This is a genomic window from Streptomyces flavovariabilis, from assembly GCF_000725785.1.
GTDB classification, from domain to species: Bacteria; Actinomycetota; Actinomycetes; order Streptomycetales; family Streptomycetaceae; genus Streptomyces; species Streptomyces hawaiiensis.
The window spans coordinates 632588-688496 of sequence record NZ_JNXD01000001.1 but is presented as its reverse complement, the minus strand read 5'-3'; the positions used below and the strand labels follow the sequence as shown (position 1 = coordinate 688496).

General features: G+C 72.0%; 51 protein-coding genes and 2 pseudogenes (2 of these 53 cut by a window edge). 37 read left to right on the top strand and 16 right to left on the bottom strand.

The genetic code is table 11. From position 1 onward, the window contains the following. A protein-coding gene (locus tag IO24_RS0103055; RefSeq protein WP_031131473.1) for an aldehyde dehydrogenase crosses the window boundary here: on the bottom strand, positions 1-658 show its beginning. Its footprint begins 794 nt before the window's first position; the window shows 658 of its 1452 coding nt (coding positions 1-658); its start codon is at positions 656-658; the stop codon falls past the left edge of the window. Positions 659-818: 160 nt separating this feature from the next. Here IO24_RS0103055 and IO24_RS0103050 point away from each other — a divergent pair, with 160 nt between their 5' ends. Beyond that, a complete protein-coding gene (locus IO24_RS0103050; protein ID WP_031131471.1) occupies positions 819-1844 on the top strand; it encodes a Strvi_7410 family MBL fold metallo-hydrolase in 1026 nt (341 codons plus the stop codon). A gap of 146 nt (positions 1845-1990) precedes the next feature. Then, positions 1991-2896, top strand: coding sequence for a helix-turn-helix domain-containing protein (locus tag IO24_RS0103045; protein ID WP_045295802.1), 906 nt, complete (start codon positions 1991-1993; stop codon positions 2894-2896). Between the two features lie 3 nt (positions 2897-2899). On the opposite strand, the gene IO24_RS0103040 is transcribed toward IO24_RS0103045, so the two are convergent. Both IO24_RS0103040 and IO24_RS0103035 read right to left on the bottom strand, forming a co-directional pair. Beyond that, complete coding sequence (locus tag IO24_RS0103040) at positions 2900-3715, bottom strand: SAM-dependent methyltransferase (protein WP_031131468.1); 816 nt, start codon at positions 3713-3715, stop codon at positions 2900-2902. 35 nt (positions 3716-3750) lie between these two features. After that, entirely contained in the window at positions 3751-4428 is a 678-nt protein-coding gene (locus tag IO24_RS0103035) for a phosphotransferase (protein WP_031131466.1), read from the bottom strand. Positions 4429-4513: 85 nt separating this feature from the next. On the opposite strand from IO24_RS0103035, the pseudogene IO24_RS47305 reads away from it, so the two are divergent. Then, positions 4514-5133: pseudogene (locus IO24_RS47305) on the top strand (transposase); the annotation flags it as partial. On the opposite strand, the gene IO24_RS0103030 reads toward IO24_RS47305, so the two are convergent. Continuing rightward, positions 5096-6355, bottom strand: a complete 1260-nt coding sequence (locus IO24_RS0103030) for an MFS transporter (RefSeq protein ID WP_037667106.1) — start codon at positions 6353-6355, stop codon at positions 5096-5098. The pseudogene IO24_RS47305 and the gene IO24_RS0103030 overlap by 38 nt on opposite strands. Then, positions 6352-7728, bottom strand: a complete 1377-nt coding sequence (locus IO24_RS0103025) for an FAD-binding oxidoreductase (RefSeq protein ID WP_031131462.1) — start codon at positions 7726-7728, stop codon at positions 6352-6354. Before IO24_RS0103025 ends, IO24_RS0103030 begins: the two co-directional genes overlap by 4 nt. Positions 7729-7896: 168 nt before the next feature. Between IO24_RS0103025 and IO24_RS0103020 the strand changes: the two genes are divergently transcribed. The 9 genes from IO24_RS0103020 (at position 7897) to fabG (ending at position 17184) form a co-directional block, all read left to right on the top strand. Continuing rightward, positions 7897-8916 carry a beta-ketoacyl-ACP synthase III gene (locus tag IO24_RS0103020; protein WP_031131461.1) on the top strand — a complete coding sequence of 340 codons (1020 nt, stop codon included), beginning with the start codon at positions 7897-7899 and terminating at the stop codon, positions 8914-8916. 72 nt (positions 8917-8988) lie between these two features. Continuing rightward, positions 8989-9231 carry an acyl carrier protein gene (locus tag IO24_RS0103015; protein WP_037667104.1) on the top strand — a complete coding sequence of 81 codons (243 nt, stop codon included), beginning with the start codon at positions 8989-8991 and terminating at the stop codon, positions 9229-9231. Then, the gene (locus IO24_RS0103010) at positions 9228-10451 is read left to right on the top strand and encodes a beta-ketoacyl-[acyl-carrier-protein] synthase family protein (protein WP_031131458.1); all 1224 of its coding nucleotides are present in this window, start codon (positions 9228-9230) and stop codon (positions 10449-10451) included. Before IO24_RS0103015 ends, IO24_RS0103010 begins: the two co-directional genes overlap by 4 nt. Before the next feature lie 57 nt (positions 10452-10508). Continuing rightward, positions 10509-12350: an acyl-CoA dehydrogenase family protein gene (locus IO24_RS0103005; RefSeq protein WP_045295804.1), complete on the top strand. Its 1842-nt coding sequence runs from the start codon at positions 10509-10511 to the stop codon at positions 12348-12350. A 7-nt stretch (positions 12351-12357) separates the two neighbouring features. Continuing rightward, entirely contained in the window at positions 12358-12780 is a 423-nt protein-coding gene (locus IO24_RS0103000) for an acyl-CoA thioesterase (RefSeq protein WP_031131453.1), read from the top strand. 1 nt (position 12781) lies between these two features. Then, positions 12782-13660: a fumarylacetoacetate hydrolase family protein gene (locus IO24_RS0102995; RefSeq protein ID WP_031131450.1), complete on the top strand. Its 879-nt coding sequence runs from the start codon at positions 12782-12784 to the stop codon at positions 13658-13660. 53 nt (positions 13661-13713) lie between these two features. Beyond that, positions 13714-15303 carry an acyl-CoA carboxylase subunit beta gene (locus tag IO24_RS0102990; RefSeq protein WP_031131447.1) on the top strand — a complete coding sequence of 530 codons (1590 nt, stop codon included), beginning with the start codon at positions 13714-13716 and terminating at the stop codon, positions 15301-15303. Between the two features lie 26 nt (positions 15304-15329). After that, a complete protein-coding gene (locus IO24_RS0102985) occupies positions 15330-16412 on the top strand; it encodes a branched-chain amino acid aminotransferase (RefSeq protein WP_031131444.1) in 1083 nt (360 codons plus the stop codon). A gap of 52 nt (positions 16413-16464) precedes the next feature. Next, on the top strand, positions 16465-17184 hold the full coding sequence (fabG, locus tag IO24_RS0102980) for a 3-oxoacyl-[acyl-carrier-protein] reductase (RefSeq protein WP_031131441.1): 720 nt from the start codon (positions 16465-16467) through the stop codon (positions 17182-17184). Between the two features lie 37 nt (positions 17185-17221). Here fabG and IO24_RS0102975 read toward each other — a convergent pair whose 3' ends face one another. Then, positions 17222-17791, bottom strand: coding sequence for a helix-turn-helix domain-containing protein (locus IO24_RS0102975; RefSeq protein WP_031131439.1), 570 nt, complete (start codon positions 17789-17791; stop codon positions 17222-17224). Positions 17792-17858: 67 nt separating this feature from the next. Here IO24_RS0102975 and IO24_RS0102970 point away from each other — a divergent pair, with 67 nt between their 5' ends. The 13 genes from IO24_RS0102970 (at position 17859) to IO24_RS0102905 (ending at position 33821) form a co-directional block, all read left to right on the top strand. Further along, positions 17859-18560 (top strand): AzlC family ABC transporter permease, encoded by a 702-nt coding sequence (locus tag IO24_RS0102970; RefSeq protein ID WP_031131437.1) that lies wholly within the window; start codon positions 17859-17861, stop codon positions 18558-18560. Between the two features lie 14 nt (positions 18561-18574). After that, positions 18575-18889, top strand: a complete 315-nt coding sequence (locus IO24_RS0102965) for an AzlD domain-containing protein (protein ID WP_031131435.1) — start codon at positions 18575-18577, stop codon at positions 18887-18889. 255 nt (positions 18890-19144) lie between these two features. Further along, positions 19145-23200, top strand: coding sequence for a non-ribosomal peptide synthetase (locus IO24_RS40340; protein WP_078898765.1), 4056 nt, complete (start codon positions 19145-19147; stop codon positions 23198-23200). A 222-nt stretch (positions 23201-23422) separates the two neighbouring features. After that, positions 23423-25237 carry a 2-isopropylmalate synthase gene (locus IO24_RS0102950; RefSeq protein WP_031131430.1) on the top strand — a complete coding sequence of 605 codons (1815 nt, stop codon included), beginning with the start codon at positions 23423-23425 and terminating at the stop codon, positions 25235-25237. A gap of 46 nt (positions 25238-25283) precedes the next feature. Then, positions 25284-26921, top strand: a complete 1638-nt coding sequence (locus IO24_RS0102945; RefSeq protein ID WP_031131429.1) for an amino acid adenylation domain-containing protein — start codon at positions 25284-25286, stop codon at positions 26919-26921. Continuing rightward, complete coding sequence (locus IO24_RS0102940; protein WP_031131427.1) at positions 26914-27150, top strand: acyl carrier protein; 237 nt, start codon at positions 26914-26916, stop codon at positions 27148-27150. The genes IO24_RS0102945 and IO24_RS0102940 overlap by 8 nt, the downstream gene beginning before the upstream one ends. Positions 27151-27173: 23 nt before the next feature. Then, positions 27174-27566: a helix-turn-helix domain-containing protein gene (locus IO24_RS40335; RefSeq protein WP_051905841.1), complete on the top strand. Its 393-nt coding sequence runs from the start codon at positions 27174-27176 to the stop codon at positions 27564-27566. A gap of 166 nt (positions 27567-27732) precedes the next feature. Beyond that, positions 27733-27999: a hypothetical protein gene (locus tag IO24_RS44230; protein ID WP_157851231.1), complete on the top strand. Its 267-nt coding sequence runs from the start codon at positions 27733-27735 to the stop codon at positions 27997-27999. Positions 28000-28405: 406 nt separating this feature from the next. Continuing rightward, positions 28406-29614 carry an SCO2321 family membrane protein gene (locus tag IO24_RS0102925; RefSeq protein ID WP_031131421.1) on the top strand — a complete coding sequence of 403 codons (1209 nt, stop codon included), beginning with the start codon at positions 28406-28408 and terminating at the stop codon, positions 29612-29614. Beyond that, complete coding sequence (locus IO24_RS0102920) at positions 29611-30240, top strand: SCO2322 family protein (protein WP_031131419.1); 630 nt, start codon at positions 29611-29613, stop codon at positions 30238-30240. The genes IO24_RS0102925 and IO24_RS0102920 overlap by 4 nt, the downstream gene beginning before the upstream one ends. Then, entirely contained in the window at positions 30233-31324 is a 1092-nt protein-coding gene (locus IO24_RS0102915; protein ID WP_031131417.1) for an energy-coupling factor transporter transmembrane component T, read from the top strand. Before IO24_RS0102920 ends, IO24_RS0102915 begins: the two co-directional genes overlap by 8 nt. Beyond that, positions 31321-32976 carry an ABC transporter ATP-binding protein gene (locus IO24_RS0102910; protein ID WP_031131415.1) on the top strand — a complete coding sequence of 552 codons (1656 nt, stop codon included), beginning with the start codon at positions 31321-31323 and terminating at the stop codon, positions 32974-32976. The genes IO24_RS0102915 and IO24_RS0102910 overlap by 4 nt, the downstream gene beginning before the upstream one ends. Next, positions 32973-33821, top strand: coding sequence for an ECF transporter S component (locus IO24_RS0102905; protein WP_031131413.1), 849 nt, complete (start codon positions 32973-32975; stop codon positions 33819-33821). Before IO24_RS0102910 ends, IO24_RS0102905 begins: the two co-directional genes overlap by 4 nt. A gap of 215 nt (positions 33822-34036) precedes the next feature. Here the strand turns inward: IO24_RS0102905 and IO24_RS0102900 are convergent, their stop codons facing one another. Then, complete coding sequence (locus IO24_RS0102900; protein ID WP_031131412.1) at positions 34037-35272, bottom strand: cytochrome P450; 1236 nt, start codon at positions 35270-35272, stop codon at positions 34037-34039. Positions 35273-35490: 218 nt separating this feature from the next. On the opposite strand from IO24_RS0102900, the gene IO24_RS0102895 reads away from it, so the two are divergent. Beyond that, a complete protein-coding gene (locus tag IO24_RS0102895; RefSeq protein WP_031131411.1) occupies positions 35491-36660 on the top strand; it encodes a steroid 3-ketoacyl-CoA thiolase in 1170 nt (389 codons plus the stop codon). On the opposite strand, the gene IO24_RS0102890 is transcribed toward IO24_RS0102895, so the two are convergent. Next, entirely contained in the window at positions 36644-36922 is a 279-nt protein-coding gene (locus IO24_RS0102890) for a DUF397 domain-containing protein (RefSeq protein ID WP_031131408.1), read from the bottom strand. The two genes, IO24_RS0102895 and IO24_RS0102890, sit on opposite strands and share 17 nt — an antisense overlap. Next, positions 36882-37730 carry a helix-turn-helix domain-containing protein gene (locus tag IO24_RS0102885; protein ID WP_031131406.1) on the bottom strand — a complete coding sequence of 283 codons (849 nt, stop codon included), beginning with the start codon at positions 37728-37730 and terminating at the stop codon, positions 36882-36884. Before IO24_RS0102885 ends, IO24_RS0102890 begins: the two co-directional genes overlap by 41 nt. A 93-nt stretch (positions 37731-37823) precedes the next feature. On the opposite strand from IO24_RS0102885, the gene IO24_RS0102880 reads away from it, so the two are divergent. Both IO24_RS0102880 and IO24_RS44225 read left to right on the top strand, forming a co-directional pair. Beyond that, positions 37824-38279 (top strand): ATP-binding protein, encoded by a 456-nt coding sequence (locus tag IO24_RS0102880; protein WP_031131404.1) that lies wholly within the window; start codon positions 37824-37826, stop codon positions 38277-38279. A 354-nt stretch (positions 38280-38633) separates the two neighbouring features. Continuing rightward, positions 38634-38873: pseudogene (locus IO24_RS44225) on the top strand (response regulator transcription factor); the annotation flags it as partial. A gap of 36 nt (positions 38874-38909) precedes the next feature. Here IO24_RS44225 and IO24_RS0102870 read toward each other — a convergent pair. Continuing rightward, the gene (locus IO24_RS0102870) at positions 38910-40973 is read right to left on the bottom strand and encodes a bifunctional glycosyltransferase 87/phosphatase PAP2 family protein (RefSeq protein ID WP_037667099.1); all 2064 of its coding nucleotides are present in this window, start codon (positions 40971-40973) and stop codon (positions 38910-38912) included. A gap of 324 nt (positions 40974-41297) precedes the next feature. Here IO24_RS0102870 and proP point away from each other — a divergent pair, with 324 nt between their 5' ends. Both proP and IO24_RS0102860 read left to right on the top strand, forming a co-directional pair. Continuing rightward, positions 41298-42647, top strand: a complete 1350-nt coding sequence (proP, locus tag IO24_RS0102865) for a glycine betaine/L-proline transporter ProP (RefSeq protein ID WP_045295810.1) — start codon at positions 41298-41300, stop codon at positions 42645-42647. An 89-nt stretch (positions 42648-42736) separates the two neighbouring features. After that, positions 42737-43408 carry an O-methyltransferase gene (locus IO24_RS0102860; protein ID WP_031131396.1) on the top strand — a complete coding sequence of 224 codons (672 nt, stop codon included), beginning with the start codon at positions 42737-42739 and terminating at the stop codon, positions 43406-43408. Between the two features lie 45 nt (positions 43409-43453). On the opposite strand, the gene IO24_RS0102855 is transcribed toward IO24_RS0102860, so the two are convergent. After that, entirely contained in the window at positions 43454-43846 is a 393-nt protein-coding gene (locus IO24_RS0102855) for a hypothetical protein (protein WP_031131394.1), read from the bottom strand. 97 nt (positions 43847-43943) lie between these two features. Here IO24_RS0102855 and IO24_RS0102850 point away from each other — a divergent pair, with 97 nt between their 5' ends. Further along, positions 43944-44351: a DnaJ family domain-containing protein gene (locus IO24_RS0102850; RefSeq protein ID WP_031131392.1), complete on the top strand. Its 408-nt coding sequence runs from the start codon at positions 43944-43946 to the stop codon at positions 44349-44351. A gap of 19 nt (positions 44352-44370) precedes the next feature. On the opposite strand, the gene IO24_RS0102845 is transcribed toward IO24_RS0102850, so the two are convergent. Together IO24_RS0102845 and IO24_RS0102840 are read right to left on the bottom strand one after the other, a co-directional pair. Continuing rightward, positions 44371-44985: a hypothetical protein gene (locus IO24_RS0102845; RefSeq protein ID WP_031131390.1), complete on the bottom strand. Its 615-nt coding sequence runs from the start codon at positions 44983-44985 to the stop codon at positions 44371-44373. A gap of 4 nt (positions 44986-44989) precedes the next feature. Next, positions 44990-45697, bottom strand: a complete 708-nt coding sequence (locus IO24_RS0102840) for a hypothetical protein (protein WP_031131388.1) — start codon at positions 45695-45697, stop codon at positions 44990-44992. Between the two features lie 170 nt (positions 45698-45867). On the opposite strand from IO24_RS0102840, the gene IO24_RS0102835 reads away from it, so the two are divergent. Next, positions 45868-46359 carry a GNAT family N-acetyltransferase gene (locus IO24_RS0102835; RefSeq protein WP_031131387.1) on the top strand — a complete coding sequence of 164 codons (492 nt, stop codon included), beginning with the start codon at positions 45868-45870 and terminating at the stop codon, positions 46357-46359. A 4-nt stretch (positions 46360-46363) separates the two neighbouring features. Here IO24_RS0102835 and IO24_RS0102830 read toward each other — a convergent pair whose 3' ends face one another. Then, positions 46364-48415, bottom strand: coding sequence for an MDR family MFS transporter (locus tag IO24_RS0102830; RefSeq protein WP_037667091.1), 2052 nt, complete (start codon positions 48413-48415; stop codon positions 46364-46366). A gap of 159 nt (positions 48416-48574) precedes the next feature. Here IO24_RS0102830 and IO24_RS42425 point away from each other — a divergent pair, with 159 nt between their 5' ends. Both IO24_RS42425 and cpt read left to right on the top strand, forming a co-directional pair. After that, complete coding sequence (locus IO24_RS42425; RefSeq protein WP_063768058.1) at positions 48575-49972, top strand: peptidoglycan-binding protein; 1398 nt, start codon at positions 48575-48577, stop codon at positions 49970-49972. A gap of 27 nt (positions 49973-49999) precedes the next feature. Further along, on the top strand, positions 50000-50554 hold the full coding sequence (cpt, locus tag IO24_RS0102820) for a chloramphenicol phosphotransferase CPT (protein ID WP_031131383.1): 555 nt from the start codon (positions 50000-50002) through the stop codon (positions 50552-50554). 433 nt (positions 50555-50987) lie between these two features. On the opposite strand, the gene IO24_RS0102815 is transcribed toward cpt, so the two are convergent. Both IO24_RS0102815 and IO24_RS0102810 read right to left on the bottom strand, forming a co-directional pair. Then, entirely contained in the window at positions 50988-51647 is a 660-nt protein-coding gene (locus IO24_RS0102815) for an HAD-IA family hydrolase (protein ID WP_031131381.1), read from the bottom strand. Positions 51648-51855: 208 nt separating this feature from the next. Then, on the bottom strand, positions 51856-52437 hold the full coding sequence (locus IO24_RS0102810) for a TMEM165/GDT1 family protein (protein WP_031131378.1): 582 nt from the start codon (positions 52435-52437) through the stop codon (positions 51856-51858). A 390-nt stretch (positions 52438-52827) separates the two neighbouring features. Here IO24_RS0102810 and IO24_RS0102805 point away from each other — a divergent pair, with 390 nt between their 5' ends. The 3 genes from IO24_RS0102805 to IO24_RS0102795 form a co-directional block, all read left to right on the top strand. Next, a complete protein-coding gene (locus tag IO24_RS0102805; protein ID WP_031131376.1) occupies positions 52828-53472 on the top strand; it encodes an HNH endonuclease family protein in 645 nt (214 codons plus the stop codon). Between the two features lie 77 nt (positions 53473-53549). Further along, on the top strand, positions 53550-55187 hold the full coding sequence (locus tag IO24_RS0102800) for an alkaline phosphatase D family protein (protein ID WP_031131374.1): 1638 nt from the start codon (positions 53550-53552) through the stop codon (positions 55185-55187). A gap of 282 nt (positions 55188-55469) precedes the next feature. Continuing rightward, positions 55470-55909, top strand: partial view of an FAD/NAD(P)-binding protein gene (locus IO24_RS0102795; RefSeq protein ID WP_045295892.1) — the beginning only. Its footprint extends 1432 nt past the window's final position; the window shows 440 of its 1872 coding nt (coding positions 1-440); the start codon lies at positions 55470-55472; its stop codon lies beyond the right edge, outside the window.

Here is a 55909-nt window from a genome sequence, read left to right as displayed (position 1 = left end):
CGACCAGGTACTCGCTCACCTCCCGGTCGGCGGGCAGGATCGACAGCACCCCCTCCGGCAGCCCGGCCTCGCGGGCGATCTCGCCGAGCAGATAGGCGTCGAGCGGCGACTCGGGCGAGGGCTTGAGCACGACCGTGCAGCCGGTGAGGAGCGCCGGGGCGAGTTTGGCGGCGGCGACGAACTGCGGGACGTTCCAGGGGGCGACTGCCGCGACGACCCCGACGGGCTCGCGCCGCACGAGGATCGTGCCGAGCACGCCGTCGCGTCGCTCCTCGTGGGTGAAGTTCCGCGCGACGGTGATCGCGGAGTCCCAGACCATCACCGCCCCGAGCGCCTGGGCGAGGACGCTCCAGGAGTACGGCGAGCCGTTCTGGGCGGAGATCACGCGGGCGATCTCGTCGTGCCGGACGGCGATGGCGTCCTTGATCCGGCTGACGACCTCGATCCGCTCGTCGAGGCTCATCCGCGGCCAGGGCCCCTCGTCGAACGCCCGCCGCGCCGCCGCCACGGCCCGGTCCACATCGGCCGTGGAGGCGTGCGGGACGCGTCCGATGACCTCCTCGGTGTGCGGCGAGATCACCTCGATGACGTCCTGGCCCAGGGGGTCGGTCAACTCCCCGCCGATGAACAGCTGTCCGTGTTCCACGAGCTCGGTCATGGCCGACCGCCTCCCCGGGAGCGTCTTCTGACGGCACATCAGATACGCCCACTGATACCAGCCCCGCCCACAGGAGTCCACGGACCGCGCACTACGGAGAGCCTCCTATTGGAACCCGTTCTAGTTATAGTGACGGGGAGCCGCGGCGACAGGGGAGCCCATGACACAGGTGACCGACCACGGCGGGGGCGTCCGGTCCCTCCGAGTCCCGATCCCGGACAACCCGCTCGGCCACACGCTGGTGTACGTGGTCGACACCGACCGCGGCCCGGTGCTCATCGACACCGGCTGGGACGACCCGGAGTCCTGGGACACCCTCGCGCGGGGCCTCACCGCCTGCGGCACCTCGCCCGCCGAGATCCACGGCGTGGTCATCACCCACCACCACCCCGACCACCACGGCCTGTCCGGCCGGGTCCGGGAGGCGTCGGGCGCGTGGATCGCGATGCACGCGGCGGACACCGCGGTCGTACGACGGACCCGTCAGGCCCGCCCCGAGCGCTGGTTCTCGTACATGGCGGCCAAGCTCACCGCGGCCGGTGCACCCGAGGAGCACATCGCGCCCCTGCGCCGAACCCCGCCCCACGCCCTGCCGGGCCTCTCCCCCGCCCTGCCCGACCGCGACATCGTCCCCGGCGAACTCCTGGAGCTGCCCGGCCGCCGCCTGCGCGCGATCTGGACCCCGGGGCACACACCGGGCCATGTCTGTCTCCACCTGGAGGAGGCCCACCCGGCTCGACTCCCCGGCCGGGGCCGCCTGTTCTCCGGCGACCATCTCCTGCCCGGGATCACCCCGCACATCGGCCTCTACGAGGATCCCGAGGAGACCACTGTCACCGACCCCCTGGGCGACTACCTCGACTCCCTGGAGCGCGTCGGCCGGCTGGCCCCCGCCGAGGTCCTCCCGGCCCACCAGCACCCGTTCCCCGACGCCGCCGCCCGCGTACGCGAGCTGCTCGCCCACCACGAGTCACGCCTGACCGCCCTGCTGGCCCTCCTCGCCGAGCCCCTCACCCCCTGGCAGCTCGCCGAGCGCATGGAGTGGAACCGCCCCTGGGACCAGATCCCGTACGGCTCCCGCACCATCGCCGTCTCGGAGGCCGAGGCGCATCTGCGGCGACTGGTGAAGCTGGGCCGGGCGGAGGCGGTGCCCGGGAGCGACCCGGTGGCGTACACGGCGGCGTGAAGGCGGCCCAAGCAGGGCGCAATGGACCGTCGCCGAGCTGTTCGCGGACCCGTCCCCGCCCGAACGCGCCTGCTCCACACGGCTCTTGGCGACGCCGAGCGCCCCTAGGATGGTCGGACGCAACGCTCGCACCGGGAGAGACGCCCATGGGCACCGAAGAGGCCGCACGCACGACGACCGGCAGCGGGGCCCTGGACGGCGGGTGCGCCGGGCCCATGGTGCCGCGGCTGGCCCTCGGCGCCCGGCTGCGCGGGCTGCGGGTGGAGCGGGGCATCGGCCGGGCGGACGCGGGGCACGTCATCCGCGCCTCCTCCTCCAAGATCAGCCGGATGGAGACCGGCCGCCACGGCTTCAAACTGCGCGACGTCGCCGATCTGCTCACCCTCTACGGCGTCACCGACGAGGCCGAGCGCGCCACCCTGCTGGCGCTGGCCGAGCAGGCCAACACCCCCGCCTGGTGGCGGTCCTACAGCGATGTCGTCCCCGTCTGGAGGCAGACCTATCTAGGGGCCGAGCAGGCGGCGAGTCTCATCCGCTGCTTCCGGGTCCAGCGCGTCCCCGGACTGCTGCAGACCGCCGGCTATGCCCGGGCGGCCGTCAGGCTCGCCCACCCGGACGCCGGTGCGGCGGAGATCGACCGCCGGGTCGCGCTGGGGATGACCCGCCAGCGGATCCTGCACCGGCAGCCGGCGACCCGGCTGTGGGCCGTGATCGACGAGGCGGCGCTGCGCCGCCCGGTGGGCGGTGTCCCTGTGATGCGGGACCAGCTCAGGCATCTCATCGAGATCTGCCGGCTCTCGCACGTCACGGTGCAGATCCTGCCGTTCCTCGCCGGCGGCCACGCCGCCGAGGGCGGTCCGGTCACCATTCTGCGGCTGCCCGGCGGGCAGTTGCCCGACGTGGTCTGTCTGGAGCAGCTCACCACCGCCCTCTACCCCGACCGGCCGGCCGACATCGAGCGCTACTGGGATGCCATGAACCGGCTGGTGGTCGAAGCCGAGTCGCCGGACGAGACTCCGACCATCCTGCACCGCATCCTCCAGGAGACCTGAGCGTCAGCGCTTGAGGGCGACGCCGCCGTACTGGTGGACCTCGGCGGGAAGGCCCAGGGCGGCCGCGTCGGGATGCCAGCGCGAGCAGGAGGCCACGCCCGGTTCGAGCAGCTCCAGACCGTCGAAGTAGCGCGCGATCTGCTCGGGGCTGCGCAGGATGTACGGGATCGAACCGCCGTCGTTGTACTGCTCGATGGCCCTGACGTACTCCTCGCTGGTGTCGGTGGAGTCGTACTGCACGAGGTAGCTGCCGGGAGGCAGGGCGTCGACCAGTTGCCGCACGATCGACCGGGCCTCGTCGTGGTCCTCGATGTGGCCCAGGATGCCCATCAGCATGAGGGCGACGGGCCGGTCGAAGTCGAGGGTCTTCCCGGCTTCCCGGACGATCGCGCCCGGCTCGCGCAGGTCGGCGTCGACGTAGTTGGTGACGCCTTCCGTCGTGCTGGTGAGCAGTGCGCGGGCGTGGGCCAGCACCAGCGGATCGTTGTCGACGTAGACGATCCGGCTCTCCGGGGCCACCCGCTGGGCGATCTGGTGGGTGTTGTCCACGTTGGGCAGACCGGTGCCGATGTCCAGGAACTGGCGGATGCCCTCTTCGGCGGCCAGGTGGCGCACGGCGCGGGCGAGGAAGTAGCGGGCGGCGCGGGCGCCCGTCTCGATGCCGGGGAAGATCTCGCGGAACGCGTCACCGGCCACCCGGTCGACTTCGTAGTTGTCCTTCCCGCCCAGCCAGTAGTTCCAGATCCGGGCCGAGTGCGGCACCGAGGTGTCGATCTTGGGAAACGGCTCCTGCTCGGGGTTCTCCACCTGGTCGGTCATGGACGCTCCTGCGTGTGTGGTCGGAGATCCCCACGTTAGCCGCTCCACGCCCTCAAGAGGATCAACTCGCGTGCCTCACCCAGGAGTTCGACCTCGGCCCGACTCATCGTAGGACTGGCGCCCCGGCGGCGCAGGGCCTCGGTCAGGGCCGGACGCGTGAGCGGAGACGGGCCGGCGAGGAGGGCGGTCAGCATGGTGTCGGCGGGTGCGGAGAGGCTGTCGCCGGCGACGGCGGCCTGCCCGAGGATCACCGCGGTCGCCGCCCAGTCCAGACCCGGGTCGCCTTCCACCGCGTCGGACCAGTCGATGACACAGGGGCCGCCGGGGGTGAGGATCACGTTCTCCGGGTGCAGGTCGAGGTGGAGGATACGGACGGCCGGGTCGCTGGAGTGCAGGGCGGGGACGGTGTGGAGGTCGTGCAGCAGCCGGGCGAGGATCGAGCCCGCCTCCGCCACGTCCAAGGTGCCCGCAAGGCAGGCCTGGAGCATGGTCGGGCCGGAGAGCCGCTCCATCACCAGGTCGGTGCGCGAACCGGACGGGCGGACCCGGGGCACCGGATAGCCGTGGGCGTGCACATGCGCCATCACCGCACCCTCGGCCGCCGCGTCGCCCCCACCGTCGCGCTCGCGGCGCAGCACCCACGCCTCGTCGATCTCATACACATCGGCCCTGCGCCCCGAACCGAGCAGCTTTCCCGGCGGTGTGATCGGCATGAGGCGAATGATCCGGCGAACGGCTGGGCCGCCGCAGGCCTTTCTCGTTCCCGCGGCCCCTGTGCTGCTGCAGGCAGCTTTTCCGCCTCGCCCCATAGGACACCGTCTGAAGACCGGGCGCACGTCCTGGTCGGCAGTGCTCGACGCGGTCCGCTCGGAGCCCGGTGCCGCCGCCTCCGCGGTGACCACGGTGCAGATCCGCGAGGTCGTCGAGCAGCTCGTCGCCGCCGGCCAGTGGAAGCCCGGGCGACCCCGAGGTCCTGGTCGTGCTGGATGCCGGATACGACGCGCCTCGCATCGCTCACCTGTGCAACGACCTGCCCGTCGAGATTTTCGGTCGTCTGCGTTCCGACCGCGTCATGCGCCGGCCGACACCGCCGCGGGTCTACGACCCGCAGGCGGCCGTCCGCCCGAGCATGGCGGCGAGTTCGTCTTCGGTGACCCCACCACCTGGGGCACCGAGCAGGCCGTGACGGTCACCGACACCCGCCTCTACAGGCAGGCCACCGCGCGGGCGTGGGACCGGCTGCACTCACGGCTGACCAGGAGGGCGGCCTGGACCGACACGAGGGACCACTGCCCATCGTCGAGGCCACCGGCGCCACCACCACAGACGGCGACCGCTGCCGGCAGTCATTCCTTCGCCTCGTCGACCTCGAGCACAGGCTCACACGACGGTGCGGTCGTCGTTCCTCGCGAGTGCGGGCCGGCCGCGCAGAGTCAGGGCCGCGAAGCACAGGAGGACCAGGACCACCGCCCAGTTGAGCCAGACGTAGCCCGCCTGGGCGACGACCACACCGGCCACCGCGGTGCCCAGGGCAGCCGCGGAGCTCATCACCAGGTCCGACAGGCCCTGGGCCGCCGCGCGGTCGGCGGCGGGGACGGAGTCGGTGAGCAGGGCGGAGCCCGCCACCAGGCCCGCCGACCAGCCGAGACCCAGGACGAAGAGGGCCGCCATGGACTGCGTGTGACTGGTGCCGGCGGTGGCGGCGAGCAGGGCGGCGACCGCGAGAAGTGCTACCGACAGGCAGATGGCAGTGATGCGGCCGACGTGGTCGGCGAGCCAGCCCATGGCCGGGGAGAACGCGTACATGCCGAGGACATGGGCGCTGACCACCAAGCCGATCAGATTCATGCCGGCGCCGTCGTGGGCCATCTGCAGGGGTGTCATCGACATGACCGAGGCCATGGCGGTGTGCACCACGGCGACGGCGGCCACCGCGAGGCGGCCCCGGGACGTGGCGCGCAGGGCCCGATAACCCGACCACACGGAACCTGAACGGGCAGTCGACGGGGAGTCTGGAGCGAGGATGCGGGCGGTGAGGAGGGGATCCGGGCGCAGTCCGGCCGCGATGATCGCGGCGGCGGCCGCGAACGCGGCGCAGGCCCACGCGAACGGGCCGGCGGCCGCCGGTATGCCCCAGGCGGTGACGCTGTGGGACGCCGGGGCGGCCAGGCTCGGGCCGAGCACCGCGCCGATCGTGGTCGCCCACACCAGCAGGGAGATGGCGCGGGCCCGCCGGTCGGGCGGGGTGAGGTCGGCGGCGGCGAAACGGGCCTGGAAACTGGCGGTGGAGCTGCCGCCGAACGCGGTCAGGCCGAGCAGCAGCAGGGGGTAGTTGGAGACGACGGCAGCGACCACGGTCAGAGCGGCGCCGACCGCGCCGGCCAGATAGGCCAGGGCGAGGCCGGGACGGCGGCCCCGGGCGCTCATCAGTGGGGTGAGCGGCACGGCCAGCAGCGCGGTGCCCACGACGGTCGCGGTCGCCGCGAGGCCGCCCAGCGCGTCGCCGCCGACCCGGGCGCCGACGACGGTCGCGAACGCGATGCCGATGCCGATCCCGATGCCCCCGAGGACCTGGCTGGTGAGCAGCACCGCGGTGGTGCGCCGCCGCAGGGTCGGCGGGGCGAGGGCGGCTGTCTTCATGCAGCGAAGACCTTCCCCGGGTTGAGGATCCCCGCCGGATCCCACACCTGCTTGATGCCCCGGTGCAGGTCCAGGACGGCCGGGCTCAGCTCCCGGGTCAGACCGCGCATCTTCAGCAGGCCCACGCCGTGTTCGCCGGTGACCGTGCCGCCCAGCGCGATCGCCTGATCGACCACTTCCTCGAACACCTCGCGGCCCCGGACCAGTTCCTGATCGTCGCCGCGCGGCACGACCAGCATCGGGTGCAGGTTGCCGTCCCCGGCGTGGGCGAGGCCGGCGATGTGCACGCCGTGCCGCTCGGCGGTGCGCTCCAGGCGGGCGAGCATCTCGGGGACCAGGGTGCGGGGCACGCAGATGTCCTCGCTGAGCACCATGCCCAGACGTTCCAGCGCGGGATAGACCAGACGACGGGCGGCGAACAGGGCGTCCGCCTCGGCCGGGTCGCCGGACCGGGCGCTCCAGGCGGCTCCGGCGGCTTCGAAGCAGGCCAGTACCGTGTCAGCCTCCTCGACGCCGGCCGCTCCGGGCGCGTCGCAGCGGGCCAGCAGCAGGACGTTGCCACCGTCGGTGAGCCCCATGTTCTTCCACTCGTCGACGGCCCGCAGGCAGTAGCGGTCGACGAGTTCGAGGGCGCTGGGCACGACACCGGAGGCCACCACCCGGGCGACGGCCCGGCCGGCGCCCGGCAGGTCGTCGAAGTAACCGACGACGGTGTGCTCCTGGGCCCGCTCGCTCCGCAGCCGCAGAGTGATCTCGGTGACCAGGCCCAAGGTGCCCTCGGAACCCACCAGCAGGCCGGCCAGTTCGAAGCCGGCGGAGCTCTTGGCGGTCTGCCGGCCCAGCCGGACGACCTCGCCGCGGCCGGTGACCGCCTCCAGGCCGAGCACGTAGTCGCGGGTCACGCCGTACTTCACACAGCACACCCCGCCCGCGTTGGTGGCGACGTTCCCACCGATGGTGGACCACGGGGCGCTCGCCGGGTCGGGCGGATACCACAGGCCCTTGTCGGCACACGCGGCCCGCAACACGTCGTTCACGACGCCGGGCTGGACCACCGCCAGGCGTTCGTCCGGGTCGATGCGCAGGATGTGGTCCATCGCGGCGAAGGAGACGACCACGCAGCCGTCGACGGCGTTGGCGCCGCCGGACAGACCGGTGCCGGCCCCCCGGGCAACCACCGGTACACCCCGTTCGGCGCAGTACGCCACCACGGCCGCGACCTCGGCGGTGTCGCGGGGCTGCACCACGGCCGCGGGGAGACCGTAGCGGGCTCCGGCGGCCTCGTCGTGAGCGAAGGACGCGAGCCGGGCCGGGTCGGTGATCACCCGTCCGGCCGGGAGGATCCCTGCGGGATCGAAAGGTGTCGTGGTCACCTCCGTAAGGATCGCCGGGGGCCGGCAGGCGAGCAATTGGCCCTTCGTACATGCGCCCGGCACCCGTGCCACCGGGTGTACCAAGGGTCAATTGCCGGCCTGACCTGCCGTCGGCCAGCCTGTTTGACGCCAGGTCAGGCCGCGAACGGCCATCAGGAGGGTGAGTCAATGACGGCGGTACTCACGGGAATCGGGGGCTTCCTCCCACCCAAAGCGGTCACGAACGACGACCTCTCGCGCACACTGGACACCTCGGACGAGTGGATCCGGACCAGGACCGGTATCCGGGCGCGCCGGATGGTTTCCGACGGCCTGTCGACCGGGAGTCTGGCGGTGGAGGCCGGTGCCCGGGCCATGCGGTCGGCCGGGGTGACCGGGGTGGACGCGGTGGTCGTGGCGACCACCTCGCCCGAGCGGCTCTGCCCGGCGGTGGCGCCGGAGGTCGCCTCCCGGCTGGGACTCGGCACCGTGGCCGCCTTCGATCTGACGTCTGCGTGCAGCGGGTTCCTGTACGGGCTCGCCACCGCGGCCGGTCTGATCGACTCCGGCACCGCCGATACCGTGCTGTTCATCGGCTCGGAGGCGTTCACCACCCTGGTGAACCAGGAGGACCGGGCGACGGCGCCCATCTTCGGCGACGGTGCGGGCGCGGTGGTACTGCGCCGCGGCGAGCCGGACGAGCCCGGTGCTCTCGGCCCGTTCGACCTCGGCAGTGACGGCGCGCTTGCCGACCTGCTGGCCATCCCGGCCGGCGGTTCCAGGCAGCGCTCTGCCGACGCAGGACTCGGTCACGGCACGGTTCCGACAGCGGACTGGTACCTGCGGATGGAGGGCCGCCCGCTGTACACGCAGGCCGTGGAGCGGATGACGCAGTCGGCGCTGGCGGTCCTCAAGCGCGCGGACTGGCCGGTGGCGGACGTCGACTGGTTCGCCGGCCACCAGGCCAACCTGCGCATCGTGCGGGCCGTCGCCGAGGAGCTGGAGCTCTGCGAGGAGCGGGTGGCGGTGAACATCGACCGAGTGGGCAACACCCTGGCGGCGTCGGTGCCGCTGCTCCTGAACGACTACGCCGCCCGCGGCGCGCTCCGGGCGGGCCAGCGGGTGCTGCTGTCCGCCTTCGGCGCCGGCCTGTCCTGGGGCTCGACCGTCCTGGTCTGGCCCGAGATCCAGGCCGAACCCATCAACTGACCTTTGTACCCGACGGTTGCCGACCCGGCACCGCCGTTTGTCCCAGCCCTGCCGATCCAGGAGGAAACCCCCATGAGCTCCATGCACGACTCCGTCGTCGAGGTCTTCGTCGCCCGCTTCGGCCTCGACCGCGAGACGGTGGTGCCCGACGCCAGCTTCGACGACCTCGGCCTCGACTCGCTGTCGCAGATCGAACTGGCCACCGCCCTGAAGAAGCGCCTGGGCATCGTGATCACCGACGAGGAGCTCTCCGAGATCTCCGTCGTCGGCGACATCGTCGCCCTGGCCGAGAAGAAGGGCGCCGTCGTCCGATGACCGGGTTTGCCGCCGCCATCACCGGGATCGGCCTGGTCACTCCCGCCGGTATCGGGGTGAAGGAGAGCTGGGACCGCGTCGTCGAGGGCAGACCGACGGCGGCGCACCACTCCGATCTGGACGCCCTGCCGGTCACCATGGCCTGCAAGGTACCCGACTTCGACCCGGCCGCCCTCGGGCTGCGCGGGGCCTGGCAGTGGGACCGCTACTCGCAGTTCGCCATCGCCGCCGTGCGCGAGGCCCTGGGCCAGGCCGGGCTCACCCCGGGCGCATGGGCGGACAGCGCGCGGGTGGCGGTGATCCTGGGCTCGGGCGCCGGCGGCACCGCGACGTTGGAGGAGCAGCACCGGACGCTGATCGAGGAGGGGCCCTCGGAGGTCTCCCCGATGACGTTGCCGATGGGGCTGCTGAACATGGCGGCGGGCCAGGTGGCGATCGACATCGGCGCCAACGGGCCGTGCATGGCGCCCTGCACGGCATGTGCCGCCGGGGCGAGCGCGATCGGCCTGGGCCGGGACCTGATCCGGTCGGGGCTGGCCGACATTGTCGTAGCCGGCGGCGCCGAGGCGCCCATCACTCCGCTGTACGTGTCCTCGTTCGCCCGGATGCGGGCCCTGTCCCGACGGCTGGACAGCCCCGGGACCGCGTCCCGCCCGTTCGACACGAGCCGCGACGGGTTCGTGCTCGGCGAGGGCGCCGGGGTCGTCGTCATGGAGTCCGAGGAGCATGCACGGGCCCGGGGCGTGGCACCGGTGGCCCGGGTGATCGGCTACGGCGCCTCGGCGGACGCGCACCACGTGACGTCCCCTCACCCCGAGGGCAAGGGCGCCGAGCTGGCGGTGCGGGCGGCCCTCGCGGATGCCGGGCTCACCGGCCGGGACATCGGCTACGTCAACGCCCACGGCACCTCCACACCGCTCAACGACGTCATCGAGGCCGGCGTGATCCACCGGGTCGCCGGGCCGGACGTCCAGGTCAGCTCCACCAAGGGCGTCACCGGGCATCCGCTGGGCGCGGCCGGGTCCATCGAGGCCGCGTTCGCGGCGCTCACCGTGCACCACGGTGTGATCCCGCCGTCGGCGAGCACCACCGAGGTCGACCCGAGGGTGAAGGTGGACGTCGTGCACGGCGCGGCCCGCCGGAGCCGGGTGGACGTGGCCCTGAGCAACTCCTTCGGTTTCGGCGGCCAGAACGCCGCCCTGCTGATCGCCTCCGCCTGACCGCGGCCCACCTTCCGGCCGGCCCCCGCGAACCGAACCGCAGGAAAGGATCCACAGATGACCCCGTCGGCCTCCGCCGACCTGTCCCGGCTGCTCTTCGACGGCAGGTACGAGCAGACGCACCAGGACCTCCACGACCTGCTGCTGGACCCCCTGTTCGACCCCCGCGAAGGGCTCACCATGACCGAGGCCGGGAAGCTGGCCTATGAGCGGTCGCGTGCCGTGCACGCCGGGCTGGAGCGCCCGCGGGAGATCCTGGCCGACCCCTGGCGGCTGTTCGCGCTGGCCGAGTGGCCCTCGCTGGTGGACGTCTCCACGTTCTCGCTGCTGATGGTGCACTACAACCTCGCCTTCGGCACGGTCGTGGAGCACGGCGCCCGGGACGACCTGAAGGACTTGTTCGACGAGCTGGACCGCCTTGACTCGTTCAGCCCGTACATGGCCACCGAGCTGGGCTACGGCAACAACGTGGCAGCCCTGCGCACCGAGGCGGTATATGACGCCGAGACCGGCACGTTCGTGCTGAACACGCCCGACGCGCTCGCGCAGAAGTACATGTCGTACAGCGGGTTCCGGGACGTGCCGAAGCTGGCCGTGGTGATGGCCCGGCTGAAGGCGGACGGCAAGGACCACGGCGTGTTCCCGTTCCTGGTCCGGATCAGCGACGGCAACGGGCTGTGCGAGGGCGTGCACGCGGCGCCGTGCCCGGAGAAGCCGGTGCAGGGCCTGGACAACGGCCTCACCTGGTTCGACCACGTGCGGATCCCGCGCCGCAGCCTGCTCCACGGCGACATGGGCGGCTTCGACGAGAAGGGTGTGTTCCGCCCGGCCTCCGGCAACCAGCGCAAGCGGTTCCTGCGCGCGATGAGCCGGATCCTGCCCGGGCGGCTCTGCGTCTCCAGCGCGGCGACCGGGGCCGGCCGGGCCAGTGTGTACATCGCCCTGCGCTACGCGGCACAACGGCTCACCAACGCGCCGGGCCGCAACGACCTGCCGGTCATCGAGTACCGCAGCCACCAGCTCGCGCTGTTCACCGCGCTGGCGAAGACGTACGCGATGACCCTGCTGCTCAACCACGCCAAGCGGGAATTCACACAAGCCCCGCAGGACGCCGTCCCGGCCGGCCTCAACCATCTGGTGTCGATCACCAAGGCCCTGTCCACCTGGGAGATGACCGAGGTCATCGCGACCTGCCGGGAGCGCTGCGGAGCCCAGGGCATCTTCAGCGTCAACCGGATCGCGGACTACGGGTCGCTGCTCCAGGGCCTGGTCACGGCGGAGGGCGACAACCAGGTGCTGCTGGCCACCACGGCGGGGCAGATCATCGCGCAGGGCGGCGACGACGAGGAGCCGGGCACGGCACCCGACCCGCGGGGCCGCGACCTGAGGGACCCTCGGTTCCTGGTGGAGGCCCTGCGCTACCGGGAACAGGAGCTGTTGCGCGCTGCCCGGGCGTCCATGACGGACGACTCCCAGGACCGGACGTACTTCGAGGCGTGGAACGGCACCATCAACTCCGGTCTGGAGATGGCCCGGCTGCGCGGGGTGCGCACCGCCCTGGAGAGCTTCGCCACCGCGGTGGACGAGGCACGGGACGAGACGGCGCGGGCGGCTCTCGGCCCGCTGGCCGCGCTCTACGGACTGACCGAGGTGGGGCGGGACGCCGGCTGGTTCCTTGCGCGCGGCGCGCTGACGGCCGAGCAGGTGGAACGGCTGCCGGCGGAGGCGGACGCGCTGTGCGCCGAGCTCCAGCCGTACGCCGACACGCTGATCGACGGGTTCAGCCTGTCCCCGGAGCTGCTGCGGGCGCCGATCGCGGCGGACGACTACGTGGCCGCCTTCCAGCAGCGGACCGGCGCCTTCGGCCCGGCCGCCGCCCGCACATCCGAGGGGAGCTGACACGGCGATGGCGCGGCACAGCTATTACTGCCCGATCCGCTGGTCCGACATGGACGTCTACGGGATCGTCAACAACGTCTCCTACCTGCGCTACCTGGAGGAGGCCCGGGTCGACTTCATCTTCCGGATGGCGCCGACCGAGGGCGACGCCTTCTTCCGGGACGGCTCCGTGGTCGTCGAGCACGCCATCCGCTACCGGCGGCAACTGGTGCACCGGCACGAGCCGGTCGAGATCGAGATGTGGGTCTCCGACCTGCAGTCGGCGACGGTGGCCATCGACTACGTGGTCAAGGACGGCGACACTGTGTACGCCACCGCCTCGACCGTGATGGCGCCGTTCGACTACGCGGCGGGCCGGCCCCGGCGGCTCACCGACGAGGAGGTCCGCTTCTTCGAGAAGTACGCCGACGACACCCCGGCGGCAGGCTGACATGCGGCTGCTGCGGATCGGTCAGCCGGGCGAGGAGCGGCCCTGTGCCGTGGGCCCCGGCTCGGTCGTGCGGGATCTGTCGGCGTGGGTGCCCGACTGGACCGGCGCGGCCCTCGACCCGGATGTGCTGCGGGAGCTGGGCGCCCGGCTGGACCGGGAAGCCGGCACGCTGCCCGCGGTCGACCCGGCCGCCGAGCGGGTCGGACCGCCCGTCCGTCCGGGCGGGCATCTGCTGTCGATCGGGCTCAACTACCGCATGCACGCCGCCGAGGCCGGCCTGGCACTGCCCGACGAGCCGATCGTCTCCAGCAAGGCGCCGACCACGCTGGTCGGGCCGTACGACGACCTGCTGCTGCCGCCGGGCGGGGAGAAGACCGACTGGGAGGTCGAGCTGGCCGTGGTGATCGGCCGGCGTGCCCAGTACCTGCCGGACCCCGCCGCCGCGCCGGCCCACGTCGCGGGCTACGCCACCGCCAACGACGTCTCCGAGCGGAGCTGGCTGCTGGAGCGCGGCGGCCAGTGGGTGAAGGGCAAGTCGTTCGAGTCGTTCAGCCCGCTGGGCCCCTGGCTCGTCACCCCGGACGAGGCGGGCGACCCGCAGCGGTTGCGTCTGACCTGCCGGGTCAACGGCCGGCTGATGCAGGACGGCTCCACCGCCGACATGGTCCACGACGTGGACCGCCTGGTCTGGTACCTGAGCCAGTTCATGGTGCTGCACCCCGGCGACGTGGTGCTCACCGGGACGCCGGGCGGGGTCGCCCTTGGCCGTCCCGACCAGCCGTTCCTGCGGGCCGACGACGTGGTGGAGGCGGAGGTGGCCGGACTGGGCGCGCACCGTCAGCTGTGCCGCGCGGCCGTACCGGTGAAGACCCCGCTGTGAGACCGGCCGACGCACCGGCCGGCGTGCCGGCCCCGGAAGGAGATCGAGAGCAGATGACCGTCCAGCGGGAACTCCCCGCCCAGGAGCCGGATACGAGCACCGGGGCGCGGGTGGCCGAACTGCGCGCGGCCAAGGAGCTGGCTCGCCGCGGCCCCAGCGAGCACGCCACCCGCGCGCAGCACGCCAAAGGCAAGTTGACCGCCCGTGAGCGCATCGGCCTGCTGCTGGACGCGGGGTCCTTCACCGAGGTGGAGCAGCTGCGCCGGCACCGGGCGGTCGGTTTCGGGATCGAGGAACGCAAGCCGCACACGGACGGTGTGATCACCGGCTGGGGCACGGTCGAGGGCCGCACCGTGTTCGTCTACGCGCACGACTTCCGGATCTTCGGCGGGGCGCTCGGCGAGGCGCATGCCGAGAAGATCCACAAGATCATGGACATGGCCCTCTCGGCTGGTGCTCCCCTGGTCGCGCTGAACGACGGGGCCGGGGCGCGGATCCAGGAGGGCGTCTCGGCCCTGGCCGGCTACGGCGGGATCTTCAAGCGCAATGTGCGGGCCTCCGGCGTCATTCCGCAGATCTCTGTGATTCTGGGGCCCTGCGCGGGTGGTGCGGCGTACTCGCCCGCGCTGACCGACTTCGTGTTCATGGTGCGCGGCACCTCCCAGATGTTCATCACCGGACCGGACGTGGTGAAGGCCGTCACCGGCGAGGACGTCACGCAGGAACGGCTCGGCGGTGCCGACGCGCACGCCGAACTGTCGGGCGTGGCGCACTTCGTGTACGACGACGAGTGGACCTGTCTGAGCGAGGTCCGATACCTGCTGTCCCTGCTGCCGTCCAACAACCTGCAGATCCCGCCGTTCGCCCCCGGCACGGATCCGGCCGACCGGCGCGGCGAGGCCCTGCTCGGCCTGGTTCCGGCCGAGGGCAGGCTGCCGTACGACATGCGCCGGGTGATCGAGGAAATCGTCGACCACGGCGACTTCCTGGAGGTCCACGAACGCTGGGCTCCCAACATCCTGTGCGGGCTGTCCAGGATCGGTGGCGAGGTGGTCGGCATCGTCGCCAACCAGCCGATCGCGCTGGCGGGCGTGCTCGACATCAGGGCCAGTGAGAAGGCCGCCCGCTTCGTGCGGATGTGTGACGCCTTCAACATCCCGCTGCTCTCCCTGGTCGACGTGCCGGGGTTCCTGCCCGGGGTGGACCAGGAGCACGGCGGCGTGATCCGGCACGGGGCGAAGCTGCTGTACGCGTACTGCGAGGCCACGGTGCCGCGGGTCCAGGTGATCCTGCGCAAGGCGTACGGCGGGGCATACATCGTGATGGACTCCCGCTCGATCGGCACCGACATGTCCTACGCCTGGCCGACCAACGAGATCGCGGTGATGGGTGCCGAGGGCGCCGCGAACGTCATCTTCCGCAAGCAGATCGCGGAGTCCGACGATCCTGACGCCCTACGGGCCCGGATGGTCAAGGACTACCGGTCGGAGCTGATGCATCCCTACTACGCGGCCGAGCGCGGGCTGGTCGACGACGTGATCGACCCCGCCGAGACCCGGTCGGTGCTGGCCCGCACCTTCCAGATGCTGCGGACCAAGCACGCGGAGCAGCCGTCCCGCAAGCACGCCAACTCCCCGCTGTGACCTCGATTCCTGCCTCGGAGCAACCCATGACCATCACCTTCACCACTGAGCCGGCCGTACCGCTGCCCGCCGAGAAGCGGGCTGCCCTGCTTGAGGCGCCCGCCTTCGGCGAGGTGTTCACCGACCACATGATCAGCATCGACTGGGACCGGGATCGAGGCTGGCACGACGCCCGGCTGCACCCCTACGGCCCACTGGTCCTCGACCCGTCGGCCCAGGTGTTCCACTACGGCCAGGAGGTCTTCGAGGGCATGAAGGCGTACCGGCGCCCGGACGGCACGGTGGTGACCTTCCGCCCGTACGCCAACGCGGCCCGGCTCAATCGTTCCTGCGCCCGGATGGCGATGCCGGAACTGCCCGAGGAGACCTTCGTGGAGGCCCTGGAGCTCCTGGTCACCACGGACCGGGACTGGGTTCCGGACCGGCCCGGGCACAGTCTTTACCTGCGGCCGTTCATGATCGCCACTCAGCACACCATCGGCTTCTACGGCCCGTCCGCCGCCTACCGGTTCATGGTGATCGCCTCTCCGGCGGCCTCCTACTTCAAGGCGGGGGCGAAACCGCTCACGGTGTGGCTCTCGCAGGACTACACGCGGGCGGCTCCCGGAGGCACCGGCGAGGCCAAGTGCGGCGGCAACTACGCGGGCACCCTGGTGGCCCAGGCGCAGGCCCGGGAGAAGGGCTGCGACCAGGTGGTGTGGCTGGACTCCGCGGAACGCCGCTGGGTGGACGAGATGGGCACCAGCAACCTGTTCTTCGTCTACGGCGAGCGGCTGGTCACCCCCGAGCTGTCGGGGACGCTGCTGGCCGGTGTCACCCGCGACTCGGTGCTGGCACTGGCGGCCGACCTCGGCTACCAGGCGGAGGAGGGCCGGATCAGCATGGAACAGTGGCGGGCCGACGCCGAATCGGGCGTGCTGACCGAGGTGTTCTCCTGCGGCACCTCGTCGATGGTCACGCCGGTCGGCTTCGTCAGGAGCGTGGACGGCGACTGGACGATCGGCGGCGGGGTGCCCGGTCCGGTCACCTCGCGGCTGCGCGAGGAGCTGTCGGGCATTCAGGCCGGCAGCCGGCCGGACCCGTTCGGCTGGGTTCACAAGATCGCTTGACCGGCGCCGGGCCGGGTCCGGGTTCACCGTGGAGAAAGGGTGAGTGGGAATCATGAGCCGTTCGGTCCTCGTGACGGGAGGCAACCGGGGTATCGGCCTCGCGGTCGCCCAGGCCTTCGCACAGGCAGGCGACAAGGTCGCTCTGACCTACCGCACGGGCGAGCCGCCGCAGGCCGCGACCGGGCTCGGCTGCCTCGCCGTCAGGTGTGACGTCACCGACGCGGCGCAGGTGGAGCAGGCGTACAAGGAGGTGGAGGCGGCGCACGGACCGGTGGAGGTGCTGGTGGCGAACGCCGGCATCACCAGGGACCAGCTGTTGCTGCGGATGCCCGATAAGGACTTCGCGGATGTGCTGGACACCAACGTGACGGGCGTCTTCCGGGTGGTCAGGCAGGCCGCGGGGGAGATGGTCCAGGCGCGGCGGGGGCGGATCGTGCTGATCTCCTCGGTGGTCGGTCTGCTCGGCGCGGCCGGGCAGACCAACTACGCGGCCTCCAAGGCCGGCCTGGTCGGCTTCGCCCGGTCCGTGGCCCGCGAGCTCGGCTCACGGGGTGTCACCTGCAACGTGGTGGCGCCCGGGTTCGTCGAGACGGACATGACCAGAGCGCTGAACGACAAGCAGCGCGCAGCCATGCTGGGACGGGTGCCCCTCGGGCGCAGCGCCCAAGCGGAGGAGGTGGCGGCGGCGGTGCGGTTCCTCGCCTCCGAGGACGCCGCCTACGTCACCGGCGCGATTTTGCCGGTGGACGGCGGTCTGGGCATGGGGCACTGAGACCGCCGTGCCGGGACGGGCGGGTGGAGCCCGGTGCTCAGTGGTGTTCGGAGACGAGTACCGCGTGGGTGCCGGGTTCCAGTGCCTGGAAGACGTGCGGGACGTCGCCCGGGTAGCAGATGTAGTCGCCCGGGTGGAGTTCGACCGGGTCTTCGGTGGTGCCGACCAGTGCCCGGCCCGTGCTCAGCACGACGTGTTCTACGACGCCGGGCATGTGCGGGGCGGAGGAGCGTTGCGGTCCCGGCTCGGCGGTGACGCTGTAGACATCCCGCCGCGCAGCGAGCGGGGAGGCGGCGAGCAGGGTGGCCCGGTAGTGGCTCTGGGTGGATCCGACGGCCGGCCCTTCCCCCGCGCGGATCACCTGTACCTGCGGCCGGGGCGCGGCCAGCAGCCGGGAGAAGGGAATGTCCAGGGCCATACAGAGCGCCCACAGGGTCTCCAGGCTGGGGTTCCCCGCGCCTGTCTCCAGCTGGGAGAGCGTGGATTTGGCGAGCCCGGCCCGGCGGGCGACCTCGGTGAGGGAGAGTCCCGCCCGGACGCGTTCCGCCCGCAGGGAGGCGGCGATCACTTCGATCGGCGGCTTGAGGGCGGAGTCGCTGTCGGTCACTGGGTTCGCTCCAATGGTCAATCGTTCATCTTGACGAACGCTGCGCGAGGTGTTCAGTATAAACATCATGCGTTCGTTTTGGAGAACTCTGGACAGGGCTCTGCTGCGGGACATCGCGCTCGTGTGCCTGGCGGTCGGTGTGATCGGCGTGTCGTACGGCGCCATCGCGGTGACCTCCGGGTTTCCCTGGTGGTTTCCGGTACTGATGGGGGCGCTCGTCCTGGCCGCCTCCTCCGAGTTCCTGTTCGTGGGGATCATCGCCGCCGGAGGCAGTCCGATCGCCGCGCTGCTGGCCGGGCTCCTGGTCAACGCGCGCCACCTGCCGTTCGGTCTGGCGGTACCCGACGTCCTGGGCCGGGGCCGACGCGGCGTACTGGGGACGCACCTGATGAACGACGAGACGGTCGTCTTCGCCCTCGCCCAGGACGAGCCCGAACGCAGACGGGCCGCCTACTGGGCCTGCGGCCTGGGCATCCTGGTCTGCTGGCCCGTCGGTGCCGCGCTGGGCGCGCTGCTCGGCAGTGTTGTCCGGGACACCGACGCCCTCGGTCTGGACGCCATGTTTCCCGCAGTGATCCTCGCGCTGATCCTGCCTGCGATGAAGGAACGCTCCCTGCCACGGAGCGCACTGGCCGGCGCAGCACTGGCCCTGGCCGCCACCCCGTTCCTGCCCGCCGGTCTGCCGGTCCTGGCCGCCCTGGCCGCGCTGCCGCTGTTCAAGGTCCAGGCGAAGAACACCGTCGGGGCGAAGGAAGGAGCCACACGGTGAGCCATGCCGTACCGATGCTGCCCGCACTGGGGGCGATGTTCACCCTGGCGGCCGGGACCTTCCTGCTGCGCCTCTCGGGGCCACTGCTGCGGGCCAAGATCAGCTTCCCGCAGCGCGCCGAGAAGCTGCTGGAGGTCTCGGCGGTCCTGCTGCTCGCCGCCCTTGCCGCCACGTCCGCCCTCACCGAGGGACACTCCTTCGCCGGCCCCGCCCGGCCGATCGGGGTCCTGGTCGGCGGAGTGCTCGCCTGGCGCAGAGCGCCGTTTCTCGTCGTCGTGCTGGCAGCCGCCGGCACGGCGGCACTGCTACGGCTCGCCGGCGTTCCATGACACGAGCCGTTCACTCAGACGCCCGCCGACACCGCTCGGTGGGCGTTTCGCATTCGTACCGGCAATGCAATCCGGCTGCTCCGGCTATTTTTCGCCCGCACCCGTCTCATATGATGGATCCGTCATTGCCTCCGCCAGAACCGGTCGCGTAGCGTCATACCGCAATGACATTGCAAGGGTTGCCGGTTCACGCGCGCGCTGTTTTTAGCCGCGTTCGGGATAACCCGTTCTGCCGATATCTTCGGGGGACTCATCATGAATGAGGGCGTCGCCTCTTTCCCTCTGACCGACCTTCAGCATGCCTATTTCGTGGGGGAGCAGGGTGGAGCAGCTGCTCCGACACCGGCCCTCCTCTACCAGGAGTATCAGTTCGACGCCGGCTTCGCCCCCGATCCAAGGCGGCTCCACGAGGCCCTGGCCAAACTCCGGGAAACCCACCCGGCACTGCGTCTCCGTATTTACCCCGAAGGAATGCAGAATTATTCCACCGTCGGCCGGGAAGAGATTCCGCTGGCATCTGTGATCGACCTCACAAGGCAGTCACCCGAAGATGCTGTGCGGCGCCTCGAAGAATTACGCTCCACGCTTCCCGTCGATATTCCTCCGCATGCCGCAGGATGTCCCTTTCTATTCCGTATCGTGTTGCTTCCCGACGGTACATCTCGGCTTCAGGCAGCACTCCGGCTCACGGTGTTCGACGGCGTCACCACTCCGCTGTTCTTCGCCGAGATCGGGAGATGCTACGCGGACCCCGACTACCGGCCGAGCCCTTCCGCGCATTCCTTCCACGACTTCGTCGGCGAGCGGGAACGGGCCAAGAACTCCGAGGCGTACCAGGCCGCCCTGCGGTACTGGGAGTCGCGGGTGGAGACCCTGCCGCCCGCGTTCGACCTGCCAGGACGCGCCGCCGGTGATCCTGCGGGGGCATCGTCAGTGCCGCTGCGTCGACGGGCCCACCGCCTGGATCCGGACACCTGGCGGGCGTTCCAGCGGAACGCCGCGGCCATGCGGATGTCGCCGAGCGCCGCGCTCTTCGGTCTCTACACCGACTGCCTGCTGCGCTGGTCCGGCGGGCGCGCAGGCACGCTGACCGTGCTCGCCTCCCAGCGGACCCCGGAGCCCGGTGGCGAGCAGTTCTGGGGGTGCGCCGCGAGCACCGTGCTGGTGGGCGTGGAGGCCGGGGAGGGCTCCTTCGCGGAGCGCAGCCGCGCCCGCATGGGTGCTTTCTACACCGACCTCGCGGCGGTCGCTGTCTCCGGCGTGGAGGTGGGCCGGGCGGTGAACCGGCGTACCGGAGGCACCGGCAATCCGGCGCCCGTCGTGTTCAGCTCGGCGCTGGGCCTGGCGGGCGGCTCGGCCAGCGGCTACCTCCTCCCGCTGCCCGGTGCGCGGCTCTTCCGCAGCGCCTTGAGCACCCCCACCGTGCGCCTCGACCACCAGGTGTACGAGGAGGACGGCGGGCTGGTCTGCAACTTCGACCACGACACCGCCGCCTACCCCGACGGTCTCGTCGACGACCTGGCCGAACACCACCACGTCCGGCTGCTGGCACTCGCCGGCGACCTCGACGAGTGGAGCCGGACCGACCCTGCCCCGCTGCCGCAGCCCCAGCTCGCCGACCGCGCACGCGCGAACGACACCGGCCTCGCCCTGCCCCAAGGCGAGTTGCACTCGTTCGTGCAGGAGTCCTTCGCCCGGCGGCACACCGCCCCCGCCGTCCTCACCCGGGAGCGATGTCTGGACTGGCACGAGGTCGACCGGCGCTCCCGGGCGCTTGCCGCGCGACTGCTCCAGGCCGGCGTCGGCCGCGACCGGGAGCGCACCGACCTGGTGGCCGTGCGGCTTGCCAAGTCCCCCGAGCAGGTCATCGCCGTACTCGGCGTACTGCAGGCCGGAGCCGCGTACCTGCCGATGTCGCTGAGCTGGCCCGCGGCGCGGGTCGACACGGTGCTCGAGCAGAGCGGGGCGGTGGCCCTGATCGGATCGGCGGAGGGCTGTGTGACCTCGGTGCCGGTCCTCCCCGTACCCGCGGACACCGAGGAACCGGAGGCCTTCGAAGCAGCCACGCCGGCCGACCCGGACCGTACGGCCTACGTCATCTACACCTCCGGGTCCACGGGCACCCCCAAGGGCGCAGTGCTCTCGCACCGGTCCGCCGTCAACACCCTGCGCGACCTGGCCCAGCGGTTCCGACTCACCCCGCAGGACCGGGTGCTCGCCGTCTCCTCGCTCGCCTTCGACCTCTCCGTCTTCGACATCTTCGGCCTGCTCGGAGTCGGCGGAGGCGTGATCGTGCCCGAGGAGAGCGGCGTACCCGACCCCGAGGCATGGGGGGCGCTGTGCCGGCAGCACGGCGCGACCGTGTGGAACTCGGTGCCCGCGCTGTTCGGCCTCATGCTCGAGTACCTCGGCGACCGCGCCGCGGAGCTGCTCGGCTCGCTGAGGCTGATCATGCTCAGCGGCGACTGGGTGCCGGTGCCGCTGCTGGAGCGGATCGCCCAGGTATGCCCCGGCGCCCGGGTCGTCGCCATGGGCGGTGCCACCGAGGCCGCGATCTGGTCCAACTACTTCTGGACCGAGGAACAGCCGGCGGACTGGAACAGCGTGCCCTACGGGCACCCGCTCGCCAACCAGACCATGCACGTGCTCGACACGGACCTCGCCGACGCGCCCACCTGGGTCCCCGGGGACCTGTACATCGGCGGCACCGGCGTGGCCACCGGCTACCACAACGCCCCTGGCATGACCAAGGGCTCCTTCCTGTGCCACCCCGCCACCGGCGAGCGGCTCTACCGCACCGGTGACCGGGCCCGCTACCGGCCCGGCGGCATCCTGGAGTTCCTCGGCCGCGAGGACGACCAGGTGAAGATCGGCGGGCACCGGATCGAGCTCGGGGAGCTGGAGACCCGGCTGGCGGGCCGGCCCGAGGTTGCCAGGGCGGTGGCACTGGTCGCGGGCACCCGCTCCCAGCCGTATCTGGCCGCCTTCTTGACCCCGGCGCCCGGCACGCGGCCCGACCCGGACCGGCTGCGCAACGCGCTCGCGGCCGAACTGCCCTCCTACATGGTTCCGGCCGCCGTCGTCACGGTGGACACGATCCCGCTGAGCGCCAACGGCAAGGTGGACCGCCGCGCGCTGCTGGAGCGGCTGCCGGACGCACGCTCGCCGCGGACCCTGTCGGAGGAGGCCCCGCCACGCACCGCCACCGAGGCAGCGCTGCTCGGCCTGTGGCGTGAGCTGCTGGGCCGGGACGTCCGGGGGATCACCGACGACTTCTTCGAGCTCGGCGGCAACTCCCTGCTGGCGGTACGGCTGTTCCACCGCATCAGCACCACCTTCGGCACCGCCCTGCCGCTCGGCACGCTGATGCGCGCCAGGACCGTCGCCGACCAGGCGGTGGAACTGGCGGCGGCCACCGCGGACGACGGCCTCGCCGGCTGTGGCTCGGAGCTGGTCGCGCTGCGGGACGGCACGGGCGAGGACCGGCTGGTGCTCGTGCACCCCGTGGGTGGCGAGATCCTGTGCTACCAGGAGCTGCTGCACGCCCTCGACGGGGACCCGCGGTCCTCCCGGGCCCCGGTGTACGGCCTGCGGGCGCTGGGCCTGCTGCCGGGCGAACCGTGCGCCCGCAGCGTCACAGAGATGGCCGCGGGCTACCGGGACCGGCTGCTGCACGAGATGCCGGACGCCCGGATCCACCTGGCGGGCTGGTCGATGGGCGGGACGGTGGCCCTGGAGCTGGCCGAGCTGCTCGAGGCGGCGGGCCGCCCGGTGACGTCCGTGACCACCGTCGACTCCTTCACCGGTGCCCCGGCGGGCGAACCGGCCGCGGAGCGGCAGCGAGTGGCCGGGTTCTTCTCGGACCTGGCGCGGGGCGCCGAGGTCGGCGCGCTGGTGCCCGAGCGGGCGCCGGGGGCGGACCGGGCGTCCTGGCTGTCCGCGGCCCAGCAGGCCCTGTGCGCGGCCGGAGTCCTCGAGCGCCCCGTCGAGAGTGCGGAGCTGGAGCGGATCTACACGGTCTACGCCAACAACTACACCATCCTGTCGGCCCACCGGGCCCGCGGCGGCACCGTCGCCGACCGGCTGACGATGGTCCGGGCCCGCGACACCGGACGGGATGCCTTCCCTGAACTGGTGCCCCTCGAGGAGGCACTGGACGCCGGAGCGGCCGGCGGTGTCGGCAGCGGAGGTGGAGCCACTCGCCGTCAGCTCTGGCTCAACGGTGCGGACCACCACTCCGTGATCACCGGCCAGTCCGCCCGGACACTGGCCGGGCTGCTGGCCGGGACACTGGCCGCCGCGCGCGTCTGACAGCCCGTCCGGCCTGTGCCCCACCCGGCGCCGAAACGTTTCCCCTGCCCGGTTCCCTCTGTCCGTCTCCTGCTCGTTCCCCTCAGTTCCCCCCCGCCGACCAACTCCGCGTCCGCCTTCCGTCTCATGCCCCCGGTCCGGGCCGGACGAGCGCACTCCCCGGCGTGCCACAGGCCAGGACGCGCGCCACGAATGAACCTTCCGACCCCCTGGAGGGCAGCCATGTCCGAAACGCACTTGTCGCCACTGCCCCGCCTCGTCCCCCCGTCCGGGCCGGCCGGCCCGGACCAGCCGTGGTGGAACGCCCAGCGCGGCTCCACCATGCCGTTCCGCCGCTACCGCCGCACTCCGGCGGTACAGGTCCCGGACCGCCGCGACTGGCCCGGCCGTACCGCGGACCGCGCCCCGCTGTGGGCCTCGGTCGACCTCCGCGACGGCAACCAGTCCCTGGCCAACCCCATGGACATCCAGCGCAAGACCATGCTCTTCGACCTGCTGGTGCGGATGGGGTTCAAGGACATCGAAGTCGGATACCCCTCCGCCAGCGAGGCCGACTTCTCCTTCCTGCGCGAGCTGATCACCCGGGACCGGATCCCGGACGACGTCACCGTCAGCGTCTTCACCCCGGCGCGCCCCGAGCTGATCGACCGCACCTTCGAGGCGATCGAAGGCGCGGACCGGGCGATGGTGCACCTGTGCCACGCCACCGCCTGCCTGTGGCGGGAGGTGGTGTTCCAGATGACCACCACCGACGTCGAACGGATGGCGGTCACGGCGGCGGAGCACGTACTGCGCCGCGCCGACGCGGCCGGCCGCACCCGATTCCGCTTCGAGTACTCGCCGGAGACCTTCAACATCACCGAGCCGGAGTACGTCCTCGGCCTGTCGAACACCGTCGCCGCCCTGTGGGACGCCGCCCCGGACAGACCCGTGACCCTCAACCTGCCCACCACGGTGGAGACCGACCACCCGCACGTCTTCGCGGACCAGGTCGAGTGGATGCACCGCAACCTGGAGCGACGCGAGTCGATCATCCTGTCCGTGCATCCGCACAACGACCGTGGCACTGCCGTCGCCTCCGCCGAACTGGCCGTGCTGGCGGGGGCCGACCGGATCGAGGGCACCCTGTTCGGCAACGGCGAGCGCACCGGCAACGTCTGCCTCGCCACCCTCGCGCTCAACCTGTTCAGCCAGGGCGTCGACCCGCAGCTGGACTTCTCCGACATCGACGGCATCCGGCGGACCGTGGAGGCCGCGAACCAGATGCCCGTGCCCGCCCGGCACCCGTACGCCGGCGACCTCGTCTATACCGCCTTCTCCGGCACCCACCAGGACGCGATCTCCAAAGGGCTGCGGGCGATGGCCCGGCGTGCCGAGGAGGCCGACGAGCCGGAGTCCCGGACCGCCTGGCAGGTGCCGTACCTGCCGATCGACCCCAAGGACGTCGGACGCGACTACGAGGCGGTCGTCCGCGTCAACAGCCAGTCCGGCCGGGGCGGGATCGCCCACGTGCTGCGCGGCTCCTACGGCCTCGACCTGCCGCGCGCACTGAGCCGGGAGCTGGCCGAACACGTGCAGCGGGCGGCCGACCGCGACGGAACGGAAGTGAACTCCCGGCGGCTGTGGGAGATCTTCAGTACGGAGTACCTGGAGCCCGCGGACCCGTACCTGACGCTCAAGGACTACGAGGTGTCGCACGGCCCGGCGGGCACCGGCCTGCGGGCCCTGGTCACGGTACGCGGCGGGACCGAACTGGCCCTTCTGGGCAGCGGCGCCGACCCGGCCACCGCGTTCACCCGTGCTCTCACGGCTGCCGGCATCCCCGCCGAACTGCTCACGCTGACCCAGCACCCGCTCACCGGTGCCGAGCGCCCCCGCGCCACGGCGGGACCGGCCTCCCGCACGACGCCGCGCACCGCAGCGTACGGGCAGCTGTCGGCCACCGGGCGGACCTGGTGGGGCGCGGCCATCGCCGACCGGCCGGACGGTGCCGAGCTCCAGGCGGTCGTATCCGCAATCAACCGCGTTCACGCCTGACCCGGCGCCCCGCCCGTCCCGAGCCCCCTTCATGAGGAGAGACCGCATGCCCTTGGCCGGCCTGATCCAGCCGCTGCCCCAAACGCCCCTGGTACACCGCGAGTTCGAGGCACACGCCCGCAGTCGCCCCGACAGCACCGCCCTGACCTGCGGGGCGAGCACCCTCACCTTCGCCGAGCTGAACGCACGCGCCAACCGCTTCGCGCACCGCCTCATCGCCGAGGGCGTCGGGCCCGGTTCACTCGTCGGCGTCTGCCTCGACCGGAGCCCCGAGCTGATGGCCGCCATCCTCGGAGTCCTGAAGTCCGGGGCCGCCTACGTGCCGCTCGACCCCGCCTACCCGGCGGACCGGCTGCGGCTGATGACCGGGCAGCTCGATCAGCTCGGTCATGTCGTGGCGTCCTCGGCCACCGCCGAGCCGGCCGGCCGGGAGGGCGCCAAACTGCTGGTGGCAGAGGAAACCGCCCGGGAGCTGGCCGGTGAGCCGGTGGACCTGCCGTCGGCCGACCCGGACGTGCCACTCACCGGCGACGACCTCTGCTATGTCGTCTACACCTCTGGCTCGACCGGCACACCCAAGGCGACAGCGGTACGTCACGAGGGCTGGTACAACCTGCTGCACTGGCTGCGCACGGCACACGGCCTCGGCACGCGGTCCAGCGGCCTGACCGTCAGCTCGTTCGGCTTCGACATCAGTCAGCGTGCCCTGATGGCACCGTTGTTCACAGGCGCGCCGATCCATCTGCTGCCCAGCCGCGCCTTCGACCCGGCGATGGCGTACCGCCTGATCGCGGAATACGGGGTGAAGACCCTGCACTGCGCGCCGAGCACTCTCTACCTGCTCATCGAGCAGGAGCAAGCGCTCGGCACCGACGCCCTCACCGGCGTCGACCACGTCTTCATCGGCGGCGAGCCGCTGAACGCGGTCCGGGTCCGGGACTGGGCCGAACAAGAGGGCAACACCACCGCCCTGTGGCACCAGTACGGGGTGGCCGAGTGCACCGACGTCGCGACCGCGCACCTACTCACCGACTTCGCTCGCCACGAGGGCGGCCCGGCCCCGGTGGGCACGCCCGTGGACAACACCGTGATCCACATCCTCGACGAGGAGGGGAGGCCGGTGCCGGACGGTGAGACCGGCGAGATCTGCATCTCCGGGCTGGGCGTGGGGGCCGGCTACCTCGGCGGTGACGGGGCCGGCCGGGAGCGGTTCACCGAGCTGGCCACGCCCACCGGCCCGGTGCGTATCTACCGCACCGGCGACCGGGGCCGGCTGACCGCACAGGACGGCCTCGTCGTCGTGGGCCGCACCGACGCCCAGGTGAAGATCCACGGGATGCGGATCGAGCTCGGGGACGTCGAGCACCAACTGCGCGCCGACCCGAGCGTCTCCGACGCGGTCGTCGTGGCGGTCCGGGACGACGACGGGGGGCCCGGCGCGGAGACGGTGCTGGTCGCGTACGTCGTACCCGCAGGACCCGGCCCGTCGGACGAGTTCGACGGACAGGCCCTGCGTGCCGAGCTCTTGCAGGTCATGCCCCGGAACATGGTGCCCCAGCGCCTCGTCCCGGTGGACTCCTTCCCCCTCAACCCGAACGGCAAGACCGACCTCCGGGCGCTCGCCGCGCGGGCGGCCGGCCACCTGCGGACGTACAGCGCTGAAAGGGAACCCTCACATGACTAAGACGAAGATCCGCGACATGTGGAGCAGCGAGCTGCGGCTGGAGGAGTTCTCCGACGACGACGACTTCTTCGTCCTCGGCGGTCACTCACTGGCCATGATGCGCATCCAGCGCGGCATCACCGCCGAACTCGGCGTCGAGGTACCGATAGACCAGCTCTTCCGCGTCCCCACCGTCACCGCGATCGCCGCGTACGTCGAGTCCGTGCTCGCGGCGAAGCCCACGGCATAGCCACGAGGAGCCCTGAAACCGCAATGAGCAGCACAGAGATCCTGAGCCCGCCCGTCTGGGTCCCCCGTCTGGCAACCGACGGACAACTCGCCACCGACCGGCCGGCGGTCCTGACGCACGATGGTGCCTGGGATGCGGCCATAGCCCGGGTGCAGCAGCTGTCCGACCGCGAGCTCGACGTCTTCCGTCTGCTGGCGAAGGGGGCGTCGAACCGGACCATCGCCGCCCGACTTGCCATCACCGAGCGAACCGCGAAGGCCCATGTGGCCCAGATCCTGGCCAAATTACAGGTGGAGTCGCGACTCCAGGCCGGCATCGTCGGGTTCGCCTGGGAGGTCCTCAATGGGTGCGGCCGCGGTGGTTCGGCGCCTTCCCTGTCCGCCCTCCCCTCCCATGGACTCCGGCAGTCCGCCTGACGTCGACGACAGGCCGCTGGGCTGCTTCCGCCGTGCGGGTGCCGTTCGGTGGGGGTCTCGACGGTCGGGGTGACGATGCCGTCTTGGGGAATGCGGGCGGCCCGGCCCAGAAAGGGCCGGGCCGAGTGATCAGTGGATGCGAGGGGCGGCCGTCGCGGCTTCGACGATGGGAGGGTTCGGCCATCGTGGCCGGCGTCGGCTTCTCGGGCGGGGGCTCGTCGGCCGGGGGCTGCTCGTCCTCTTCCGGATGCGCCGGGTCCTCGAGGACGGCCGTCTCACCGGCCGGCTCCTCGGGCTCCGGCCCGGGCTGGGCCTCGGGCGCGGCGTCCTCGGCGGGTGGGCCGGCGGCTCCTCGCGGGTCCGCTCGACGGCCCCGTTGCTGATCGTGGTGAACGGGCGCGGGTGCCGCCGATATGCCTGGTGGAAACCGTGAACGCCCAGCCGCCGTCTTCGGATGCCCGGCGCTCGATGCCGTCGGCGAGAGCAGTGATCGCCTCGTCCGCCACGCCTCGGCGGCCCGGCCGGCGCCCCGGCACCCCCGCCGGCACAAGGCGATACAAGGCCACCCGAGCCGGCCCCCTCGGCCGGTTCTCCACGCCCAGGTACAGTAAGCAGGTCGTCATCACACCGTACGGGGAGAAGCCGGTGCAATTCCGGCGCTGACCCGCAACCGTGAACCGCCCACGCGGCGGTGAGCCGGATCGCTTCGTACGGTTTCGTGACCGGCTCACGTGCCCGGCAGCCCGCCGGTGCACGGCACCGTCGAGGTATACGGAGCCGAGCCGCCCGGGGGTGCCCGTGCTGCCCGGCTCCCCCACAGGGAGAGGCACCCGCCGATCATGAACGTCCGCCGCAGCGCCGCGGTCCTGGCCGCCGTCGCCGTGATCGGCGCCGCCACCCCGGCCGCCGCAGACCCGTCCCCGTCGCCCTCCCAGGCGCTCCCCTCCGCCCTGTACGGCGACAAGGACCCCAAGTTCGACGGCGTCTGGCGCCAGTCGCTCGCGCTGCTCGCGCAGGACACCGTGGGTGTGAAGCCGGCGGCGAAGTCCGTGCAGTGGCTGGTGCGCCAGCAGTGCGCGGACGGCGGCTTCGCCTCCTACCGCCCCGACCCCGCCACCGCGTGCGACGCCAAGACGATGCTGGACACCAACGCCACGTCCGCCGCCGTGCAGGCCCTCACCGCGCTCGGCGGGCACGACGACACCACCGGCAAGGCCGTCGGCTGGCTGAAGTCCGTACAGAACGAGGACGGCGGCTGGGGCTACTCGCCCGGCGGGGCCAGCGACACCAACTCGACGTCGATCGTCATCGGCGCGCTCGCCGCCGCGGGCGAGAAGCCGGACGGGGTCGAGAAGGACGGCAAGTCGCCCTACGACGCGCTGCTGAAGCTCGCCCTGCCCTGCGGCGGGGACGGTGATGGCGCCTTCGCGTTCCAGCCGGACAAGAAGGGGGAGCTCGCCGCCAACGCGGACGCCACGGCGGCGGGTGTGCTGGGCGCGCTGGGCAGGGGCATGGTCGTCAAGCCCGGTGAGCAGTCCGACGCGACCTGCGCGAAGGCGGCAACGCCGCAGCAGGCGGCGGCGAACGGCGCGAGCTACCTCACCTCCGCCCTCGCCGAGGACGACGACCACCTCATGTCCGCCCTGGCCGGTGCCGAGCCCCAGCCCGACTACGGCAACACCGCCGACGCGGTCGTCGCGCTCGCCGCGCGGGGGGACACCGCGCAGGCGGAGAAGTCCGTGCGGTGGCTGGAGAAGAGCTCCGCGTCCTGGGCCGCGCAGAGCGGTCCGGCCGCCTACGCCCAGCTGATCTTCGCCGCCCACGCGACGGGCACGGACCCGCGTGACTTCGGCGGCGCGGACCTCGTCAAGCAGCTCAACGCGACGGGCCCGGCCCCGCAGACAGCCGGGGAGACCAAGGCCTCGGACGAGAAGGAGGACTCCGGCTCGGACTTCTTCGGGCTCTGGTGGTACGTCGGCATCTGCCTCGTCGCCGGAATCGGCATCGGGTTCCTGTTCACCGGCCGCAAGAAGCAGCGGCAGCTGTGATCCGCCGGGCCGTTCTCCTCCTCCTGGCCTCGCTGCTGGGCGCGGGCGCGGGCCAGGCCCAGGCCGCCGGTTACCGGTACTGGTCGTTCTGGGAGCGCGACGCCGGCCACTGGGTCTACGCCACCCAGGGCCCGTCCCTGGCCCGCCCCTCGGACGGCGACGTCCAGGGCTTCCGCTTCGCGGTGAGCGAGGACTCGGCGGACGCGACCCGGCCGCGCGGCAAGGCAGGCTTCGCGACGATCTGCGCGAAGACGCCCGCGCAGGACGGCAGGAAGCGGGTGGCCCTGGTCATCGACTTCGGCACACCGTCGGACGCCCCCGGCGGCGAGACCCCGCCCGCCGCCCGCACGGCCTGCGCACGGGTCTCCCCCGACGCGACGACGGCCGAGGCCCTGGCGGCGGTGGCCAAGCCGCTGCGCTACGACACCAACGCCCTGCTGTGCGCGATCTCGGGCTATCCGGAGAAGGGCTGCGGCGAACAGGTCTCATCGAAGGCGAACCAGAAGCCGGCGGCGGAGAAGAGCACCCCCTCCGACGACGGCCCGTCCCTGGGCCTGCTGGCGGGTGTCGCCGTGGTGGTGCTGCTGGGCGGGGCGGCCATCTGGCAGGTACGACGGCGTGGGTAGCGGCACCGGGCGCCGGCACCGGGCACAACTGCACCCCGGCGCCTGGTGGCTCTGGGCGCTGTCCCTCGGCACGGCGGCCACCCGCACCACCAATCCCCTGCTCCTCGCCCTCCTCATCACGGTCTCCGCGTACGTCGTGGCCACCCGCCGCCCGGACACCCCCTGGTCCCGCTCCTACGGCGCCTTCGTCAAACTCGCCCTCGCCGTGATCCTCATCCGTCTGCTCTTCGCGACCGTCCTCGGTTCCCCCGTCCCCGGCACACACACCCTCCTCACGCTCCCCGAAGTCCCCCTCCCCGCCTGGGCCCAGGGCATCCGCCTCGGCGGCGAGGTGACCGCGGAAGCCCTCACCTTCGCCCTGTACGACGGTCTGCGGCTGGCCACCCTCCTCATCTGCGTGGGCGCCGCGAACGCCCTCGCCAACCCCTCCCGCCTCCTCAAGTCCCTTCCGGGCGCCCTGTACGAGATGGGCGTCGCGGTCGTCGTCGCCCTCACCTTCGCCCCGAGTCTCATCGCCGACGTCCAGCGCCTGCGCGCCGCCCGCCGCCTGCGCGGGCGCCCGGACAAGGGGGTCAGGGGCCTGCTGCAGGTGGGCCTGCCGGTCCTGGAGGGCGCGCTGGAGCGCTCCGTCTCCCTCGCCGCCGCGATGGACGCCCGCGGCTACGGCCGGACCGCGCAGGTCGCGCCCGCCGTCCGCCGTACCACCGCCGCCCTCACCCTCGGCGGTCTGCTCGGCGTCTGCGCGGGAACGTACGGCCTCCTCACGGCCGAAGGCGCCGCGTACGGCATCCCCGTGCTCCTGGCGGGTCTCACCGCCGCCCTCGCGGGCCTCAGACTCGGCGGCCGCCGGTCCCTCCGCACCCGTTACCGGCCGGACCGCTGGGACGTGCGCGCCTGGCTGGTCGTCGCCTCCGGCGTCGCGGTGGCGGCCCTGCTCGCCCTCGCCGCGGCCCGTGACCCCGCGGCCCTGCACCCGGGCGTGGTCCCCCTGGTCGCTCCCACCCTCCCCCTCTGGCCGGCCGCTGCCGTACTCCTCGGCCTGCTGCCCGCGTTCGTCGCCCCCGATCCCAAGGAGCCGTCGTGATCCGCTTCGAGGATGTCTCCGTGACCTACGACGGTGCCGCCGAACCCACCGTCCGGGGCATCGACTTCGAGGTCCCGGAAGGCGAACTCGTGCTGCTGGCGGGCCCGTCCGGGGTCGGCAAGTCCACCGTCCTGGGCGCGGTCAGCGGACTCGTCCCGCACTTCACCGGGGGCACCCTGCGCGGCCGGGTCACGGTCGCCGGCCGCGACACCCGCACCCACAAGCCGCGCGAACTGGCCGACGTCGTGGGCACGGTCGGCCAGGACCCGATCTCCCACTTCGTCACCGACACCGTCGAGGACGAACTCGCCTACGGCATGGAGTCGCTGGGCATCGCCCCGGACGTGATGCGGCGCCGCGTCGAGGAGACACTCGACCTGCTCGGCCTCGCCGACCTCCGCGACCGGCCGATCGCCACGCTCTCCGGCGGCCAGCAGCAGCGCGTCGCGATCGGCTCGGTCCTCACCCCGCACCCGAGCGTCCTCGTCCTGGACGAGCCGACCTCCGCGCTCGACCCGGCGGCCGCCGAGGAGGTCCTGGCCGTCCTCCAGCGGCTCGTGCACGACCTCGGCACGACGGTCCTCATGGCCGAACACCGCCTGGAACGCGTCATCCAGTACGCCGACCAGGTCGTCCTGCTGCCCGGCCCGGGCGCGGCCCCGACCGTGGGCCCCCCGGCCGAGGTGATGGCCGTGTCCCCGGTGTACCCACCGGTGGTGGCCCTGGGCCGCCTGGCGGGCTGGACCCCGCTCCCCCTGACGGTCCGAGACGCCCGCCGCAAGGCAGGACTTCTGAAGCAAGAGCTGGACAACGCCCCTGGTGAGGGGCGCGGGGAACTGCGCGACAAGCCACAGACGACCCGCACCCGCGAACGATCCGCACAACCCACCCCCACAGGCGAAGTACGAGCCCTCTCAGTACTCCGCGGCCGCATCCAGGCCCTGAGCCACATCGACCTCACCATCACCCCCGGCGAGACCATCGCCCTCATGGGCCGCAACGGCGCCGGAAAATCCACCCTGCTCAACACTCTGGTCGGCCTCATCAAGCCCAGCTCCGGAACCGTCCATCTAGGCGAGGCCACACCCCACCGCACCGCACCGAAGGACCTCGTCCGCAAGGTCGGCCTCGTCCCTCAGGAGCCTCGCGACCTGCTCTACGCCGACACCGTCGCCGCCGAGTGCGCGGCGGCCGACCAGGACGCCGGCGCGTCCCCCGGCACCTGCCGGGCCCTGGTCACCGAGCTGCTGCCCGGCGTCACCGACGACACCCATCCCCGCGACCTCTCCGAAGGGCAGCGGCTCGCGCTCGCCCTGGCCGTCGTGCTGACCGCCCGGCCCCCGCTGCTCCTGCTGGACGAGCCGACCCGTGGCCTGGACTACGCGGCGAAGGCCCGGCTGGTCGCGGTGCTGCGCGCGCTGGCCGCCGAGGGGCACGCCATCGTCCTGGCCACGCACGACGTGGAGCTCGCGGCCGAGATCGCCCACCGGGTGGTGCTGCTGGCCGACGGAGAGGTGATCGCGGACGGCCCGACGGCCGACGTCGTGGTCTCCTCGCCGTCCTTCGCCCCGCAGGTCACCAAGATCTTGGCGCCCCGGCAATGGCTCACGGTCACCCAGGTCCGCGCGGCCCTTCAGGAGACCGGCCGATGAGCCCGTGGGCGACCACCCGCGCGTCCACCCAGAGGCAGGCCCGGGCCGTCCGCCTCGGCCCCCGCTCGCTCACCGCCCTGGCCCTGGTCAGCGCGGTGGGAGTCGCCGGGTTCACCTGGCCCTTCCTCGCCCCGCCCACCTCGCGGCTCAGCGCGCACGCGCAGGACGCCCCCTGGCTGTTCGCGGGCCTGCTGGTGCTGCTCGTGGCGGTCGTGGCCGCGGCGATCTCGGAGTCCGGTCTCGGCCCGAAGGCGGTCGCGATGCTGGGCGTGCTGGCCGCCACGGGAGCGGCTCTGCGGCCGATCGGCGCCGGTACCGCCGGTATCGAGCCGATGTTCTTCCTGATGGTGCTGAGCGGCCGGGTGCTGGGCCCGGGGTTCGGGTTCGTCCTCGGTTCGGTGACCATGTTCGCGTCCGCGCTGCTCACCGGCGGGGTCGGGCCGTGGCTGCCGTTCCAGATGCTGGCGATGGGCTGGTTCGCGATGGGTGCGGGCCTGCTGCCCGGGCCGGACCGGCTGCGCGGCCGGGCCGAACTCGCGATGCTCGCCGGCTACGGCTTCCTCGCCGCGTTCGCCTACGGCACGGTGATGAACATGGCGGGCTGGCCGTTCATGAGCGCCCTCGCCTCGAACGTGGCCTTCGACCCGCACGCGCCGGTCGCTGCGAACCTGGCCCGTTTCGTGGCGTACTGCCTGGCCACGTCGCTCGGCTGGGATCTGGGCCGGGCCGTCGTCACGGTCGTCCTGACACTCACCCTCGGCGCGGCGGTGCTCCGGGCGCTGCGCCGGGCCACCCGCCGGGCGGCGTTCGAGACGCCGGTCACGTTCGACGCCGCCGGGAAGTGAGGCTGCCCACGTGACCCGCGGCACATACGAAGCCGGGCCGTATGGCCGAGGGCCCGGTCACAGGCGGCGATCCGGACGGGACCTGCGGCCGGGCCTAGTAAGAGGGGTCGTTGCACGCATCGAGCGCGGCTGTTTCCGTGGAGCCACCCCACAGACCGAAGGCGGCGGCCCCCTGATCCCCGGGGCCGTCGCCTTCGCCATGACCGTCGGCTGTTTCAGCCCGTGCTCACCGGAAGCTCCTTCACCCCGTTGATCCACGCCGACCGCAGCCGGCGCGGCTCACCGACCAGCTTCAGGCCGGGCATGGCGTCGGCGATCGCGTTGAAGATGAGGTTGATCTCCAGTACGGCGAGGGACTTGCCCAGGCAGTAGTGCGGACCGCCGCCGCCGAAACCGAGGTGCGGGTTGGGATCGCGGGTGACGTCGAAGGCGTCCGGGTCGTCGAAGACCTCGGGGTCGTGGTTGGCCGAGGCGTAGAACAACCCGAGCCGGTCGCCCTTGCGGATGCGCTTGCCGCCGAGTTCGGTGTCCTGGGTGGCCGTGCGCTGGAAGGCGGCGACCGGCGTCGCCCAGCGCACGATCTCCTCGGCCGCCGTCTCCGGCCGGTCGCTCTTGTACAGCTCCCACTGTTCGGGGTGGGTGAGGAAGGCGTGCATGCCGTGGGTGATGGCGTTGCGGGTGGTCTCGTTGCCCGCGACGGCCAGCATCAGCACGAAGAAGCCGAACTCGTCGGAGCTGAGGTTGCCCTCGTCCTCCGCCGCGACGAGCTGGGTGACGATGTCGCGGGCCGGGCACTGCTTGCGGTCGGCGGCCATGTTCATCGCGTAGGCGATGATCTCCGTGGCCGACTCGGCGCCGACCTCCTCGGTGATGGCGTACTCGGGATCGTCGTACGCGATCATCTTGTTGGACCAGTCGAAGATCTTGTCCCGGTCCTCCTGCTCCACGCCCATCAGCTCGGCGATCGCCTGGAGGGGCAGTTCGCAGGCGACCTGGGTGACGAAGTCGAACGGCCCGGTGTGCGCGCGGGCGGATTCGACGATGGAGTGGGCCCGCGCCCGCAGCCGGTCCTCCAGCGCCCGGATCGCCCGGGGGGTGAAGCCGCGCTGCACGATCTGCCGGACCCGGGTGTGCTCCGGCGGGTCCATGTTCAGCAGGATCAGCCGCTGCGCGTCGATGGCGTCGCGCTCGATGTGCTCGTTGAAGCGGATGATCGCCGTGTTGAGGGTCGACGAGAACAACTCCGGGTGCGTGGAGACGTACTTGACGTCGGCGTACCGGGTGACCGCCCAGTAGCCCTCGTCCTGGAAGCCGGCGAGACCGGCCGGCTGTGCCACCCAGCACACCGGTTCGGTCCGGCGCAGGTCGGCGAACTCCGGCAGCGGCACGCGGTGGTGCAGCAGGTCGGGGTCGGTGAAGTCGAACCCGTCGGGCAGCGCGGGACAGGGCATGGGCGGCTCCCACCACTCGTACCGACTCTGAGGTCTGACGACCCATCAGCTGTGCGGAGTTGCGGTGACGGTAGTAACGGGTTCTACAAGTAGCAAGAGGCACGGGCCCGCCAATTGCCCGCATGACTATTGCGGTCACCGAGCGGCCCTCAGCACACTACTCACAGAACTAGAACGCGTACTAGTTCCGCTGAGCCTCCCGGAGAGGACCCGCACCCATGGCTGCCGAACCCGTGATCGTCGAAGCCGTACGCACCCCGATCGGCAAGCGCGGCGGCGCGCTCGCCAACCTGCATCCCGCCTACCTCCTGGGCGAGACCTACCGCGAACTCCTCGGCCGCACCGGCATCCCCGCCGACTGCGTCGAGCAGATCGTCGGCGGTACGGTCACCCACGCCGGCGAGCAGTCCATGAATCCCGCGCGCACGGCCTGGCTGACCATGGGGCTCCCCTACGAGACGGCCGCGACGACCGTCGACGCGCAGTGCGGGTCATCGCAGCAGGCCTCACACATGGTGGCCAACATGGTCGCGGCGGGCGTGATCGACGTCGGCATCTCCTGCGGGGTGGAGTCGATGTCCCGGGTGCCGCTGGGATCGGGCTCGAAGCACGGGCCGGGCAAGCCGTTCCCCGACGAGTGGAACGTGGACCTGCCGAACCAGTTCGAGGCGGCCGAGCGCATCGCCCGCCACCGGGGCCTGACCCGCGAGCACGTCGACGCCCTGGGCCTCGCCTCGCAGGAACGGGCCGCCCACGCCTGGGCTGAGGAGCGCTTCAAACGGGAGACGTTCGCGGTCCAGGTCCCCACGACCGAGGAGGAGCAGCACGCCGGACAGGGCATGTGGCGCCTGGTCGACAAGGACGAGGGCCTGCGCGACACGACGGCGGAGGCCCTGGCCTCCCTGAAGCCGATCATGCCGACGGCGGTGCATACGGCCGGCAACTCGTCGCAGATCTCCGACGGGGCGTCGGCCATCATGTGGGCGTCGAAGCGGATGACGCGCGCCCTGAAGCTGAGGCCCCGGGCCCGGATCGTGGCCCAGGCGCTGGTGGGGTCCGACCCCCACTTCCACCTCGACGGCCCGATCGACGCGACCAGGGCGGTACTGGGGAAAGCTGGGATGTCCCTCAGGGACATCGACGTGGTGGAGATCAACGAGGCGTTCGCGTCCGTGGTGCTGAGCTGGACGCGGGTCTTCGACCAGGACCTGTCGAAGGTGAACGTCAACGGCGGCGCCATCGCACTCGGGCACCCGGTGGGAGCCACCGGGGCCCGGCTCATCACGACGGCACTTCATGAACTGGAGCGCACGGACAAGGAGTTCGCGCTGATCACCATGTGCGCGGGGGGCGGGTTGGCCACCGGCACGATCATTCAGCGGCTGTAGACGTCCAGTCGACGAAGGTGGTGAACGCGGCGGGGTCGAGCGTGAGCATCGGTCCCGCCGGGTTCTTGCTGTCGCGTATGGCGACGGTGGCGTGCGGGGTTTCGGCGACTTCGAGGCACTGGCCGCCCTGGTCGCCGCTGTAACTGGACTTACGCCAGTCCAGGGCCCCGATCGGCGCGCATTCGACGCATTCGCCGCCTTGATCGCTGCTGTAGCTGGACTTACGCCACTGAGTCCCCGCCGGTATCGCGTTGCTCGCCATAGCGTTCCTCCATCACTCGCCGGATCAACTCCGCCGAATCCCTGAGGGAGAGCGCGGCGGCCTGAAGATGATCGTAACGGAGCGAGCAGTCCTTGACGGTGTCCGGATTCGCGGTCGGATGCCCGCTGCCGTAGCCCTCGGTGTAGACGATGGCCGGGCCGCTCTCGAAGTGGAAGAGGGTGAATGAGCCTGTCAGTCCCGCGTGCTCTCCGGCCGAGAAGGGCAACACCTGGACGTTGATACGGGGATCAGCGCCGAAGCGCAACAGGTGCTCCAGTTGACCTCGCATGGCCTCAGGGCCGCCGATCTCCTGGTACAGCGCGGCCTCACTCAGGACCATCCAAAGGACCGGAGGCTCGCCCTTCTCGAAAATGCGCTGCCGGGCAAGGCACACGGCGGTGCGGTCGTCGAGTTCGGTCTGATCCAGCGCACCGAGAGTGGCGCGCGCGTACGCATCAGTCTGGAGCAGGCCGTGCACCATGCCCATCTGGAAGGTGCTGATCTCCGTCGCCCGCCCCTCCAGCTCCGCGACCTGCTGGAACCACGCCGGAAGCCGACTCCGTAGCACCAGCTCGACGAGGCGGGAGAACATACCGTCCGTCCCCAGAGCCGCATCCGCCCGTTCACTGAACTCCGGCGTCGGGAGCTTCCTGGCCGTCTCGATCTGGCCCACCAGGGAGCCGGTGTAGTTGAGGATGTCCCCCAACTGCCGTTGGGTCAGCCCGGCCGCCTCCCGGTGGCGTCGCAGCTCGAAGCCGTAGTAGTCGAGCGGGGACGCGCCCGGGTCAAGGGCGTTGATGTGGGTCACGGCAGAAGCCCCTCTCATGCAACTCGGCCCACAACGGGACCGGTTGTATCCGTTCCGTAGCCGAGGGTAGCCATCGCACGTCAGCCTCGTCTCGTGAACGAATACTTTCCCGCCCGGTACTCGATGCGTCTCACCGTGGGTGAGCACGCCCCCCGCCACATCCGCCGCATCGTCCGCTCCTTCCTCGATGAGTGGCGCATGCCCGAGCTGTCCGACGCCGTGGAGCTGGGCGTGACCGAGCTGCTCGCCAATGTCGTGCGGCACGTCCCGGACCGCCGATGCATGCTGCTGTTGCTGCGGCAGCGCACCGGCGTACGGGTGGAGGTGACGGACGGCAGTGATCGACTGCCGTTCCCCTCGGACCGGTTGGACCCGGAGGCGGAGGGCGGCCGGGGGTTGCTCCTGCTCGACGCGATGGCCGACAAGTGGGGCGTGTCGCCGTGGCACGGGGGCGGGAAGACCGTGTGGTTCGAATGCGCGTCGCCTACTGCTCAGGTTTACCCGGACCGTCAACCCTGGGCTGACGACGCGCCGTCCACGCGCTCATAGCGTTTCCTGTCGAGCGGCCTCGACCGAGCCGCAGTTCGGGGGAAACGCACATGGCACGCAGGGCACGGCACACCATCGCGGCCTTGATTTCGACCGTGCCACTGCGGGCGGAGCAGCACCGGCATCGGGCACCGCGGTGCACGCCGAGGAGGAGCCCCCTCCGCAGGCCGGCGAAATAGGCCGAAGTCGGCTCCCATGGACGCTGCTCCTTCGGAGCTCCGTGGGGCGGCAAGTTCCTCTGCGAGAGCAGCGTTCGGTGCCCTGAGAGCGCCGCGCGTCTCCTTCCCCTGCGCCGCGCTGATGGGCGGGGTCTGGATCTACGCGGGTGCGCTGAGCCCGCCCGCCCGCCGGACCGCGGACGAACGACCCGCCGACCTGGATGTGCTGACGTCCCGCGAACTGGAGGTCCTGAAGCTGATCGCACGCGGCCTGTCGAACCCGGAGATCGCCGACCTCCTCTACGTCAGTGAGGCGACCGTCAAGACGCACCTGAACCGCACGATGACCAAACTGGATGTGGGCAGCAGGGCACAGGCGGTCGTGGTGGCGTACGAATCGGGGCTCGTGACCCCGGGCGGACAGCGGTCGCGATGACCGGCCGCGCCCCTCGCACCCCCGTACGCTGGGCCTTCAGACGGAATTCGTCGACCGGCCGGTGCACGCCTTCGCCGCCCGGGACTCCTGCCGGGGATCGGCGGTGGGCGTCCGCGGCCCCGTCAGGACGTACACGAGACCGAATCCCGCCCCGACCACCAGGGCCCCGCCCACCGCGTCCAGCACCCAGTGGTTCGCCGTCGCGACGATCGCGGACGCGGTGCACAGCGGGTGCAGCAGCCCCAGTGCCCTGATCCACCACCGGCGTGCCAGGACGGCGACGACGAGGCCGCACCACAGCGACCAGCCGAAGTGCAGGGACGGCATCGCCGCGTACTGGTTGGTCAGGGCGGTGAGCGTGCCGTAGTCGGGCTGGGAGAAGTCCTGGACGCCGTGGACGGTGTCGATGTAGCCGAGCGTCGGCATCAGCCGGGGCGGGGCCAGCGGGTAGAGCCAGAAGCCGACCAGGGCGAGCAGGGTGGCGATGCCCAGGGCGGAGCGGGCCCAGCGGTAGTCGGCGGGGCGGCGCCAGTAGAGAAGGGCGAGGACGGTCAACGGGGCGATGAAGTGCAGCGACGCGTAGTAGAAGTCGCAGAGGTCCCGCAGCCAGTCGATCGTGACGACGGTGTGGTTGGCCCAGTGCTCGATGTCGATGTGCAGGGCGCGTTCCAGGCCGAGGATCTGGCGGCCGTTCTCCTCGGCCTCGGCGCGGCCGGCCGAGATGGTGCCCCCGGTGGCGGCGAGCCGGACCTGGGAGTAGGCGGCGTAGGTGACCCGGATGAGGAGCAGCTCCAGGAGGAGGTTCGGTCGGGTGAGGACCCGGCCGAGGAAGGGCGCGAGCGGGATGTGCCGGAAGCGGGCCGGGACGGCGGGGGCGTACTCGGTCGGGATCGGTGACTGGTAGTGCGGGGAGGTGCGGGACAGGAACGGCACGGCCGTGGCGGCAGCGAGGGCGGCGACCAGGACGAGGTTGGTGCGCAGCGGGTCCAGCGACGGCATGTCCGGTAGCAGCATCCTGCTCGGCAGGGTCATGACCAGGACGACGGCGACGGGCCATACGTACCGGTCACGGGCACGTCTGCCGACCCGCCCGGCGACGGCGAGCAGCACCCACAGCAGCTGGTGCTGCCAGGCCGTGGGCGAGACGACGATCGCGGCGCAGCCGGTGATCGCGACGGCGAGCAGCAGCCGGCCGTCGCGGAAGCAGCGCACGGCCCGGCGCAGGGCCAGGACGGCGACGGCCGCGCCGAGGATCAGGAAGAGTGCGACCTCCAGGGGGCCGTTCAGGCCGAGCCGGAGCAGGGCGCCGTGCAGGGACTGGTTGGCGAGGTCGTCGGCCGGGCCGCCGAGGCCGGCGCCCGCCATGTGGTGCACCCAGTAGCGGTGGGAGTCGTGCGGCATCGCCGCCCAGGCGAGCCCGGTGCAGGCGGCGAAGGTGACGCCGGTGGCGAGGGCGGCGCGTCTGCGGCCGGTGAACCACAGCAGGGGCGTGAAGAGCAGCAGGGTGGGCTGGAGTGCCGCGGCGACGCCGATGAGCAGGCCGCTCGTCCGCTGGCCGTGGGCGGCGAAGCAGCCGAGCAGGACGAGCAGGACCGGGATGATGCTGGTCTGGCCGAGCCACAGGGTGTTGCGGACCGGCAGGGACAGCATGAGCAGGCTGATGGCGACGGGGGCGGCCAGCAGTGCCGTGCGGCGGCTGACCGGCTGGGGCAGGGCACGGGCGGCGATGAGGCCGAGGGCGACGACGAGCAGCAGTGTGCCGAAGGTCCAGCCCCAGCCGAGGGCCTGTTCGGCCGAACGGGTGAGGGGCTTGAGGACGAGGCCGCCGAAGGGCGTGCCCGTGAAGCGGGTCGAGTCGTACAGCGAGCCCTTCACATGCAGGACGCCGTTCGGCCCGACCCAGGTCTCCAGGTCCGTCAGCCGCTCGCCCCTCGGAGTCCCGAGCACGACGGTCACCTGCCGTGCGGCGAGGGCGGCGACGATCAGCCACAGCGCGAGACAGGCCATGCGCAGCGGCGCGCGGGAGGGTGTGCGGGTACTGCCGACGGCGGTCGCTCCGAAGGCTTCCGCCGGTCGTCCGCTGCGCTCCGCGTTCGCCACGCCCCGTCGACCTTCTACCCGGTATGCCCCCTTCGTCCGGTTGACGATAGTGCGCGAGACCCGTGGTTGCCTCTCGCGACGCGAGAAGGATCACATCAAGATCGCGTGGGAACCGCTCCCAGACGGGCAGACGTGCCTGCGTAGCCGGGATTTAGATGCCCCCTGCAACGAAAGGCGTACGGCCCGTGATCGGGCTTTATCCGCCTATCGTCGCTCTTTCGGCCCGTACGACAGCGCCGCCGCGCGGGACCGCGTCCCTGTCCCCGTCGAAAGGTAGGCGAGCGAGTCTTGTCGACTGCCTCAGTCGTCGCCCCGGCGTCCCTCATGAAGACCCGCACAGCGAAGGCCCCCGACCCCACCGTCACCGACCCCGCGCTCGTCAAGCGCGCCGTGAAGGCGGCCGCGCTGGGCAACGCGATGGAGTGGTTCGACTTCGGCGTCTACAGCTACATCGCGGTCACCCTGGGCAAGGTCTTCTTCCCCTCGGGCAACCCCACCGCCCAGTTGCTGTCCACGTTCGGCGCCTTCGCCGCGGCCTTCCTGGTCCGCCCCCTCGGCGGCATGGTCTTCGGTCCGCTCGGCGACCGCGTCGGCCGCCAGAAGGTCCTCGCCGTCACCATGATCATGATGGCGGCGGGCACCTTCGCGATCGGTCTGATCCCGTCGTACGCGACGATCGGTGTCGGCGCGCCGGTCCTGCTCCTGGCGGCCCGCCTCGTGCAGGGCTTCTCCACCGGCGGCGAGTACGCGGGCGCCTCCACGTTCATCGCCGAGTACGCCCCCGACAAACGGCGCGGCTTCCTCGGCAGCTGGCTGGAATTCGGCACGCTCGCCGGCTACATCGGCGGCGCCGGCCTGGTCACGATCATGACCGCCCTGCTCTCCGCCGACGACCTGACCTCCTGGGGCTGGCGCATCCCGTTCCTGATCGCCGGCCCGATGGGCATCATCGGCCTCTATCTGCGACTGCGCCTGGAGGAGACCCCGGCGTTCGCGGCCGAGGCCGAGAAGGCCGAGAACAACCGCCCGAAGACGCCGCTGCGCGAGATGGTCACCGGCCAGTGGCGCGCGCTGCTGCTCTGCGTCGGCCTGGTGCTGGTCTTCAACGTCACCGACTACATGCTGCTGTCGTACATGCCGAGCTATCTGACCGGTCAGCTCCACTACGACGAGACACACGGCCTGCTGGTCGTCCTCGGCGTGATGGCCGTGATGATGATCGCCCAGCCCTTCGTCGGCGCGCTGACCGATCGCGTCGGCCGCCGCCCGGTGATCGCCACCGGCTGCGCGGGCTTCCTGCTGCTGTCCGTCCCGGCCCTGCTGCTGATCCGTCAGGGCAGCCTCCTCGCGGTCGCGCTCGGCATGGGCGCCCTCGGCATGCTGCTGGTCTGCTTCACGGCGTCGATGCCCTCGGCGCTGCCGGCGCTGTTCCCGACGAAGGTCCGCTACGGCTCGTTGTCGATCGGCTTCAACGTCTCGGTGTCCCTGTTCGGCGGCACCACCCCGCTGGTGGTCACGGCCCTGATCGGTGCCACCGGGAACATGATGATGCCCGCGTACTACATGATGGCCGCGGCCGTGATCGGCGGTTTCGCGGTGTGGCGCATGGCGGAGTCGGCCGGACGCCCGCTGCCCGGCTCGGCCCCCTCGGTGGCGGGCCGACACGCGGAGTGAAATCCCGCTGACAGCGGCCCGCGCACCAACTATCTTCATCAGCGCCAGTAGTTAGGGACGCTAACTATGCTGACGAAAGGTAGAGGTGCATGAGCGAGTCGCACGTCTGGGACGAGGTCGACGCCTACTTCACCGCCCACCTCGCCCCGGACGACGAAGCCCTGGCGGCCGCCCTGCGGGACAGCGACGCCGCCGGGCTTCCGCACATCAACGTCGCCGGGAACCAGGGCAAGCTCCTCCAGCTCCTCGCCCAGATCCAGGGCGCCCGCCACATCCTGGAGATCGGCACCCTCGGCGGCTACAGCACCATCTGGCTGGGCCGCGCCCTGCCCGCCGACGGACGGCTGGTCTCCCTGGAGTACGACCCCCGGCACGCCGAGGTCGCCGTCCGCAACATCGCCCGCGCCGGCCTGGACAAGCTGGTCGAGGTGCGGGTGGGCCCGGCCCTGGAGTCGCTGCCCGAGCTGGCGGACGAGAACCCGCCCCCGTTCGACCTGGTCTTCATCGACGCCGACAAGGCCAACAACCCGCACTACGTGGAGTGGGCGATCAAGCTCACCAGCACCGGCAGCCTGATCGTCCTCGACAACGTCGTACGGGGCGGCCGGGTCGTCGACGCGGACAGCACAGCCCCGGACGTGACGGGCACCCGCACCGCGATCGAGCTGATCGCCGGCCATCCGAGGCTGAGCGGCACGGCGATCCAGACGGTGGGCATGAAGGGCTACGACGGATTCGCGCTGGCCCGCGTGCTGGCGTGAGGCTCCTGGGGGCGACCTCACGCCGACCCGCGTGCGGCCCCTGGGTCAGACCTCATGGTAGAAGCCCACGTTGACGCTGCGCGGCGCGGTGCGGTCCTGGATGATGATCTCGCCGCTGCCGCCTCTGGGCAGCGGGACGGTGCCGCCGTAGGCGAGCGGCCGGGCGTACTCCCCCGCCGTCAGCCGCACTTCGGAGGACGGGTCGGGCTGGGAGCCGCGCAGCCAGGTGACCTGCCAGGTCCCCTCCGGCCCGCACAGGAACTCCAGATGGACACGGGAGACGAACAGCCAGTCGTCCGGCGTGCTCAGCCGGCACACGGACTTGTCGCGGCCCACCCGCAGTACCGCACCCGGCTCGCTGGGCGCTTCGGCCATGAGCATGCCGGCCGTGGCGCCCGCCTCCGCCTCCGCGACGGTGGCCATGGTGAGTTCGAGCACGTGCGCTCCTCCTGAGATGTCCCGGTGAGGCTGCAAGACCCTTGAGCCCGCCGCATGATAAAACGCCCGGCCACGCGGTGTCCGGCACAATGGCCTCATGACCGAGCGAAAGCCACCAGGCGTCGACTTCGAGTCCTGGGTCGACAAGCAGATCCGTGACGCGAAGGCGCGCGGGGAGTTCGATCAGCTGCCCGGAGCGGGCAAACCGCTCCCACCCGACGTCGAGAGCGCCTACGACGAACTATGGTGGGTCAAACGGAAGTTGGCCCGCGAGGGCTTCTCCGTCCTCCCGCCGGCCCTGGCGCTGCGCAAGGAAGCGGAGGACGCGCTGGAGGCCGCGCTCGCGGCCCCCTCGGAGCGGATCGTCCGGAAGATCATCGACGAGATCAATCCCAAGATCCGCGACATGATGTTCAAGCCGCCGCCCGGCCCCCCGCTGGGAAAGAAGCCGTACGACGTCGAGGACGTCGTACGGCAGTGGCGGGAGCGCCGGGCGGACCGGTGACCGGGGGACTCGCCCCGGCTCACACGTGCAGCAGCCGTTCGGCCAGCTCGCGGTAGTCCTTCAGGGCCAGCCGGAGCTGCTCGGTGTCGGCGGACGAGACGGACCTGCCCTCCCCGCCCTCGACGGACTGCCAGGAGTGGCGCAGCGTACGACGGCGCTGCGTCACGGCCTCGGTGAAGCGGGCCGCTATCTCCTCCAGCACGTGGTCGGCCTCCTCGACGGCGGCCCGGGGCCCGTCGACGAACCCGGCGACGGCGTGCTGCAACTGCGAGCCGAGCTCGTCGGACTCGTCGTGGGCGATGAGGTGGGACCGGTTCTTGGCGGAACCGGCCTTGTCGGGTCCGGTGCCGTGGTCGCCGCGGGGGGCTTCGGTGCCGTGCAAGTCCGTGCCGTGCCGGCCGGTGCCGGGCACATCGGTGCCGTGCGCCGCGGCGCGGTCCGCGTCGGTGCCGTGCGGGACTCCGCGGTCCGTGTCCAGGTCGCGGCCTGTGCCGCGGTCGGTTTCCAGACCTCGGGCGGTGTCGTGGTTTGTGCCCGGTGCGGTCGGGCGGCGGCCGGTGCCCAGGGCGCTCTCACCACGGGCGTCCGGGGCGGCCGGCGTGTGGTCGCCGGGCGGTCGGGTCATGTCGGTCATTGCCTCAACTCTCCTTCGCCTGACGTCGGTTGATCGCCCACGGCATGTGCCCGCCGCGGGCCTGAGCCTTGCGGCCGCCGTTCAGTCCGGCACGGTGGTGTCCGTCGTGCCGTCCCTCCTCGTGGCGTCCGCCGGTGTGGCCGCCGTCGTGGCGGGCCGGCCTCACCAGCTCCTCGAACAGGGCGCGGGCCGCCACCATGGCCTCACGCATGTCTTCCGTACCCTGGCCGCCGTCACGGGCGTCCTCCGCGCGCAGATGCGCCGCGCGGTGCACGCGCCGGTAGCCGTCCACGTGGTGGGCGTGGTGCACGGACAGCGCGGCCAGCTGTTCCTCGTACTGCCCGCCGTCCGGGAAGCCCCGGGCACCGGCCAGCTCGGAGAGCAGCCGGTCCGCCTCGGCGACGGCCTCGCGCGGCGAGTCGACGAACCGCTCCTGGGCGGCCGTCCAGCGCGCCTCGTACTGCTCGCGCTGGGCCGGCTCCAGCGACCGCTCGCGCAGGTCGCCGTGGCGCTGCACGCGCTCGGTCAGCTCGCGCTCGGCCGCTTTGGCGTCACCGTCGTGCCGGACGACGGCCCGGTCGTACTCGGGCCCGAAGCGCCGCTTCAGGCTCGGGCCTCGCCGGGGCCCGCGGGCGCGCAGGGTCATGACGGCCGCGATGATGATGACGACCGCCGCGATCACGATCAGAGCAATGATCAGGCCAGTGGACATGAATGCCTTCCGGGTTCTCGGCCCAACCGGCTCTCCTCGCGAGCCGGTTCGCCCGTCGGGTAGCCCCGAAGCCCGTTTCCAAACGGTGTCCGGACGCACGCGGCCCGCGAACCTCTGGCCGGAACTATTCGCTTGCGCGTCCGGTGGGGCGCCTGTGAAGAATGCGGTTCATGAGGTGGACCGTGGCCCCGGAACCGTACGACTCCCCTGTCGCCGCCGCTCTGTGGCGGGCGTACTACACCGAGGTCAGCGACCGCTGGTATCTGCTGCACGAGGGGCGCCGGACCGACCCGGGCGAGCTGGAGCGGGAGATCGCCGCCCAGCCGGGTTCCGATCTCGCGCCGCCGCGGGGACGGCTGCTGGTCGCCCGGTACGGCGGTGAGCCGGCCGGCACCGCGGGCGTACGGCTGCTGGACGCCGCGACCGCCGAGCTCAAGCGGGTGTTCCTGCACGCGTCGATGCGCGGCCGGGGCGGCGCCCCGCTCCTGGTCAGAGCCGCCGAGGGCGCCGCACGCGCGCTCGGCGCCACCCGGATGATCCTCGACACCCGCAGCGACCTCGTCGAGGCCCGCACCCTCTACGCGCGCCTCGGCTACACCGAGACCGAGCCGTACAACGACGACCCGTACGCGGACCACTGGTTCAGCAGGGAACTGGCCTGAACCCTCAGACCCGCTCCTGCGCGGAGCGCGTGCCGTAGGGCCGCTCCCGCCGGGATCCGCACAGTTCGCCGTTCAGCTCCCGCACGAGCCGCACCAGGTCGGTCGGCCGGTCGGGACCCCACCAGTCGCCGAGCAGCTCGGCGAGAGACGCCTCGCGGGCCTCGGCCAGCCGGTCGGCGACCTCGCGCCCCTGGTCGGTCAGCAGCATGTCGACGCCCCGGCGCACGGCCAGGCGGCGCACCTCGGCCTGCCGGGCGGCCTCCATGACCACGGTCAGGGGCACGGGCATGACGTCGGCCAGCACACCCGGCTCCACGGAGCCGTAGCGCCGCATCCGCAGCAGCAGCCAGCTCGTCGCGGGCAGCAGGTCGTAGCCCGCCCGGGCGGTGATCTTCCGGTAGATCTCGCGCCGCCCCGCGCGGGTGCCCAGCACCGACAGGGCGCGGCACACCTCGTCGTACGAGGACCGCTCGACGGGGTTGCTGGCCAGGGTCTCGGTGACGTCGGGCGCGGTGACCGAGCCGCGCAGCCGGTCCTCCTTCAGGAACCAGGCCAGCACGAAGCCGAGGAGCGCGACCGGGGCCGCGTACAGGAAGACGTCCGTGATGGAGACGGCGTAGGCGTGCAGGGCCTGCGGGCGCAGACCGGGCGGCAGGGCGGCGATGCCGCGCGGGTCGGCCTCCAGCGTGCCCACCGAGACACCGGGCGGGAGCTGTGCGCCCCGGAAGGCGTCGGTGAGCTGGTCGCCGAGCCGGCCGGCGAAGACCGTGCCGAAGACGGCGACGCCGAACGAGGCGCCGATGGAGCGGAAGAAGGTCGCGCCGGAGGTGGCCACGCCCAGATCCTCGTAGGGGACGGCGTTCTGCACGATGAGCACGAGGACCTGCATCACCAGGCCGAGACCGAGCCCGAAGACGAAGAAGAAGCCGCTCAGCTCGGCGGTGGAGCTGTGCTCGTCGAGCTGGTGGAGCAGGAGCAGCCCGAGCGTGGTGATGCCGGTGCCGGCGATCGGGAACACCTTCCAGCGGCCGGTGCGGCTGACGATCTGCCCGGAGGCGGTCGAGGCCAGCAGCAGGCCCAGCACCATCGGCAGCATGTGCACACCGGACATGGTCGGGCTGATGCCCTGCACGACCTGGAGGAAGGTCGGCAGATAGGTCATGGCGCCGAACATGGCGAAGCCGACGACGAAACTGATCACGGCGGCGAGCGTGAAGGTCCGCACGCGGAACAGCTTGAGCGGCAGCACGGGTTCGGCGGCCCGCCGCTCGACGGCCACGAAGCCGACGGCGAGGACGGCGCCCAGCACCGCGAGGCCGACGATCTGCCAGGACCCCCACGCCCAGGTCGTGCCGCCGAGCGAGGCGACCAGCACCAGGCAGGTGGCGACGGCGGCGATGAGGAAGGTGCCGAGATAGTCGATGACGTGCCGTTGCGCCTTGCGCGGGAGGTGCAGGACGGTCGCGATCACCGCGAGCGCGACGACGCCGACGGGCAGGTTGACGTAGAACACCCAGCGCCAGCTCAGATGCTGGGTGAACAGCCCGCCGAGCAGCGGTCCGAGCACGCTGGTCGCGCCGAAGACGGCGCCGAACAGCCCCTGGTAGCGGCCGCGTTCACGAGGGGGCACCAGATCGCCGACGATCGCCATCGACAGCACGATCAGCCCGCCGCCGCCGAGGCCCTGCAGGGCCCGGAACGCGATCAGCTGAGCCATGTCCTGCGCGGCGCCGCACAGCGCGGACCCGATCAGGAAGATCACGATCGCCGTCTGGAACAGCCTCTTGCGCCCGTACTGGTCGCCGAGCTTGCCCCACAGGGGGGTGGCGGCGGTCGCGGCCAGCAGATACGCGGTGACCACCCAGGACAGGTGATCCAGACCACCGAGATCACTGACGATCGTGGGCAGCGCGGTCGACACGATGGTCTGGTCGAGCGCGGCGAGCAGCATGCCGAGAAGCAGGGCTCCGATCGAGACCAGGACGTTCCCCGGCACCTGCTCCCCGGGGTCCGTGCCCTGGGGCTTCAGCGTGGTGGCGTTCCCGTCCCCGGCCATAAGACCTCCCGAGTCACCTGTGACATTTTCCATCGTGACCGCTGTGACCTGTTATGGCCCGCCGGGCCCTTTTGGAAGCCGTGGTTCCGGGGGCTCCTCGCCCGCACTGTGGAGAAGATCTGGATAATCTCTGGAGTTCGCGAGGGGAGGGAGGAACGCGTGGAACCGCCGAACGGCCACCCGTGCCCGGAGTGCGGCGCACCCAGACAGCGGGACAACACCCCCGCCTGCGCCTGCACCCACCGAGCCTCCGAGGCCCTCCGCGACGCCCGTACGGCGCAGGTGGCGGCAGCGGAGGATTTCGACCCGCTGCGGATCCGCCCGTACGTGGAGATCGACGCCGGGCCCACCGGGCCGGACACCGGCGAGGGGCAGCCCTCCTCACCGGCCGTGGCGGCGACGCCGCCGCCCCCGGCGCAACCCGTGAAGGCATCCGAGGCCGATCCGGCCACACCGTCACCCTCCGCACCACCGGCCGAGGCCACCCCACCCGTCTTCCCGGCCGCGCACCCGCAGATACGCGACGGCGCCCCCGGACGCCCTGGGGGCGGCGCCCCGGAGCCACCGCGCGCCGAGGCCCCCGGGCCCGCGACCCGAGGCACACCGGACACCAGCGCCATACCCCCGCACCGGAACGCCCCGCACACCCCCGCACCCGCCGCCCGGCAGCCCGGCACCGGCCCCGCCGGGGCCCCGCACGCCCAGGGCCCCGGGAGCGCCGCTCGGCCGCCCTCCCCCGCCGACGCCACCATGCCTCTGCGCCCCGTGGACCCGGACGCGACCACCGTGCTGCCTGCCGCCCCCGCCACCTCGGTGATTCCGACCCCCCTGGCTCCTGCCGCCGCCGAGCCGAGCGTCACCGACCTGCGCCTTTTCGACGGCACGGTGGGGGCGGATCGAGGCACGCCGGAAACGGGCGAGCCCGGCGCGCGGAGGTCCGGGCGACGGCGCCGGACCCTCCTGATCGCCGCCGCCGGAGCCTGTGTCGCCATCGTCGCGGCGGCGGGGTACGCGACCGGACTGTTCTCCTACGAGAGCCCGTCCCGGGACACCGCCCTGCCGGACGACATCCGGGCGAGCGTGCCGGACGCCCCGCCGAGCAGCGCGGCGTCCACACCCCCGCAGGGCAGCGCCTCGGCGGCTCCCCCGGCCCCGGCCGCACCGAGGCCGTCGCCGTCCCGCAGCGGGAGCCCGTCCGCCTCGCCGTCGCCGTCCGCACCGAGCGCCTCGGCGAGCCCGTCGCAGTCGCCCTCCCCGTCGGCATCGCCGCCGTCCGCCACGGCGACCGGCCCCGGGCAGGCGCCTCCGGACAACTCCCGCCAGAACGGCGGCCCCGCCGTCCTGCGCCTCGGCGACCGAGGCCCGGAGGTCGCCGAACTCCAGCTGCGCCTGCGCCAGTTGTACCTCTACGACGACGACGCCGACGGCACCTTCGACGACCGGCTCGAGGAAGCGGTCCGCACCTACCAGTGGTCGCGCGGCATCCAGAGCGACGACCTCGGCGTCTACGACCGGGAGACCCGGACCAGGCTGGAGTCGGAAACCCGGGAGCCATGACCGCCCCGCCCGTCCTACGGTGACGGCGTGACTACTGACGTGATCGTTCTCAACGGCGGTTCGAGCTCGGGGAAGTCCGGGATCGTCCGGTGCCTGCAAGAGGTCCTGCCCGGCCCGTGGATGACCTTCGGTGTCGACTCGTTCGTGGCGGCGCTGCCCGCGAAGCTGCGGGACTCGGACAGCGGCATCACGTTCACGGCCGACGGCGGCGTGAGCGTGGGCGCGGAGTTCCGGGCCCTGGACGCGGCCTGGACCGAGGGCATCGCCGCCATGGCCCGGGCCGGCGCCGGGATCATCGTCGACGAGGTCTTCCTCGGGGGCCCGGCGTCCCGGCAGCGGTGGGAAAGGGCCCTGTCCGGACTCGCCGTGCTGTGGGTCGGCGTCCGGTGTGACGGCGAGGTCGCCGCGGGCCGCGAGATCGCCCGGGGAGACCGCATCCGCGGCATGGCCGCGACACAGGCCCGGATCGTGCACGAGGGCCTGAGCTACGACGTGGAGGTGGACACGACACACACCGAGTCCCTGGAGTGCGCACGCATCATCGCCGCCCAGGCAACACGGACACCCCCACCGCAGACGTGACACCGCGCACCCTCGCCATCCAAGTGACGCGCCCACTCTCGCCGAAGACGTGACACGGTCACCCTCGACGCCCAGGTGACGCGCGCCCCCACGCCGCACACGTAACCGGCGCCGCTCGCCGCCCAAATGGCGCCCGGGCCCCCCGCCGCAGACGTGACACCGCGCGCCGACGCCGCACAAGCGACGCGCTCACTCTCGCCACAGACGTGTCGCGCACACTCTCGCCACCCAAGTGACGCGCGCGCACGCCCCGCAGACGTAGACGGCGCAGCCTCGCCGCCCAAGTGACGCGCGCGCTCACGCCGCAGACGTGACGCGCACACCAACGCCGCTCAAGCGACGCGCTCTCCCGCCGCCGACGTGACGCGCACGTCCTCACCGCAGGCGTGGCACCCGCACCCCCGCCGCCCGGATGAGCCCGCGAGGCCGGGGCTCAGCCGATGTGCAGGTGAATCGTCCCGTCCGCCGCGGCCTCCACGCGGACCTTCGTGAGGTCCTCCACCACCACGTCCGGCTCGTGGGACGCGGCCCGGGGCCCGATCCCGACAACCGTCATCCCGGCGGCGCGTCCGGCCGCTATGCCGGCCCCGGAGTCCTCGAACACCACGCAGTCCGCGGGCGCGATCCCCAGCTCGGCGGCGCCCTTCAGGAAGCCCTCGGGGTCGGGCTTGCTGGCACCGACGGACTCCGCGGTCACCCGCACCTCGGGCTGTTGCAGACCGGCCGCGGCCATCCGCGCCGTCGAGAGCGGCACGTCGGCGGAGGTGACCAGCGCGTGCGGCAGTCCCCGCAGCGAGGCCAGGAACTCCGGTGCCCCGGGAATCGCGACGACCCCGTCCGTGTCGGCCGTCTCCTCGGCGAGCATCCGGGCGTTGTCGGCGTGGTTGTGCTCCATCGGCCGGTCGGGCAGCAACAGCGCCATCGAGGCGTAGCCCTGCCGGCCGTGGACGACCTTCATGACCTCGTCCCCGTCGAGCCCGTGACGCTCGGCCCAGCGCCGCCAGACGCGCTCGACCGAGGCGTCCGAGTTGACGAGGGTGCCGTCCATGTCCAGCAGGAGGGCGCGGGCGGTGAGCACGGCGGTGGCCGTCATCGGCAGCTCCAAGGCTCGGGGCGCGTTCCAGCGCGGGAGAGGGGCGGACGACGGATCGCGACCGGCACGCCCGGGGGGACAAGGCGGCCCCGCCCGCCGGTCAGGGAAAACGGGCGGAGGCCACTTTGTTCCTCCACGGTACAAAACAATCCCCGCTTCGCGCCAGGGGCCCCCGCCGGACGTTCACCCACTGTTCAGCCCGTCCGGCTCACCCGGTCACGGCCTCCCACAGGCTCCACACCCCGAGCGCCAGCATGACCAGCGCCGCGATCTGCGTGATCAGCCGCAGCGGCACCTTCTTCATCAGCGCCTTGCCGCCGACGATGCCGAGCCCGGCCACGGCCCACAGCGCGAGCACCGCACCCAGGCCGACGGAGAGCGGGTCGTCGTAGCGGGCGGCCAGGTTCGCGGTCATGATCTGGGTCAGGTCACCGAACTCGGCGACCAGGATGAGCATGAATCCGGCGCCCGAGACCTTCCAGAAGGACTGGTTCTCCGGCCGGCGGACCTCCTCCTCGTCCTCGCCCTTCTTCAGCAGCAGCACCGCGGCCCCGCCCAGGAAGAGCACGCCCGTGAGGGCCTGCACGATCTGCTGCGGCAGCAGCGTCAGCACACTGCCGGCCGCGACGGCGAGCGCGACGTGCAGCGCGAAGGCGGCGGCGACACCGGCGAAGACGTAGGAGGCGCGGTAGCGGGTGCCGAGGACGAGGCCGGCGAGGGCGGTCTTGTCCGGCAGTTCTGCGAGGAAGACGACGCCGAAGACGACGGCCGTCACGGTCAGGCTGATCAAGGGTTCCTCAATCGGTCGGGGCTGCCCCACCGAGAGTGCTGGACCTTCGCACACGACACCTCGGCACGGCAGCACACTCGGCGCCCGAGCCGGGAGGCACGGGCGTGCACTGCTTTACCGAAGGTCTCGCTGGCAGGTCCGGGAAAGGACCGGCCTCCGGGCGCCGGCTCAGGCGGGCTGAGCAGTATGTCGACGGTCCGGCGAAGAGCTACTCCCCTTCTGCGCCGTCCATGGTACGCGACACCTCTGATGTGAAACTTTCCGCCTGAACCTTGTCATGTCATGCACCCGTCACTAACTTCTCACCGGGCGCACACCTGTGCGCAACACGGCACCGCGAGCATTCCCCTCGCTCGCAAGCCAACACCCCCCTCTGCCCAGGGAGTTCGCATGCCCAGGTTCTACGCGCGTCGACGGCTGAGCATGGCCGCGGCGGCCACCGCCCTCATATCCTCCGTGACCCTCTTCAACGCACCCACGGCCTCCGCCGCCCTGCCCACCCCCGTGAGCGGCGCCACCGCCCGCTCCTACCTCGCCACGCTCACCGTGACGGCCGAGGACCGCACCGGCTACAACCGCGACCTCTTCCCGCACTGGATCACCCAGTCCGGCACCTGCAACACCCGCGAGGTCGTCCTCAAGCGCGACGGCTCAGGCGTCCAGCAGGACTCCTCCTGCGCCGCCACCAGCGGCAGCTGGTACTCCCCCTACGACGGCGCGACCTGGTCGGCCGCCTCCGACGTCGACATCGACCACCTGGTCCCGCTCGCCGAGGCCTGGGACTCCGGCGCCGACTCCTGGACGACGTCCCGCCGCCAGTCCTTCGCCAACGACCTGACCCGCCCGCAGCTCATCGCGGTCACCGACAACGTCAACCAGGCCAAGGGCGACCAGGACCCGGCCACCTGGATGCCGGCGCGGACGGCATACCGCTGCACCTACGTCCGCGCCTGGGTGCAGGTGAAGTACTACTACGACCTCTCGGTCGACTCGGCCGAGAAGTCCGCCCTGACGAACTACCTCGCGAGCTGCTGACACGCTGATTCGTGTCGGGACCTCCCCGCTGACCTCCGTCGTTCCGTACCGTACGGGTCGACGGAGAGGGGAACGACATGAGCGCACTGCGCCTCGGACCGCTGCTGAGGTACACCGACGGCTCGTCCGCGACCGTGTGGGTCGAGACGAGCCGTCCGTGCACCGCCGAGGTGCGCTGCGCCGACGGCGCCGGCGGCACGGCCCACAGCTTCCAGATCGCGGGCCACCACTACGCGCTGATCCCGGTGACCGGCCTCACGGCCGGCACGACCACGACGTACGAGGTGCTCCTCGACGGCACACAGGTGTGGCCGCTGCCCGGCTCCCCCTTCCCGCCCTCGGCGATCCACGCGCCGGGTCCGGAGGGCGACCTCAACGTCGCCTTCGGCTCCTGCCGCTGGGCCTCCCCGCCGGCGGGCGGCGACGATCCCGTCGGCCCGGACGCCCTGGACGCCCTCGCCACCCGCCTCGCGGCCGACCCGGAGGGCGAGCGGCCGCACGTCCTGCTGCTGCTCGGCGACCAGGTCTACGCCGACGAGACCTCCGACGACACCCAGCGCTGGCTGGCGGGCCGCCGCGACCTGAAGGAGGAGCCGGGCAGCGGGGTCGCTGACTACGAGGAGTACACGCACCTCTACTACGAGTCGTGGCTCGACCCGCGCATCCGCTGGCTGCTGTCCACCGTGCCCAGCTTCATGATCTTCGACGACCACGACGTCATCGACGACTGGAACACCTCCGCCGCCTGGCTCGCCGACATGCGCTCCACCGGCTGGTGGCAGGAGCGGCTGCTGAGTGGCCTGATGTCCTACTGGGTCCATCAGCACCTCGGCAACCTCTCCCTCGAAGAGCTGGCGGCCGACCCGGTGTACGAGGCGGTCCGCGAGGTCCCCGACGGGACCGACGTGCTGCGCGCCTTCGCCGCCCGGGCCGACGCCGACGCCGCCACGGTCCGCTGGAGCTACCGGCGCGACTTCGGGCGCGTACGCCTGGTGATGGTGGACAGCCGGGCCGCCCGGGTCCTCGCCGAGGACGAGCGCGCGATGCTCGACCCGGGCGAGGAGGCCTGGCTGCGCGAGCAGGTGCGGGACACACCCGAGTCCTACGACCACCTCCTCATCGGCACCTCACTGCCCTGGCTGCTGCCGCATCTGGTGCACGACGCCGAGGGGTGGAACGCGGCGCTGTGCGGCGGCGAACGGGGCGCTCGCTGGGCGCGGTTCGGGGAGAAGGTGCGGCGCGCCGCCGACCTGGAGCACTGGTCGGCGTTCCCCGAGTCCTTCGCCGGGCTGGCGGAGGTGATCGCCGAGGCGGGCTCGGGGGACCACGCGCCGGCGACGGTGTGCGTGCTGTCCGGCGATGTGCACCACGCCTACATCGCCGAGCCCTCGTGGCCCGGTCCGGACCCGGACGCCCGGGTGGTGCAGCTCGTCTGCTCCCCCGTCCACAACTCGGTCCCGCTGTCGATGCGGCTGGCCTTCCGCATCGGCTGGAGCGCGATGGCACGGGGCATCGGCCGCGGCCTCGCCCGGCACGGCCGTCTCCCGCAGCCGCCGGTCAGCTGGCGCAAGACGGGCGGCCCCTGGTTCGGCAACCAGCTCATGACGCTGACCCTGCGGGGCCGCTCGGCCCGGCTGCGTCTGGAGCACGCCAAGGCCCGCCAGGGCACGGGACCGAGCCTGACCACGCTCCTGGATTCCGAGCTTGCCCCGTAACCCGACCATTCCGACCGTTTGCCGCCGCTGTGCTCCGCGATGCCCCGTGTTGCCAGTGAGGCATCCCACAGCGACCGTCAATGCTTCCCCGCGAGCCCCGGTCACCGCTCCCGGCGACGGCATCATGAGGCGGACCGTCCGCTTCCTGCCCGGCGGACCGCCGACACGCGCCCCCCACGCCCGGGAGTTCCACCCTTGCCTGCGTCGCCCGAGGAAACCGAGGAATCCGTACCGGCCGAGGGTCCCGGACCGGCCGCGAGACCCGCGAGGGTCTCCGTCGCCCTGGTCGGCGCCGGACCGCGCGGCACCAGCGTCCTGGAACGCCTGTGCGCCTCCGCCCCGGAACTCCTTCCGCCCGGCACCCGGCTGACGGTCCATGTGATCGACCCGGACCCGCCCGGCCCCGGCCGCGTCTGGCGCACCGCCCAGTCGCCCGAACTGCTGATGAACACCGTGGCCTGCCAGGTGACCCTGTTCACCGACACCAGCGTGGACTGCTCGGGCCCGATCCGCCCCGGCCCGAGCCTGCACGAGTGGGCGGGCGGCAGACTGGGCCCGGACGAGTATCCGGCCCGCGCCGAGTACGGCCGCTACCTGGAGTGGGTGTTTGCCGAGGTCGTACGGCGAGCACCGCCGGACGTACGGGTCGAGACACACCGGGCCCGCGCGGTACGGCTCGACGACACCCCCGGGGACCGCCAGGCCCTCACCCTCGACGACGG

What these genes read in the sequence shown, in the direction of transcription:
- IO24_RS0103050 (WP_031131471.1), top strand. Translation starts at nt 819, where the DNA reads ATGACACAGGTGACCGACCACGGCGGGGGCGTCCGGTCCCTCCGAGTC.
- IO24_RS0103045 (WP_045295802.1), top strand. Translation starts at nt 1,991, where the DNA reads ATGGGCACCGAAGAGGCCGCACGCACGACGACCGGCAGCGGGGCCCTG.
- IO24_RS0103040 (WP_031131468.1), bottom strand. Translation starts at nt 3,715, where the DNA reads ATGACCGACCAGGTGGAGAACCCCGAGCAGGAGCCGTTTCCCAAGATC.
- IO24_RS0103035 (WP_031131466.1), bottom strand. Translation starts at nt 4,428, where the DNA reads ATGCCGATCACACCGCCGGGAAAGCTGCTCGGTTCGGGGCGCAGGGCC.
- IO24_RS0103030 (WP_037667106.1), bottom strand. Translation starts at nt 6,355, where the DNA reads ATGAAGACAGCCGCCCTCGCCCCGCCGACCCTGCGGCGGCGCACCACC.
- IO24_RS0103020 (WP_031131461.1), top strand. Translation starts at nt 7,897, where the DNA reads ATGACGGCGGTACTCACGGGAATCGGGGGCTTCCTCCCACCCAAAGCG.
- IO24_RS0103015 (WP_037667104.1), top strand. Translation starts at nt 8,989, where the DNA reads ATGAGCTCCATGCACGACTCCGTCGTCGAGGTCTTCGTCGCCCGCTTC.
- IO24_RS0103010 (WP_031131458.1), top strand. Translation starts at nt 9,228, where the DNA reads ATGACCGGGTTTGCCGCCGCCATCACCGGGATCGGCCTGGTCACTCCC.
- IO24_RS0103005 (WP_045295804.1), top strand. Translation starts at nt 10,509, where the DNA reads ATGACCCCGTCGGCCTCCGCCGACCTGTCCCGGCTGCTCTTCGACGGC.
- IO24_RS0103000 (WP_031131453.1), top strand. Translation starts at nt 12,358, where the DNA reads ATGGCGCGGCACAGCTATTACTGCCCGATCCGCTGGTCCGACATGGAC.
- IO24_RS0102995 (WP_031131450.1), top strand. Translation starts at nt 12,782, where the DNA reads ATGCGGCTGCTGCGGATCGGTCAGCCGGGCGAGGAGCGGCCCTGTGCC.
- IO24_RS0102990 (WP_031131447.1), top strand. Translation starts at nt 13,714, where the DNA reads ATGACCGTCCAGCGGGAACTCCCCGCCCAGGAGCCGGATACGAGCACC.
- IO24_RS0102985 (WP_031131444.1), top strand. Translation starts at nt 15,330, where the DNA reads ATGACCATCACCTTCACCACTGAGCCGGCCGTACCGCTGCCCGCCGAG.
- fabG (WP_031131441.1), top strand. Translation starts at nt 16,465, where the DNA reads ATGAGCCGTTCGGTCCTCGTGACGGGAGGCAACCGGGGTATCGGCCTC.
- IO24_RS0102970 (WP_031131437.1), top strand. Translation starts at nt 17,859, where the DNA reads ATGCGTTCGTTTTGGAGAACTCTGGACAGGGCTCTGCTGCGGGACATC.
- IO24_RS0102965 (WP_031131435.1), top strand. Translation starts at nt 18,575, where the DNA reads ATGCTGCCCGCACTGGGGGCGATGTTCACCCTGGCGGCCGGGACCTTC.
- IO24_RS40340 (WP_078898765.1), top strand. Translation starts at nt 19,145, where the DNA reads ATGAATGAGGGCGTCGCCTCTTTCCCTCTGACCGACCTTCAGCATGCC.
- IO24_RS0102950 (WP_031131430.1), top strand. Translation starts at nt 23,423, where the DNA reads ATGTCCGAAACGCACTTGTCGCCACTGCCCCGCCTCGTCCCCCCGTCC.
- IO24_RS0102945 (WP_031131429.1), top strand. Translation starts at nt 25,284, where the DNA reads ATGCCCTTGGCCGGCCTGATCCAGCCGCTGCCCCAAACGCCCCTGGTA.
- IO24_RS0102940 (WP_031131427.1), top strand. Translation starts at nt 26,914, where the DNA reads ATGACTAAGACGAAGATCCGCGACATGTGGAGCAGCGAGCTGCGGCTG.
- IO24_RS40335 (WP_051905841.1), top strand. Translation starts at nt 27,174, where the DNA reads ATGAGCAGCACAGAGATCCTGAGCCCGCCCGTCTGGGTCCCCCGTCTG.
- IO24_RS44230 (WP_157851231.1), top strand. Translation starts at nt 27,733, where the DNA reads ATGGGAGGGTTCGGCCATCGTGGCCGGCGTCGGCTTCTCGGGCGGGGG.
- IO24_RS0102925 (WP_031131421.1), top strand. Translation starts at nt 28,406, where the DNA reads ATGAACGTCCGCCGCAGCGCCGCGGTCCTGGCCGCCGTCGCCGTGATC.
- IO24_RS0102905 (WP_031131413.1), top strand. Translation starts at nt 32,973, where the DNA reads ATGAGCCCGTGGGCGACCACCCGCGCGTCCACCCAGAGGCAGGCCCGG.
- IO24_RS0102900 (WP_031131412.1), bottom strand. Translation starts at nt 35,272, where the DNA reads ATGCCCTGTCCCGCGCTGCCCGACGGGTTCGACTTCACCGACCCCGAC.
- IO24_RS0102895 (WP_031131411.1), top strand. Translation starts at nt 35,491, where the DNA reads ATGGCTGCCGAACCCGTGATCGTCGAAGCCGTACGCACCCCGATCGGC.
- IO24_RS0102890 (WP_031131408.1), bottom strand. Translation starts at nt 36,922, where the DNA reads ATGGCGAGCAACGCGATACCGGCGGGGACTCAGTGGCGTAAGTCCAGC.
- proP (WP_045295810.1), top strand. Translation starts at nt 41,298, where the DNA reads ATGAAGACCCGCACAGCGAAGGCCCCCGACCCCACCGTCACCGACCCC.
- IO24_RS0102860 (WP_031131396.1), top strand. Translation starts at nt 42,737, where the DNA reads ATGAGCGAGTCGCACGTCTGGGACGAGGTCGACGCCTACTTCACCGCC.
- IO24_RS0102850 (WP_031131392.1), top strand. Translation starts at nt 43,944, where the DNA reads ATGACCGAGCGAAAGCCACCAGGCGTCGACTTCGAGTCCTGGGTCGAC.
- IO24_RS0102845 (WP_031131390.1), bottom strand. Translation starts at nt 44,985, where the DNA reads ATGACCGACATGACCCGACCGCCCGGCGACCACACGCCGGCCGCCCCG.
- IO24_RS0102840 (WP_031131388.1), bottom strand. Translation starts at nt 45,697, where the DNA reads ATGTCCACTGGCCTGATCATTGCTCTGATCGTGATCGCGGCGGTCGTC.
- IO24_RS0102835 (WP_031131387.1), top strand. Translation starts at nt 45,868, where the DNA reads ATGAGGTGGACCGTGGCCCCGGAACCGTACGACTCCCCTGTCGCCGCC.
- IO24_RS0102830 (WP_037667091.1), bottom strand. Translation starts at nt 48,415, where the DNA reads ATGGCCGGGGACGGGAACGCCACCACGCTGAAGCCCCAGGGCACGGAC.
- IO24_RS0102815 (WP_031131381.1), bottom strand. Translation starts at nt 51,647, where the DNA reads ATGACGGCCACCGCCGTGCTCACCGCCCGCGCCCTCCTGCTGGACATG.
- IO24_RS0102805 (WP_031131376.1), top strand. Translation starts at nt 52,828, where the DNA reads ATGCCCAGGTTCTACGCGCGTCGACGGCTGAGCATGGCCGCGGCGGCC.
- IO24_RS0102800 (WP_031131374.1), top strand. Translation starts at nt 53,550, where the DNA reads ATGAGCGCACTGCGCCTCGGACCGCTGCTGAGGTACACCGACGGCTCG.